43 protein-coding genes and 1 tRNA gene are annotated in these 48,001 nt (G+C 65.1%); 24 read left to right on the top strand and 20 right to left on the bottom strand.

Going from position 1 to position 48,001, the window contains the following annotated elements; genetic code table 11:
• Positions 1 to 284 precede the first annotated feature (284 nt).
• The 4 genes from JQ635_RS37860 to JQ635_RS37845 form a co-directional block, all read right to left on the bottom strand.
• Positions 285 to 1,946: a thiamine pyrophosphate-binding protein gene (locus tag JQ635_RS37860; RefSeq protein ID WP_211414850.1), complete on the bottom strand. Its 1,662-nt coding sequence runs from the start codon at positions 1,944 to 1,946 to the stop codon at positions 285 to 287.
• Between the two features lie 289 nt (positions 1,947 to 2,235).
• The gene (locus JQ635_RS37855) at positions 2,236 to 2,739 is read right to left on the bottom strand and encodes a GFA family protein (RefSeq protein ID WP_211414849.1); all 504 of its coding nucleotides are present in this window, start codon (positions 2,737 to 2,739) and stop codon (positions 2,236 to 2,238) included.
• A gap of 225 nt (positions 2,740 to 2,964) precedes the next feature.
• Positions 2,965 to 4,092 (bottom strand): alkene reductase, encoded by a 1,128-nt coding sequence (locus tag JQ635_RS37850; RefSeq protein WP_211414848.1) that lies wholly within the window; start codon positions 4,090 to 4,092, stop codon positions 2,965 to 2,967.
• 120 nt (positions 4,093 to 4,212) lie between these two features.
• A complete protein-coding gene (locus tag JQ635_RS37845; RefSeq protein WP_211414847.1) occupies positions 4,213 to 5,709 on the bottom strand; it encodes an aldehyde dehydrogenase family protein in 1,497 nt (498 codons plus the stop codon).
• Between the two features lie 186 nt (positions 5,710 to 5,895).
• Between JQ635_RS37845 and JQ635_RS37840 the strand changes: the two genes are divergently transcribed.
• Entirely contained in the window at positions 5,896 to 6,741 is an 846-nt protein-coding gene (locus JQ635_RS37840; RefSeq protein ID WP_211414846.1) for an SDR family NAD(P)-dependent oxidoreductase, read from the top strand.
• A gap of 170 nt (positions 6,742 to 6,911) precedes the next feature.
• Here the strand turns inward: JQ635_RS37840 and JQ635_RS37835 are convergent, their stop codons facing one another.
• The 3 genes from JQ635_RS37835 to JQ635_RS37825 form a co-directional block, all read right to left on the bottom strand.
• Positions 6,912 to 7,118, bottom strand: a complete 207-nt coding sequence (locus JQ635_RS37835; protein ID WP_025033895.1) for a hypothetical protein — start codon at positions 7,116 to 7,118, stop codon at positions 6,912 to 6,914.
• Between the two features lie 160 nt (positions 7,119 to 7,278).
• Positions 7,279 to 7,554 carry a YiaA/YiaB family inner membrane protein gene (locus JQ635_RS37830; protein WP_211414845.1) on the bottom strand — a complete coding sequence of 92 codons (276 nt, stop codon included), beginning with the start codon at positions 7,552 to 7,554 and terminating at the stop codon, positions 7,279 to 7,281.
• Between the two features lie 40 nt (positions 7,555 to 7,594).
• Positions 7,595 to 8,290, bottom strand: coding sequence for a PspA/IM30 family protein (locus JQ635_RS37825; protein ID WP_211414844.1), 696 nt, complete (start codon positions 8,288 to 8,290; stop codon positions 7,595 to 7,597).
• A 103-nt stretch (positions 8,291 to 8,393) separates the two neighbouring features.
• Here JQ635_RS37825 and JQ635_RS37820 point away from each other — a divergent pair, with 103 nt between their 5' ends.
• The 3 genes from JQ635_RS37820 (at position 8,394) to JQ635_RS37810 (ending at position 12,271) form a co-directional block, all read left to right on the top strand.
• Positions 8,394 to 9,002 carry a TetR/AcrR family transcriptional regulator gene (locus JQ635_RS37820; RefSeq protein WP_211414855.1) on the top strand — a complete coding sequence of 203 codons (609 nt, stop codon included), beginning with the start codon at positions 8,394 to 8,396 and terminating at the stop codon, positions 9,000 to 9,002.
• A 96-nt stretch (positions 9,003 to 9,098) separates the two neighbouring features.
• Positions 9,099 to 10,553: a dihydropyrimidinase gene (gene hydA / locus JQ635_RS37815; protein WP_211414843.1), complete on the top strand. Its 1,455-nt coding sequence runs from the start codon at positions 9,099 to 9,101 to the stop codon at positions 10,551 to 10,553.
• A 95-nt stretch (positions 10,554 to 10,648) separates the two neighbouring features.
• Positions 10,649 to 12,271 (top strand): ABC transporter substrate-binding protein, encoded by a 1,623-nt coding sequence (locus JQ635_RS37810; protein ID WP_211414842.1) that lies wholly within the window; start codon positions 10,649 to 10,651, stop codon positions 12,269 to 12,271.
• Here JQ635_RS37810 and JQ635_RS37805 read toward each other — a convergent pair.
• Positions 12,268 to 13,611 (bottom strand): glycoside hydrolase family 3 protein, encoded by a 1,344-nt coding sequence (locus JQ635_RS37805; protein WP_211414841.1) that lies wholly within the window; start codon positions 13,609 to 13,611, stop codon positions 12,268 to 12,270. The two genes, JQ635_RS37810 and JQ635_RS37805, sit on opposite strands and share 4 nt — an antisense overlap.
• Positions 13,612 to 13,798: 187 nt before the next feature.
• On the opposite strand from JQ635_RS37805, the gene JQ635_RS37800 reads away from it, so the two are divergent.
• The 3 genes from JQ635_RS37800 to JQ635_RS37790 are packed head-to-tail and all read left to right on the top strand — an operon-like array spanning position 13,799 to position 17,601.
• Positions 13,799 to 15,301 (top strand): DUF4153 domain-containing protein, encoded by a 1,503-nt coding sequence (locus JQ635_RS37800; RefSeq protein WP_211414840.1) that lies wholly within the window; start codon positions 13,799 to 13,801, stop codon positions 15,299 to 15,301.
• A gap of 12 nt (positions 15,302 to 15,313) precedes the next feature.
• Positions 15,314 to 16,018: a response regulator gene (locus tag JQ635_RS37795; RefSeq protein ID WP_211414839.1), complete on the top strand. Its 705-nt coding sequence runs from the start codon at positions 15,314 to 15,316 to the stop codon at positions 16,016 to 16,018.
• Complete coding sequence (locus tag JQ635_RS37790) at positions 16,015 to 17,601, top strand: ATP-binding protein (RefSeq protein ID WP_211414838.1); 1,587 nt, start codon at positions 16,015 to 16,017, stop codon at positions 17,599 to 17,601. The genes JQ635_RS37795 and JQ635_RS37790 overlap by 4 nt, the downstream gene beginning before the upstream one ends.
• Here JQ635_RS37790 and JQ635_RS37785 read toward each other — a convergent pair.
• Positions 17,598 to 17,738 (bottom strand): hypothetical protein, encoded by a 141-nt coding sequence (locus JQ635_RS37785; protein WP_211414837.1) that lies wholly within the window; start codon positions 17,736 to 17,738, stop codon positions 17,598 to 17,600. The genes JQ635_RS37790 and JQ635_RS37785 overlap by 4 nt on opposite strands.
• A 269-nt stretch (positions 17,739 to 18,007) precedes the next feature.
• Here JQ635_RS37785 and JQ635_RS37780 point away from each other — a divergent pair, with 269 nt between their 5' ends.
• The 4 genes from JQ635_RS37780 (at position 18,008) to JQ635_RS37765 (ending at position 21,872) form a co-directional block, all read left to right on the top strand.
• Positions 18,008 to 18,430 carry a DUF3606 domain-containing protein gene (locus JQ635_RS37780; RefSeq protein ID WP_211414836.1) on the top strand — a complete coding sequence of 141 codons (423 nt, stop codon included), beginning with the start codon at positions 18,008 to 18,010 and terminating at the stop codon, positions 18,428 to 18,430.
• 17 nt (positions 18,431 to 18,447) lie between these two features.
• Complete coding sequence (locus JQ635_RS37775; protein ID WP_211414835.1) at positions 18,448 to 18,942, top strand: hypothetical protein; 495 nt, start codon at positions 18,448 to 18,450, stop codon at positions 18,940 to 18,942.
• A gap of 125 nt (positions 18,943 to 19,067) precedes the next feature.
• Entirely contained in the window at positions 19,068 to 19,997 is a 930-nt protein-coding gene (locus tag JQ635_RS37770; protein ID WP_211414854.1) for an alpha/beta hydrolase, read from the top strand.
• A gap of 648 nt (positions 19,998 to 20,645) precedes the next feature.
• Positions 20,646 to 21,872 carry an ABC transporter substrate-binding protein gene (locus tag JQ635_RS37765; RefSeq protein ID WP_211414853.1) on the top strand — a complete coding sequence of 409 codons (1,227 nt, stop codon included), beginning with the start codon at positions 20,646 to 20,648 and terminating at the stop codon, positions 21,870 to 21,872.
• 262 nt (positions 21,873 to 22,134) lie between these two features.
• Here JQ635_RS37765 and JQ635_RS37760 read toward each other — a convergent pair whose 3' ends face one another.
• Complete coding sequence (locus JQ635_RS37760) at positions 22,135 to 23,697, bottom strand: adenylate/guanylate cyclase domain-containing protein (protein WP_211414834.1); 1,563 nt, start codon at positions 23,695 to 23,697, stop codon at positions 22,135 to 22,137.
• A 191-nt stretch (positions 23,698 to 23,888) separates the two neighbouring features.
• Between JQ635_RS37760 and JQ635_RS37755 the strand changes: the two genes are divergently transcribed.
• Complete coding sequence (locus JQ635_RS37755; RefSeq protein ID WP_211414833.1) at positions 23,889 to 24,980, top strand: enolase C-terminal domain-like protein; 1,092 nt, start codon at positions 23,889 to 23,891, stop codon at positions 24,978 to 24,980.
• A gap of 5 nt (positions 24,981 to 24,985) precedes the next feature.
• Here JQ635_RS37755 and ubiV read toward each other — a convergent pair whose 3' ends face one another.
• Genes ubiV through ubiT form a run of 3 tightly spaced genes read right to left on the bottom strand, consistent with a single transcriptional unit; the run spans position 24,986 to position 27,470 of the window.
• Positions 24,986 to 25,876 (bottom strand): ubiquinone anaerobic biosynthesis protein UbiV, encoded by an 891-nt coding sequence (ubiV, locus tag JQ635_RS37750; RefSeq protein ID WP_211414832.1) that lies wholly within the window; start codon positions 25,874 to 25,876, stop codon positions 24,986 to 24,988.
• A gap of 32 nt (positions 25,877 to 25,908) precedes the next feature.
• Positions 25,909 to 26,886: a ubiquinone anaerobic biosynthesis protein UbiU gene (gene ubiU, locus JQ635_RS37745; protein ID WP_211414831.1), complete on the bottom strand. Its 978-nt coding sequence runs from the start codon at positions 26,884 to 26,886 to the stop codon at positions 25,909 to 25,911.
• A complete protein-coding gene (ubiT, locus tag JQ635_RS37740; RefSeq protein ID WP_246584031.1) occupies positions 26,886 to 27,470 on the bottom strand; it encodes a ubiquinone anaerobic biosynthesis accessory factor UbiT in 585 nt (194 codons plus the stop codon). Before ubiT ends, ubiU begins: the two co-directional genes overlap by 1 nt.
• On the opposite strand from ubiT, the gene JQ635_RS37735 reads away from it, so the two are divergent.
• From JQ635_RS37735 to JQ635_RS37725, 3 genes are all read left to right on the top strand, one after another.
• Positions 27,470 to 29,056: a UbiD family decarboxylase gene (locus JQ635_RS37735; RefSeq protein WP_246584030.1), complete on the top strand. Its 1,587-nt coding sequence runs from the start codon at positions 27,470 to 27,472 to the stop codon at positions 29,054 to 29,056. The genes ubiT and JQ635_RS37735 overlap by 1 nt on opposite strands.
• A complete protein-coding gene (locus JQ635_RS37730; RefSeq protein ID WP_211414829.1) occupies positions 29,053 to 29,637 on the top strand; it encodes a UbiX family flavin prenyltransferase in 585 nt (194 codons plus the stop codon). The genes JQ635_RS37735 and JQ635_RS37730 overlap by 4 nt, the downstream gene beginning before the upstream one ends.
• Positions 29,638 to 29,750: 113 nt before the next feature.
• Positions 29,751 to 30,218 (top strand): NUDIX hydrolase, encoded by a 468-nt coding sequence (locus JQ635_RS37725; RefSeq protein ID WP_211414828.1) that lies wholly within the window; start codon positions 29,751 to 29,753, stop codon positions 30,216 to 30,218.
• A 133-nt stretch (positions 30,219 to 30,351) separates the two neighbouring features.
• Here the strand turns inward: JQ635_RS37725 and JQ635_RS37720 are convergent, their stop codons facing one another.
• Positions 30,352 to 30,609, bottom strand: a complete 258-nt coding sequence (locus tag JQ635_RS37720) for a hypothetical protein (protein ID WP_246584029.1) — start codon at positions 30,607 to 30,609, stop codon at positions 30,352 to 30,354.
• A complete protein-coding gene (locus JQ635_RS37715; RefSeq protein WP_211414827.1) occupies positions 30,606 to 31,079 on the bottom strand; it encodes an L-2-amino-thiazoline-4-carboxylic acid hydrolase in 474 nt (157 codons plus the stop codon). The genes JQ635_RS37720 and JQ635_RS37715 overlap by 4 nt, the downstream gene beginning before the upstream one ends.
• 338 nt (positions 31,080 to 31,417) lie before the next feature.
• Between JQ635_RS37715 and JQ635_RS37710 the strand changes: the two genes are divergently transcribed.
• Positions 31,418 to 32,713 (top strand): heme-binding protein, encoded by a 1,296-nt coding sequence (locus JQ635_RS37710; RefSeq protein WP_211414826.1) that lies wholly within the window; start codon positions 31,418 to 31,420, stop codon positions 32,711 to 32,713.
• Positions 32,714 to 32,952: 239 nt separating this feature from the next.
• On the opposite strand, the gene JQ635_RS37705 is transcribed toward JQ635_RS37710, so the two are convergent.
• A tRNA-Val gene (locus tag JQ635_RS37705) sits at positions 32,953 to 33,027 on the bottom strand.
• A gap of 75 nt (positions 33,028 to 33,102) precedes the next feature.
• The gene (cpdR, locus tag JQ635_RS37700; protein WP_007597092.1) at positions 33,103 to 33,462 is read right to left on the bottom strand and encodes a cell cycle two-component system response regulator CpdR; all 360 of its coding nucleotides are present in this window, start codon (positions 33,460 to 33,462) and stop codon (positions 33,103 to 33,105) included.
• Positions 33,463 to 33,813: 351 nt separating this feature from the next.
• Here cpdR and JQ635_RS37695 point away from each other — a divergent pair, with 351 nt between their 5' ends.
• From JQ635_RS37695 to JQ635_RS37685, 3 genes are all read left to right on the top strand, one after another.
• Positions 33,814 to 34,704 carry an N-formylglutamate amidohydrolase gene (locus JQ635_RS37695; protein ID WP_211414825.1) on the top strand — a complete coding sequence of 297 codons (891 nt, stop codon included), beginning with the start codon at positions 33,814 to 33,816 and terminating at the stop codon, positions 34,702 to 34,704.
• Positions 34,705 to 35,232: 528 nt separating this feature from the next.
• A complete protein-coding gene (gene hisN / locus JQ635_RS37690) occupies positions 35,233 to 36,015 on the top strand; it encodes a histidinol-phosphatase (protein WP_211414824.1) in 783 nt (260 codons plus the stop codon).
• A 22-nt stretch (positions 36,016 to 36,037) separates the two neighbouring features.
• Positions 36,038 to 37,003: a Bug family tripartite tricarboxylate transporter substrate binding protein gene (locus JQ635_RS37685; protein ID WP_211414823.1), complete on the top strand. Its 966-nt coding sequence runs from the start codon at positions 36,038 to 36,040 to the stop codon at positions 37,001 to 37,003.
• Positions 37,004 to 37,486: 483 nt separating this feature from the next.
• Here JQ635_RS37685 and JQ635_RS37680 read toward each other — a convergent pair whose 3' ends face one another.
• Positions 37,487 to 38,377, bottom strand: a complete 891-nt coding sequence (locus JQ635_RS37680) for a LysR substrate-binding domain-containing protein (RefSeq protein WP_211414822.1) — start codon at positions 38,375 to 38,377, stop codon at positions 37,487 to 37,489.
• A 173-nt stretch (positions 38,378 to 38,550) separates the two neighbouring features.
• Here JQ635_RS37680 and JQ635_RS37675 point away from each other — a divergent pair, with 173 nt between their 5' ends.
• Entirely contained in the window at positions 38,551 to 39,303 is a 753-nt protein-coding gene (locus JQ635_RS37675; protein ID WP_211414821.1) for a sulfite exporter TauE/SafE family protein, read from the top strand.
• A gap of 178 nt (positions 39,304 to 39,481) precedes the next feature.
• On the opposite strand, the gene JQ635_RS37670 is transcribed toward JQ635_RS37675, so the two are convergent.
• Positions 39,482 to 40,114 (bottom strand): LysE family translocator, encoded by a 633-nt coding sequence (locus tag JQ635_RS37670; RefSeq protein ID WP_211414820.1) that lies wholly within the window; start codon positions 40,112 to 40,114, stop codon positions 39,482 to 39,484.
• Positions 40,115 to 40,341: 227 nt separating this feature from the next.
• Here JQ635_RS37670 and JQ635_RS37665 point away from each other — a divergent pair, with 227 nt between their 5' ends.
• Positions 40,342 to 42,138: an adenylate/guanylate cyclase domain-containing protein gene (locus tag JQ635_RS37665; protein WP_211414819.1), complete on the top strand. Its 1,797-nt coding sequence runs from the start codon at positions 40,342 to 40,344 to the stop codon at positions 42,136 to 42,138.
• 183 nt (positions 42,139 to 42,321) lie between these two features.
• Entirely contained in the window at positions 42,322 to 45,129 is a 2,808-nt protein-coding gene (locus tag JQ635_RS37660) for a di-heme-cytochrome C peroxidase (RefSeq protein ID WP_211414818.1), read from the top strand.
• A gap of 48 nt (positions 45,130 to 45,177) precedes the next feature.
• Here JQ635_RS37660 and JQ635_RS37655 read toward each other — a convergent pair whose 3' ends face one another.
• Complete coding sequence (locus JQ635_RS37655; protein WP_211414817.1) at positions 45,178 to 46,125, bottom strand: alpha/beta fold hydrolase; 948 nt, start codon at positions 46,123 to 46,125, stop codon at positions 45,178 to 45,180.
• 218 nt (positions 46,126 to 46,343) lie between these two features.
• On the opposite strand from JQ635_RS37655, the gene JQ635_RS37650 reads away from it, so the two are divergent.
• Together JQ635_RS37650 and JQ635_RS37645 are read left to right on the top strand one after the other, a co-directional pair.
• A complete protein-coding gene (locus tag JQ635_RS37650; protein ID WP_165424846.1) occupies positions 46,344 to 46,808 on the top strand; it encodes an Hsp20 family protein in 465 nt (154 codons plus the stop codon).
• A 165-nt stretch (positions 46,809 to 46,973) separates the two neighbouring features.
• Positions 46,974 to 47,744, top strand: coding sequence for an alpha/beta fold hydrolase (locus JQ635_RS37645; RefSeq protein ID WP_211414816.1), 771 nt, complete (start codon positions 46,974 to 46,976; stop codon positions 47,742 to 47,744).
• Positions 47,745 to 48,001 lie beyond the last annotated feature (257 nt).

Raw genomic sequence — 48,001 nt, 5'->3', positions numbered from 1 at the left:
ATCCGCAAGCTGGCCATCAATGCCCTGCAAGCCACGCCTGGTCCGGCCCGCATCAGCCACAAAATGCTCCAGGCGAGATGGAATAACGACTTCCTCCTCACCGTCCTTGCCCATATGCGATAGCCCTACCTTGCGGGGGAGGGCTAGGGAGAGGGGTGCCACACGGGGACTCTCTCTGCAGCGCACGACCTGTTCTCGACGACGGCGGCACCGCCTCCTGGGCTACCCCTCTCCCCCGCCCTCCCCCGCAAGGGGGGAGGGAGCAGAGCGGAGTGCGCGGCGCCCTACACCTTCCCGTCCACCATCACCTCGATCAGCTTGGTGCCGGGCCGGCCGAACGCCGACGCCAGCGTCGCCTTCAATTCGCTGGGATCGCTGATCTTGATCGCCTCGCAGCCGAGTGCCTTGGCGACACCGGCAAAATCCACGGGCGGATCGACGAAATCCATGCCGACGTAATTGTCGTCGCCGTGGAAGGCGAGCAGGCGCTGCTTGATGATGCGGTAGCCGCCATTGTTGGCGATGACGACGTTGAGCGGCAGCTTGTGATGCGCCGCGGTCCACAGCGACTGGATCGAATACATCGCACTGCCGTCGCCGGAGAAGCACACGACGGGACGATCGGGATTGGCAATGCTGACGCCGACGGAGGCCGGCAGGCCCCAGCCGATGCCGCCGGAGGCAAGGCCGTGATAGCCGTAGCGATCGCGGTGCGGACGCAGGGCCGTCACTTGGCGGCTGGAGGTGAGTCCTTCATCGACGAGGATCGCATGGTCGGGCATGGCCTCGACCATTTGCAGCACCAGGAAATCGGGATCGATGGGGTTGCGGCCTCTACTCTTGCCGATCTGCTCGACCAGCGCGGCGCGCCGCGCGCTCCAGTTCTTCGGCGCGAGTTCGGCGAGACGCTGTTTCGCACGGCTCGCCAGTGTTGCACCGCCCATCTCCTTCAGCACCGGGATCAATGCGCGCAGCGTCTCCTTCAGATCCGCCTTCAGCGCGATCTCCACACCGTAGTTCTTGGCGATCTCCCAATCGACGAGGCCGACCTGCACGACGCCGAGTCCATCAGGCAGCGCATCGACCTCGCTATAGACAGACATCCGCAGGGGATCGCCGCCGAGCGCGATCAGGAGATCGTAAGGTGCGAGCGTATCGCGCGCCGCCTTCTGCACACGCGCCAGCGTGCCGACGAAGCTCGGGCTCTCCGAGAGGAAGTGCGAGCCATAGGGCGTCGAGGATTGATAGGCTGCCGCGCCGAGCAGCTCGGCGAGTTCAGCGGCCTCCTTCAGGGCGTCACTCTTGACCACCTCGTCCATGGTGACGACCACGGGACGTTCGGCCTTGAGCAGCCGTGCGGCAAACGCCTTCAGCGCTTCATCCGACGGCCTTGTGCGCGCATCGATACGGGTGGAGTGGCCGAGATCGATGCCGGCTTCGGTGTTGAGGATGTCGCCTGGCAGCGAGATGAACACCGGCCCGGTCGGCGGCGTCATCGCGACCTTGGCGGCACGGCGCACGATGCGCGGCAGATCCTCCAGCCGCGTCACCTCGACCGCCCATTTCACCAGCGGCTCGGCCATCCGCACCAGCGGGCCGTAGAGCACCGGCTCCATCAGGCCGTGGCCCTGCTCCTGCTGTCCGGCGGTGAGGATCATCGGCGTGCCCGTGAACTGGGCGTTGTAGAGCGAGCCCATGGCATTACCGAGACCGGGCGCGACGTGAACGTTGCAGGCGACGAGCTTTCCGGAGGCGCGGCTGTAGCCATCGGCGATCGCGACCACCAGGCTCTCCTGCATCGCCATCACGTAGGTGAGATCGGGATGGTCCTTCAGCGCATGCATGATCGGCAGCTCGGTGGTGCCGGGATTGCCAAACAGGTGCGTGATGCCCTCGTCCTTGAGCAGCGCGAGAAAGGCGGAGCGGCCGGTGATCTTGTTCTTCATGTTTCCTCCAGGAGCGGACGTTGCCGCAAGGACGGAGGCATGATGGCCGAAGTGGGAGGATGCGCGCAAGGAAGCGCGGTCATGGCTGCGTTGCGTATGACAGTCTCGTGTCCCGGACGCGGCGCAGCGTGCAACGTTGCGACGCAGAGCCGGGACCCAGATTCGCGCGGAGTCCGTTGCCGCATGGGCCCCGGCTCAGCAGCGCACCGCCGCACCGGACGATGCTTCGCATCGCCGGGGAGGCGCTGCGCGGCGTCCGGGGCACGGAGAGCGGAGTGTGCGGCCCGCGCTAGATCTCCTCGCGCCCGAGCTCGAACGGGTCCTCGCCGCCCGCGCGCTTCTTCTTTTTCGAGCGCTGCCAAACCACGCCGGGAAAGCCTTTCAGCGGCACCAGCGGCTCGCCGGTATAGGCCCATTCCTGCAGCTCCTCGATGGCGATGTGATAGAGCGGCTGGCGGCCGGTACGCTCCTTGAACAGCGCGCGGGGGATGTTGACCATGTGCGGCCCACGCGGACGCTCATAGGCGATCGGCGTGCCGCAGTTCGAGCAGAAGCTGCGCGCGGTCTTCGTCGCCTTGTCCTCGTAGCGGGTCAGCGCGGTCTTGCCGGATGTGATGCGAAAGCGCTTCTTCCAGCTGCCGATATAGGTCGCGTAAGCCGCGCCGTGGGCGCGGCGGCTGGCGGCAGAGTGATCATGCCACGCCCAGCGCGCGGGGACGTCGATCTCAAAGGTGACCTTGCCGCAGAGGCACTGGCCGGTGGCTGTTCCTGCGGCGGCTGCGGCTTTGGCCATGGTAAGTCTCTCCGTCGTCATTGCGAGCGCAGCGAAGCAATCCAGACAGCTTCAGCGGAGAGATGCTGGATTGCTTCGCTACGCTCGCAATGACGGAATTTGTGGTGACGTCCGAGTCACACAATAGCCCCGTAGCCCGGATGAGCGAAGCGACATCCGGGAAGATCGGAGCTCAGGCGAAGGGTCCCGGATATCGCTTCGCTCATCCGGGCTACGACACTCGGGCTACGCCGGCGTCAGTTCGTCATACACCGGATAATCCGTGTACCCCTTCTCCTCGCCGCCATAAAACGTCGCGCGGTTATACGGCGTGATCGGATAGTCACGCTCCAGGCGCCGCGGCAAATCCGGATTGGAGATGAAGATGCGGCCGAAGGCGATGATGTCGGCATGTCCGTCGGCGATCGCCGCGTTCGCGGTCTCACCAGTAAAGCCGCCGGCGGTCATCAGCACGCCGCTGTAGTGCGGACGGAACAGCACCATCGCGGACGGCACATTCTCCCAATGGACGTCGGCGCGGCCGGCGCCGCTGGAGCGCGGCTCGATGAAGTGCAGGTATGCCAACCCGAGCTTGTCGAGCGCCTTCACCACATGCGTATAGAGCGGCATCGGATCGGGCTCGCCGGAATCATTGGCAATACCGTGGGGCGACAGCCGCACGGCGACGCGGCTCGCACCCCAGACGTCGATCGCGGCCTGCGTGACCTCCAGCAGCAGCCGCGCGCGGTTCTCGATTCCGCCGCCATATTGATCGGTGCGCTGGTTGCTGCGCGACTGCAGGAACTGCTCGAGCAAATAGCCATTGGCACCGTGGATCTCGACGCCGTCGAAGCCGGCGGCGAGCGCGTTCTTCGCGCCCTGCCGGAAGGCCTCGACGATGTCCTTGACCTCCTCCGTCTCCAGCGCGCGCGGCGTCTCGTAATCGGCGATCTTGCCGTCGGCCGTCATCGCCTTCATGCCCTCGGCCTTGATCGCGATCGCCGAGGCCGAGACCGGCAGTTCGCCGCCGTGGAAGGAGGAATGCGAGACGCGGCCGACATGCCAGAGCTGGAGGAAGATGATGCCGCCCTTGGCGTGCACGGCATCCGTCACCTTGCGCCAGCCGGCAATCTGCGCGTCCGTATAGATGCCCGGCGTCGCCGGATTGCCGCGGCCGTGCGACAGCACCGGCGAGGCTTCGGCGATGATCAGGCCGCCCTTCGTGGCGCGCTGGGCGTAATATTCGGCGTTGAGCGGTCGCGGCGAAAAGCTCTCGCGCTCGGCCCGCATGCGCGTCAACGGCGCCATCGCGACGCGATGCGCAAGCTTGTACGGACCGACCTGCAACGGTCTAAACAACGCCGGAAATTTCATGCTGGCACCAGATGGTTATGGAAGGATGCGGATCATATAGCGAGGGGCGGCCCCGCGAAAAGGCACCGCCCCTGCAAAAAGTAGATATTCCCTCCCGCGGAACGCAGGAGGAAACAGATGTTACGCCGTCTTGATCCAGACGGCCTTCACGTTGAGATATTCCTCGACGTGCTGCTTGCCGGACTCGCGGCCGTAGCCGCTCATCTTGTAGCCGCCGAACGGCACGGCCGGGTCCATCGCCTGGTAGCAGTTCACCCACACCGAGCCGGCGCGCAGGCGCTTCGCCACCGCATGCGCCTTGGTGACATCGCGCGTCCACAGGCCGGAGCCGAGGCCGAAGGTGGTGTTGTTGGCGCGCTTGACCAGCTCGTCCATGTCCTTGAACGCGATCGCAGAGATGACGGGACCAAATATCTCCTCCTGCGCGATCCGCATGTTGTCCTGGACGCCTGCGAACACCGTTGGCGACACGAAGAAGCCTTTTGACAGCGCGCCTTCAGTGACGCGGCCGCCGCCGGCGAGCGCCCGCGCGCCTTCCTTCTGGCCGATGTCGAGATAGCCGGTGACGCGCTCGAGCTGCTGCTCGGACACCAGCGGGCCGATCTGCACGTTGGGATCGAGGCCGTTGCCGACCTGCAGCTTCTTGCCGAACTCGGCGACGCGGCCGACGAATTCCTCGTAGATCGCCTGCTCGACGAACAGCCGCGTGCCGGCGCTGCAGATCTGCCCGGAATTGGCGAACACCGCCATCGCCGCGCCGGGTACGGCCGCGTCGAGATCGGCATCGGCGAACACGATGTCCGGCGACTTGCCGCCGAGCTCGAGCGACACGCGCTTGAGGTTGCCGGCCGACGCCCGGATGATCGACTGGCCCGTGACATGCGAGCCGGTGAAGGCGACCTTGTCGACGTCGTGATGCGCGGCAAGCGCGGCGCCCGCGGTCTCGCCGTAGCCGGGCACGACGTTGACGACGCCGGGCGGAATGCCCGCCTCCATCGCGAGCTCAGCGATGCGCAGCGAGGTCAGCGGCGCCTCTTCCGCGGGCTTGAGCACCACGGTGCAGCCGGTCGCGATCGCAGGCCCAATCTTCCAGATCGTCGCGGAGAGCGGTCCGTTCCAGGGAATGATGGCACCGACGACGCCGATTGGTTCCTTCAGCGTGTAGGAGAAGATCTCGCCGGGCAGCGAGTTCTCGATGGTCTCGCCATGGATCGCCGTCGTCTGGCCGGCGTAATAGCGCAGCATGCCGATGGCGCGCAGGCGATAGGCGCGGGTGCGGCTGAGCGGCGCCCCCATGTCGAGCGTGTCGAGCTGCGACAATTCGTCGAAATTCTTCTCGACGAGGTCGGCGAGCCTGAGCAGCAGGTTCTGCCGCTCGAACGGTTTCACTTTGCTCCACGGCCCCTCGAAGGCACGGCGGGCGGCAGCGACCGCGCGGTCGATATCTTCCTTGTCACCCTCGGCGACGGTTGCGAGCAGCTCGCCGGTTGCGGGATTGCGGGTCTCGAAGCGCCTGCCGGAGGCGGCGTCGACCCATTTGCCGTCGATCAGCATCTGCTTGTACGACCCGTTGGCGAACGGGTGGCGCGTGATCGGAATAGCCTGCGACACAGCCATGACTGCACTCCCTGTCAGGTCATTGATTGAGTTCGATCTCGGTGGGACCGTTAGGTCGGGAAGAATACAGCGGTGCCGGAGGGGCGTAAAGGCAGCGTGGAACGAAGAGCTCCCATGCCGACTTGTGCAGGCTCGCGCCAGCGCCATGTTATAGCTCGAGCGAGCCCCTTCCCGCGGAGACGAACCATGTCACATCCCGCTATCGTCAAAGACAATGTTGCCGTGATCACGGGCGGCGCATCCGGCATCGGATTTGCCGCCGCCATGGCTTTCGCGCGAGCCGGCATGAAGGTGTGCATCGGCGACGTCGACGAGGCGCGGCTGGCGGAGGCCGCCACAAAACTGTCATCCGTCACGCCTGCCACACATGTGATGACGTTCGCCGTCGACGTCAGCCGTGCCGAAAGCGTGATGGAACTGGAACGCGCCGTGGGCGCGCATTACGGCGGCACCGACATCCTCATGAACAATGCCGGGATCCAGCCGGGCAGCTCGCTGTTCGGCGTATCAGACAATTGGCAGCGCATCATCGGCGTCAACATGTGGGGCATCATCAACGGCTCGCGCATCTTCGCGCCGAGCATGATCGCGCGCGGCAAGGTAGGCCTCATCATCAACACCGGTTCCAAGCAGGGCATCACCACGCCGCCCGGCGATCCCGCCTACAACGTCTCCAAGGCCGGCGTGAAGGCGTTCACCGAGGCGCTCCAGCACGAACTGCGGAACACAGAAGATTGTCACGTCACGGCGCATTTGCTCATCCCGGGATTCGTCTTCACCGGCCTGACCGCGAAGGGCCGCACCGAAAAACCGGTCGGCGCCTGGACACCGGAGCAGACCGTGGATTTCATGCTGGCGCGGCTAGAGGCCGGCGACTTCTACATCCTGTGCCCGGACAACGACGTGCCGCGCGCGCTCGACGAGAAGCGCATGCTGTGGGCGGCCGGCGACATCGTCGAGAACCGCCCGCCATTGTCGCGCTGGCATCCGGACTATGCGGATGCGTTCGCGAGGTTTGTGAAGGGGGAGTAGGCTTCTTCCCTTCTCCCCTTGTGGGAGAAGGTGGCGCGAAGCGCCGGATGAGGGGTATCTATCCCCGAATTGACTGCCGGAGTGACTCGCGGAGAGAGAGACCCCTCGGCTTCGCGTTCCGCGAAGCCACCCTCTCGCACAAGGGGAGAGGGTATGATAGCGCGAACGTCCTACAACGTCTCTTGCTTGTGCCCGCAGTTCTTGCAGGCGAACTTGACGCGGGTCTGGCCTTTTTCCGCCTGCACCCGGTTCGGCGCGCCGCACTTGCCGCAGACCGCCTCGATGCGGGTCGTGCCCTGCTTGACGACGATGGTCTTCTTTTCCATCGATTCGCGGATCAGGCGCTCGGCCTCTTCACGCAGGGATTGTTTCGACAAAGCTCGTCTCCGCCTCTGAAAGCGCGAGAGCCATATCGCACCTGCGTTGGAATCTCAATCGGCAATGCCGGCTTAAACCTCGACAATCACATAAGCGGCGGATGCTCGGGCATCCGCCGCCGCATGTTGCACATGCTTCACACTTCTCCACGTTCTCTCTTCAAGCCGCCTTGGAAACCTCCATCAGCAGACGCTCGGCCTTGGCATCCTCGATGCGGTTCATCAACCGGCTGCTCTCGTGATTGTCGCGCACGGTCTTGGTCAGTGTGATGCAGGTCTGGATCAGCATCACGATGCCCATCGCGAGATAGCCTTTCATCCAGAGATCGATCGGCAGGAAGAAGACGCCGATGGCGACGAGGAAGGCGGAGGCCGCGAAGGACACGTAGGTGAAGGTGACCCAGGCGCTGCTATGGGGCTGGCCGTTCTGGTTCATGATGATCTCCTGTTGGTTTAAATGATGATGCAATCTGGGTTCAGGCTGTCGGCGTGCGCTTGGACTTCAGCCGTGCCAGCACGTCGTCCGCGGTCGTCTTGAGCCGGGGGCCAAAGCCCTGCTCGGCGAGTCTCTCGGCAGTAGCGAGGGGACCCGTGGCCGCATCGAGCTCGACCAGCGCGTCGTCGGCAGCCTGGGCTTCCATCTGGCGCTCGCGCAGACGCCTCAAGGTGCTCTCGGCCTCCGGCAGCGTGGATTCGTAGGGACGCGCCGCCTCGATGCCGCTGCGGCGAAGCGAGCGCACCGCTTCCGACGCACGGGCGAGGCGGCGGCCGCGATCGAGCTCGGTAATGCGAACCTGCGCGGTCGCGACGTGGCGCTTCAGCCGCGCAATCTCGGTTGCGAACAGCGCGCGTGCCGTCATCGCCGCATCGCGGTCGGCTTCGAGACCCGCGATGGCCTCAGCCGCTTCCTTGGCGAGATCCTCACGGCCGCCATCGAGCGCCGCCACCGCGCGGGTCTCGAGATCGGTGATACGGGCGAGGGTCGCCTCGAGCTTGCGGCCCTCCTGCTGGTCCTGCGCAATCGCCAGCGCCAGCGTCCGCTTGCTGCGTTCGAGGGCGGCGGCGGCATCGCGCATCTGCTGGTCGAGGATCAAAAGGGCCGTACGGTCCTCCAGCTCCTCGCCTGCTGCGGCCACGCTGCCGCGGAAAAGTGTCACGACTGTCTTGAACATCTACAGCTCCCTGTTTATGAGCGTTGCTCATAGATGCTTTGTAGCAGGAAAATTGAACATCGTTCAATAAATATTTGAGCGACGCTCAAGAATCTGGTTAATGATGTCTAAAGCTCTGGAACGTCGAGAGAAATTGCGGATCGACCTGATCCAGGCGGCCGAGCGGATGATCGCTGAGCGGGGGTTGGTGGGCCTGAAAACCCGCGATCTGGCCCGGGAGATCGGCTGCGCCAATGGCGCGGTCTACAATCTCGTCACTGACGTGGACGAGCTGGTCCTGCGCGTCGGCTCGCGCACCCTGCATCGCCTCGACGAAGCACTCAGCGCGGCGGAAAGCGCGGGTGATCCTTCGCCACAGGAGACGCTGGTCCGCATCGCCATTGCCTATTGCGATTTCGCCGCCGAAAACCTCGAGCTCTGGCGCGCGCTGTTCGAGCACCGCATGGCGGCCGACAAGATCCTCCCCGACTGGTCCGTCAACGACCAGCTGCAGCTGTTTCGCCACATCCATCATCCGCTGGCGCTGCTCCTGCCCAAGCGCGGCCAGGAGCAGCTCGGCATCACCGCGCGCAGCCTGTTCTCGGCCGTGCACGGCATGGTGGCGCTGGGGTTGGAGCAAAGGCTGGTCGCCGTTCCCCTGCCGGCGCTGCGCAAGGAGATCGCGGGCCTCGTCCGCGCGATGATCGACGGACTGGTCGCGCGCGAGGAGTGAAAAGGATCGGCGGCGGCTGACTAAAATTTCGCCTGTCGCATCGCGAGTAGCGCGCTTAGCCTTTGGGCCGTCCCTCACCTCTCCCCGGAGTCTCTCATGCCCCTCCTCATCCGCGGCGGCACCGTCGTCAATCACGATCATTCGCGCCGCGCGGACGTGCTGATCGAGGGCGAGACCATCGTCGCGGTGGGCACGTCGATCGAGGCGCCCATAGGCACCGAGATCGTCGATGCCGGAGGCGCCTACGTCATTCCGGGCGGGATCGATCCGCACACCCATCTCGAAATGCCGTTCATGGGCACGGTGACCGCCGACGATTTCGAGTCGGGAACAAAGGCGGCGCTGACCGGCGGCACCACCATGGTGGTGGATTTTTGCCTGCCCGATCCTGGCCAGTCCATGCTCGCGGCCTATCAGGAGTGGCGGCACAAATCCGAGAAGGCGGCCAGCGACTACGGCTTCCACATGGCGGTGACGTCGTGGTCGAAGCAGATTTTTGACGAGATGGAGACCGTGGTCAAAACCTACGGCATCAACACCTTCAAGCATTTCATGGCCTACAAGGGCGCGCTGATGGTGAACGACGACGAGCTCTACAACTCGTTCGCGCGCTGCGCCCATCTCGGCGCCATGCCGGTGGTGCACGCAGAGAACGGCGACGTCGTCGCCCTGATGCAGGAAGCGCTGATCGCGCGCGGCGTCACCGGCCCCGAGGGACACGCCTATTCACGGCCACCGGAGGTCGAGGGCGAAGCCACCAACCGCGCCATCATGATCGCTGATATGACCGGCACGCCGGTCTATATCGTGCACACCAGCTGCCGCGAGGCGCATGAGGCGATCGCGCGGGCACGGGCGGCGGGCAAGCGCGTCTATGGCGAGCCGCTGATCCAGCATCTGCTGCTCGACGCCGGCGAGTACCAGAACAAGGACTGGGATCATTCCGCACAGCGCGTGATGTCGCCGCCGTTCCGCGACAAACAGCACCAGGATAGTCTCTGGGCCGGCCTGCAATCCGGCTCGCTCCAGGTGGTCGCGACAGACCACTGCGCTTTCACCACCGAGCAGAAACGGTTCGGGCTCGGCGATTTCAGAAAAATCCCGAACGGCACCGGCGGCCTCGAAGATCGCCTGGCGCTATTGTGGACCGCAGGCGTCGCCACGGGGCGCCTGACGAAAGAGGAATTCGTCGCCGTGACCTCGGCGAACATCGCCCGCATCCTCAACATCTATCCGCGCAAAGGCGCGATCGCCGTCGGCTCGGATGCCGACATCGTGGTGTGGGATCCCAAGGCGAGCAAGACCATCAGCGCCAAGCGGCAGATGAGCAAGATCGATTACAACGTGTTCGAAGGCTTTTCCTGCACCGGCGGGCCGGCCGCGACGCTGTCGCGCGGCCGCGTCGTCTGGAAGGCGGGCGATCTGCGCGCCGAAGCCGGCGACGGCCGTTACGTCGAACGTCCCGCCTTCTCGTCGGTGCATGTCGCGAATTCGACGTGGAAAGAGCTGACCGCCCCGCGCGCGGTTTCGCGCGGCGCGGTGACGCCGTAGCGGAAGGCGATTCGCAGGATGCGACGCAGTGAAGCGCGGCTGCTGGCATGCGCCTTGCCTCTTTACATCGCAGATTTCTCCCAAAAGAGGCACCAATGAGCGCATCACCTTTCGACATCAGCCGCCGCAATCTGGTGCTCGGCGGCCTGAGCGCGGGCGGAATGACAGCGTTCGCTCCACGGCTCGCCTGGGCGCAGGGCCGCGCCGAGACGCTGCTGGTGGTGCAGGAGCTCGGGCCGAACTCGTTGGACATGCAGGGCGTCGGCTCCAACCAGACGGTCAATGGCCTGTCCTGGAATTGCTACGACCGCCTGCTGACCTATGCCTCCAAGACGCTGCCCGACGGCACGATCTCGTACGACCGTGAGAAGCTCGCGCCTGAACTCGCTGAAAGCTGGGAGGTCGCGGCCGACGGCATGTCCTGCACCTTTAGGCTTCGCAAGGACGCGAAATTCCACGACGGCACACCGGTCACCGCGAGAGACGTCAAATGGTCGTTCGACCGCGCCGTGAAGGTCGGCGGCTTCCCGACCTTCCAGATGTCGGCGGGATCGCTGGACAAGCCCGAGCAGTTCGTGGTGGTCGACGATTACACCTTCCGCATCGACTATGTCCGCAAGGACAAGATGCTGCTGTTCAACGTCGCCGTCGTCGTGCCCTTCATCATCAATTCCGAACTGGCAAAGAAGAACGCGACGCCGGAAGACCCGTGGGCGCTGGCGTGGCTAAAGACCAACGAGGCCGGCGGCGGCGCCTACAAGATCGAGAGCTGGAAGCCCGGCAGCGAGACCGTGCTGACGCGCTTCGACGACTGGAAGAGCGGACCGCTGCCGAAGGTGAAGCGCGTGATCGCGCGCGACGTCCCCTCCGCCGGCACCCGCCGCGCCATGCTGGAACGGGGTGATGCCGATATCTCCAGCGGCTTTGCGCCGCGTGACTTCGAGCAGATCATCAAAGAGGGCAAGGTCAAGGTCTCGGGCGTGCCGATCCCGAATGCGCTCTGGTATGTGGCGCTGAACACGGCGAAGCCGCCGTTCGACAATGCCAAGCTGCGTCAGGCCATCGCCTGGGCGATGCCCTACGAGCAGATCCAAACAAGCGCCTTCTTCGGGCGCGCCGTTCCCATGTATGGCGGATCCGCCGATGTCTCAAAGCCGGTCTGGCCGCAGCCGTTTCCCTACGTCACCGATCTCGACAGGGCCAAAGCCCTGCTGAAGGAAGCAGGATTCGAATCCGGCCTGGAGACGACGCTGTCGCTGGACACGGGCACGGCCACCGTCGGCGAGCCGACCGCCATCCTGATCCAGGAGAGCCTCGCCAAGATCGGCATCAAGGCGGGAATCGAAAAGATCCCGGGCGCGAACTGGCGCACGACGCTGAACAAGAAGGAGCTGCCGCTCGCGCTCAACCGCTTCAGCGGCTGGCTGGATTATCCCGAATATTACTTCTACTGGAATTTCCACGGCAACAACTCGATCTTCAACATCTCCTCCTACCAGAACAAGGAGATGGACGCGCTGATCGACAAGGCGCGCTTCACCACGGATGCCGCGGAGTACGACAAGACGGTGAAGGATTTCATCGCGCTCTGCATGCGCGACGTCCCCGTCATTCCGCTCAACCAGCCGATCCACGACGTCGCCATGCAGAAGAGCGTCAGCGGCTACGAATTCTGGTTTCACCGCGAGCCGGACTACCGCCAGTTCGCGAAGGGCTAATTCCGGCGCGCGAGGCTGATTGCGCCTGACGAGGCCCGCGCCTGCGCGGTCGGAAAACCGCGCTCCAACCGCGCCGCGCTCGCATGCAACATCGCCGCATCGAGCCTGCCCTGCCGCGATCCCTCCAGGGCACAGGCAAACACCCGGTAGAACTGTGCACCGTCATAGGCGACCAGCAGCAAATCGACGCCGGCATTGATCGCCTCGACCACGGCCTTGCAGACGTCGTTCTGGTAGATCGCGCCCATCACGAGATCGTCGGTCATGACCATGCCCTGGTAGCCCCATTTGCCGCGGATGATCCCGTCGACAACGCGCTTGGAATGCGAGGCGGCGCGGTCGGGATCGACGGCGGTGAGCGTGACATGGCCGACCATGAGGGCGCTGCGCGAATGCGACAGCACTTCGCGGAACGGGAGCCAGTCGGTTGCCTCCAGCTCCTTCACCGGCGTGTTGAGACTGGCACTGAAGTGATGCGTGTCGGTGCGCACGCGGCCGATGCCGGGAAAATGCTTGAGCGTGGCGCCGACGCCTGACTCCTCCAGCCCCCGGACATAGGCGCTCGCGATCGTGCTGACGACGACGGGATCGGTCGCGATCGCGCGCTGGCCGATCAGGGTGTGGAAATCGAGGCGATTGCGCCGCTGCGGCGGCTTGAGGTCGAGCACCGGCGCGAGATTGAGATTGACGCCGAGGCCTGCGAGCTCGCGGCCGTGGATGCGGCCGAACTCTTCGGCCTTGGCCTGCTGGTCATCAGGAGCAAGCCCGGTGAGCGTTGCCAGCGCCGGCACCTTTGTCAGCGGCGGCGCGAGATGCCCGACGATCCCGCCCTCCTGGTCCGCTGCCACGACCAGCGGCGGCAGGCCGGCTGCACGCCGCCTGTCCTGGAGCGCCGCGATCTCGGCACGCAGCGCCTCGATGGTCCGGCCGCGGATGTTGTGCCGGGTGACATAGACACCGCCAATCAGGCCCTGCTCGGCAAGGCGCGCGACCTCGGGAAAGGAGGAATAGCCGACCATGAAGTGAGGCCCGAGCTGCCGCGCCTCGGCGGCGTTGGCTGCAAGGACATCGCGCTTGCGCAGCTCGAACTTCAGATGTGCGGCGGACATCAGCAGCGGCGGCAGGCACCAGAGCATGACGAGCAGCTTGCCCGCGAGACTGTGCCAACGTCCTCTCCGCAGCAGGACGATGACGATGAGGATGCTTGCAGCGACAAGCGCAATGTTTCCGGTGCCGCGCAGCACGAGCAGATAGGGATCGTTCTTGTTCGCCGCTGCGAATGCGGCAAGTGGCGCGGCAAGCCAGAGCAGGATGAGACCGAGGCGATCGAGGAATTGCATGATGCGTCACGCCCAAGGTGATGAACGCATCGCACCTATCAGGGCGATTTGCGCTGTACGAGAGGCAAAAGCGCACCTGCACGAAAACTGCAAAAGACTCCTGAAACCATGCAGACGAAGGCCCCGGCTTCTGCGCAAGCGCCGTGCAGACTGCACGATATCGATATTCACGAAAGGTCATTTGCATATGACGAGCCTGGCTACGACGCCGACGACGGACATCCAACCGATCAGGCCCTCGACAGTATCAGTCAAGCTGGCGATGGCGCTGGTGCTCGCCGCGCTCGCCGACTGGCTCTTCTATGGCCAGCGGGCCGGGCTATCGCTGGTCGTCTTTGCGGTCGCCATCATCTGCGCCTCGCTCCTCGCCAACCACGCATCCCTGGACATCCGCCGTGCGGCGATCGGTGCCGCCGTCATCGTCCTCGGTCTCGTGCCTGTTATCGAAGAGCTCAACACGCTTTCGTTCCTGATCCTCATTGCAGCGCTGGTCATCGCCCTGCTGCTGGCAACCAATCCTGAAACGACTGGCCTTGCCGACCGAGCCCGCGCGCTGCGAAACTTCGTCCTGTTCGGCCCCTTCAGATTCTTCCCCGACGCGCTTCAGGTCTTCAACATGTCGGCGTTCACCCGCAGCATCGCGCTGTGGCTGATGCCGGTGGTGCTGGGCATCGTGTTCGTCGCGCTGTTCGCTGCCGCCAATCCCGTGATCGAGCAATGGGTCTCGCTGCTCAATCCAAAGATCATCCTCGAATATGTCAGCGTCCCGCGCGTGCTGTTCTGGATCCTGATGCTGGCGCTGGTCTGGCCGTTCATCCACGTGCGCTGGCGGCGCAGGAAGATTGCCGCAACCGCCCAAACCGATGTCGTGGAGCCGCCGCCGCTCCCGTCCCTCGTCTCGCCCGAATTCCTAGGCCCCTCCGCCATCCTGCGCTCGCTGATCCTGTTCAATCTGCTGTTCGCGGCGCAGTCCATTCTCGACGGCATCTATCTCTGGGGCCATGTGGCGCTGTCCGACAACATGACCTATGCGGCCTACGCCCATCGCGGCGCCTATCCGCTGATCGTGACCGCCCTGCTCGCCGCCGCCTTCGTGCTGGTGGCTATGCGTCCGGGCGGACCGGCGGGGAAGTCGAACGTGATCCGGCCGCTGGTCTATCTCTGGGTCGGGCAGAACGTCCTGCTGGTCGCCTCCTCCATCCTTCGGCTCGATCTCTACGTCGGCATCTACATGTTGACCTACTGGCGCATCGCCGCCTTCATCTGGATGGGGCTGGTGGCGCTGGGACTGATCCTGATCGTCGCCCGCATCGCGCTCAACCGGTCCAATCGGTGGCTCGTCTGCGCCAATCTGATCGCGTTAACGATCGTGCTGTACAGTGTTTCGCTGGTGAACTTCGATGCGTTCATTGCCGACTACAATCTGAAGCACAGCAGTGAAATGGGAGGGAACGGCGTGAAGATCGATGCCAACTACCTCCTCACATTGGGCCCGCAGGCGCTGCCTGCGATCGACAAGGTCATCGCACTGCGCGGGGGTGATTACTGTCTTGCGGGACGTCGAGATCGGCTTGTAGAAAGTCAGCGGCAGGACTTGGCATGGCGAGCCTGGGGTTTTCGCAGCTGGCGGCTGCAACGCCGGCTGGACGCGCAGGCCAAAGGCCAGCCCGGCAACCAGCCGGCGGGGTGAGCGGAGAATCTCTTGGCGCATCGCATTCTCATCGTCGACGACGAAGGCCATATCCGCGAGGTCATCCGCGTCGCCCTGAAGAAGGCCGGCATGGACGTGATCGAGGCTCGCGACGGCAAGGAGGCGCTCAGCCGCTTTGCCGCCGACAGGCCCGACCTGATCGTGCTCGACATCGGCATGCCCGAGTTCGACGGCCTCGACGTCTGCCGCGAGATCCGCAAGACGTCCGACGTGCCGATCCTGTTCCTGTCGGCACGCGACGAGGAGATCGACCGCATCCTCGGCCTCGAGATCGGCGGCGACGACTACGTGACAAAACCGTTCAGCCCCCGCGAGCTGGTGGCGCGGGTCAACGTCATCCTGCGCCGGCTCAGCCCGCGCAATGGCGAGGCCAAGGCAGGACCGGCTGCGCTGACGCAAGGCGGCCTGCTGATCGATCCCGAGCAGCATGTGGCGTCGTTCGCCGGCACGCCGCTGAAGCTCACCGCGATCGAGTTCGGCATTTTGCGCGCGTTCCTGACCCGGCCGACCTCGGTGTTCAGCCGCGAGCAGCTGATGCGGGCGGCCTATCAGCTCAACATCCAGGTCTCCGACCGCACCATCGACAGCCACATCCGCAACATCCGCGCAAAACTCGCGGCGCAAAATTGCGAGAACGTCATCGAGACCATCCACGGCGTCGGCTTCAAGCTCGGCCGCTGCGAGAAAGAGGCATGAGCGCGGCGCCCGACAAATGGCGGCCATCGCTGGGGCTGGTGATCTTCGCGGTGCTGGCAACCGTCGCGGTGCTGCCGCTGGTCGGCCTGTTCTTCTTCCGCCTCTACGACAACCAGCTGATCCGCCAGACCCAGGCCGAGCTGATCGCGCAGAGCCGCGTGCTCGCGACGATCTATGCGCAGGAGGTGACGGCAAGGCTCGACAGCGGCCTCACGCTCGGCCCCGAGGTGCCGCCGAACGTGCTGCCCGATCCCGGCGACCAGGTTACGCCGATCCGCCCCGCGCTCGACCTCACCGCCAACGACCTGCTCCGGCGGCGGCCCGATGCGCTGCCCGCGCCCCAGCCGGCGCAAGCAGCCTATGTCGAGATCGGCGGAAAACTGACGCCGATCATCCGCGAGACTCAGAAGGTGACGCTGGCGGGCTTTCGCATCCTCGATCCGCAAGGCGTGGTGATCGCCGGGCGGCAGGAGGTCGGGCAATCGCTCGCCCATATCGAGGAGGTCGCGGACGCACTGCACGGGCAGTACCGCGCCACCTTGCGCAACCGCGTGCCGGACAAGCCGCCGCCGCCGATCTATTCCTTCAGCCGCGGCCTCGGCGTGCACGTGTTCTCGGCGATGCCCGTCATCGTCAACAACCGCGTCGCCGGGGTGATCTACACGACGCGGACGCCGAGCAACATCTTCGACCATCTCTACCAGGAGCGGGCTAAGTTCGTGCTGGCGGGGCTTGCCGTGATCCTCGGCACGATCCTGATCGGGCTCGTGTTCTCGCGCACCATCACGCTGCCGATGCGCGAGCTGATCGACCGCGCCGCCAGAATTGGCCGCGGCGACCGCGAGGCGTTCCGGCCGCTCCGGCACTACGGCACGCGCGAGTTCGCCCAGCTGTCGCACAGCTTCCTCGGCATGGCCGAACAGCTGGCGCGGCGCTCCGACTATATCGCGACGTTCTCGGCCCATCTCACCCACGAGCTGAAATCGCCGCTGACCTCGATCAAGGGCGCGGCCGAGCTGTTGCAGGATTCGGTTCAGGGCAAGGCCGGCAGCCTGACGCCGGCCGAGCAGAACACCTTCATCGCCAACATCCTGTCCGACACCCAGCGGCTGGAGGCGATGGCGCAGCGGCTGCGCGAGCTCGCCCGCGCCGAAACCCTGCCGCAGAACGAGCGTACCGAGCTTGCGCCGGTGATCGCCGATCTCAGAAGCCGGTTTCCGGCAAGCTCGATCGAAGCCAGCGGCAGCCTGGACAGGGCGATCGGCATGTCCTCGGAGAAGGCGCTGATCGTGCTGTCGCATCTCACCGATAACGCGGTGCGGCACAAGGCCGGGACAATCAGGCTGGAGGCGGTGGACGAGCGGACGACCTTGCTTGTGACGGTCAGCAATGACGGCGAGCCGATCTCGGCGCCGAACCGCGACAGGATCTTTGATGCGTTCTTCACCACTCGCCGCGACCAGGGCGGCACAGGGATGGGGCTGGCGATCGCGCGTGCGGTGATGGCGAGCCATGGCGGCTCGATCAGGCTCAAGCCCACTGACGCGGGCGTCGCCTTCGAGCTGCAGTTTCCGGTTGCCTAGATCGCAAAGACCCAGGCGGCGACGATGGTGCCGATGGTGACGAGACCTGCGATGGTCCAGCCGGCGGCATATTCCAGCTCAGGATGACCGGTCCCCCGCATGATCTCTGCCGGATCGGCGGTATGCTTGTGTGCCATGACTGCCTCGCACGTGTTTCCCCGTGTCACAGGTAAGTCGCATCAGCCGGCAAAAGGTTCCGTCACGGAAATGCGAGCAAACAAAAACTGCGAAAACAACCCCATGCACAGTAGAGCGCCTGCTCGGGCATGACGCCAGCTGACGCCGCCCAACAGCTTGACTCATCGGTGCAAAACGGCGGCTTCGCGCAATCGTCGGGCGGGTGGCGTCTTGCCTTCCAAATCCGGTTGCATGCTAGACTGGATGCCATCCACGGCAGGAGGGAAGCATGGCCGACAACAAGGCAAAGCGGGGCGGCGCCGATCGCGCCCTGATCGCGCTCACCGAGAAATACGAAGTCGGCTACTGGTCGAAGAAGTTCAAGGTGACCCCGGCCAAGCTGAAATACGCCGTCAAGAAGGTCGGCCACTCCGCCAAGAAGGTCGAGGACTACATCAAGCTCCAGAAGCACCGCGCCGCCGACAAGAGCCGCATCGCGCTCGGCGAGGCCTATGAGGTCCGCTACTGGTCGAAGAAGTTCAAGATCACCCCGGCCAAGCTGAAGGCCGCGGTGGCCGCCGCCGGACATTCCTCCAGGAAGGTCGAGGCCTACCTCGCGGCCCAGAAGGCCGCGAAGAAGGCCAGGAAGACCGTGAAGAAAGCCGTCAAGAAGACCGCGAAGAAGACCGTCAAGCGGAAGAAGGCCGCCTGAAGATCCGGGAGAGAGGGATGAGATCCGGTCCAGCGATCCTCGCTTGCGCGCTCGCCTTTGCCGGAGCATCCCACCTCCCCGGTGCGTCCGCCGCCACGCCCGCAAAGGTCTCGGGCGCGACCGCGCTGGCGCTTGCGGGGGTGATCGCGCCGCTGTCACCGGACCTGACCTCCGCCGAGAGAAAGGCGGTGGCGATGCTGTTCGCCGCCAATGCCGACATTCCCTACAAGAAGGCCATCGTGGTAACCGCCGACCGGATCGTCTGCCGCACCGGCAATGTCGACATCACCATTCGCAATTGCGAGGTGACCTTCGGCAAGAAGGTGAAGACCGTGAACGGCTCCACCGCCAACGAGATCTTCGCCACCGAAGCGCTGGCGGGCGTGCCGCCCGACGGCGCGGCGGGCTCGAACTTCGAGAGCCTCTCCAAGCTGAGTTGCACGATCGATCCCAACGCGATCAGGCGGAAGGACGGCAGCGGGGCGGACTGCACGTTCCAGCCGGGGAATTGATGCTAGGCCGGCGCACGAGCCGCAGGTGCCGTGAAATCGCCTCAAGGCGAGCCAACTAATAAGGCGAATTGAAAAGACAGGCCCAGGGAGCGAGCCAATATCGGGCGCGCAAGGCCGGCACCATGATGAAGAATTACCTCGCATTTTTCCTGCTTTTGACCGTGACTGCCGCATCCGCGCATGGCCCGCTGCCGGCTCGGTTGACGGCGCCGTCCGATCTTGTCCCGGCAGGCCTCACCGATTCCGACACGACGGCGGGCGGCACCGCGCGGCTCTGCGAGCAAGTCACCTTCTCGCGCGGCCTGCGTTACGGCGAGAGCGAGGCCCAGGTGCTCGATGTCGCCACCAGCGCGACCAAGGCCGACACGCCGCGGCCGGTGCTGTTGTTCGTGACCGGCGATACCTTCACCGGCGACCGCGGCGCGCCGGAGCTGGCGCGCCAGATCCAGGACCAGGCGATGTGCTTTGCCGCGCGCAACGACATGATCGGGGTCCGCGTCAACTATCGCCTGGCGCCGTCGGCGACCTGGCCGATGGGGGCGACCGACGTGGCGGCGGCGCTGTCCTGGATCCACGGCAATATCGACCTGTTCAACGGCGATGCCCGCGAGATCGTCGCGGTCGGCTACGGCGCCGGCGCCTTCCACGTCGCCACGCTGCTGGCGCATCCGGAGCTCCAGACCGACCGCGCCGATGTCGCCGGGGTCGTGCTGGTGTCCGGCATCTACCGCGTCGGCAAGGACGCCAGCGACAGCGAGAAAGCCTATCTCGGCACGGATGCCACCCAATACGACAAGCGATCGGTGTTTCCCGGCATCCTCAATGTCGACGTCCCCATCGTGCTGGCCTGGGCCGCGGACGATTCCGCCGGCCTCGTGGCCCAGGGCGAGACGCTGAAGAAAACGCTCTGCGGCGCCGGCCACTGTCCGCGCAGCGCACTGTTGCGCAGCCGCGACGGCATCGCCGCCGCGTTCGGCCTCGACGGCTCCGGCAACAGCCTCGCCGAACCGACGCTGCTGCTGGTGCACCAGCTCGAGGCGCGCGGGCTGCCGTAGCGCTGCGCTCGAGCCACACCTTTTGCTAGGCTACCCCTCTCCCCCGCCCTCCCCCGCAAGGGCGGGGCAATCGCATATGGATTTCACGAGGATTGTCCGCGGGCTTGCTCCGCCTCTCCCGCTTGCGGGAGAGGCCGCCGCGCTCGCAGAGCGCGGCGGGTGAGGGCTCTCGCCACGCAGGGATATCCTCCGCAATCCTCGACAATCCCGACGCGGAGACACCCCCACCCCAGCCCTCCCCCGCAAGCGGGAGAGGGAGCCCAGTGCCGATGCCGCAGCATCGCGCACGCCATATGCGATAGCCCTGCCCGCAAGGGGGGAGGGAGCGCAGTGTGCCCCACGACGACAGCTCGTTTCAAAACTCCGAACACTCAATGCGGCTTGTGGCCCCCGCTCCAACCACACACACAGGTGCGTTCCCTCCCTCCTTGCGGGGGAGGGCTAGGGAGAGGGGTGCCACACGGGGACTCTCTCGATCAGAAAATCGACGCGTCGCCGTCGCGGCGCGTCAGCACGCCTGCCGCTTTCGGCTGCGTCGCATTGAAGCAAGCGATCCAGCCATACGATCGCCAAACGGTTGACCTAGATCAAGCGGCCTTGGTGCGGATTGAGCCGACCTCGTTGGGGGCCAACGACAAGGGTTCGAACATGCGCGTCATCGGCAGGATGCTGTTCGTGTCCGTGATTGCCGTCGCATCGCTCGGCGCGATGTCGCAGCAACAACACTCCGAGCAACAGCCGAGCGACAAGGAAATCCGGATCGGCAATGTCATGCCGTATTCGGGACCGCTGTCTGAGTTCGGCGCGATCGGCCAGGCGGAGGCCGCCTATTTCGACATGGTCAACGCGCGTGGCGGCATCAACGGCCGCAGGATCCGCTTCATCACCCGCGACGACAATTCAGATCCGGCAAGCGCGCTGGAGCTGACGCGCAATCTGGTCGAGAAGGACGACGTACATGTGATGTTCGGCTCGTTCGGCACGCCCGGCAATCTCGCCACGCGCTGGTACCTGAACGAGAAGAAGGTCCCGCAGCTGTTCGTCGCCTCCGGCGACGAGGAGCTGAGTCAGGCCAGGGCGTTTCCCTGGACCATGGGCTGGCAGCCGTCGTTCCGGTCGGAGGGGCGCATCTACGCCAACTACATCCAGGCCTATTATCCCAGGAAGAAGATCGTCGTGCTCTGGCAGAACGACCAGTTCGGGCGCCAGCTCTACAAGGGCATCCAGGAAGGCCTCGGCGACCTGAACCGTCATGTCCTCGTCGACATCGCCTTCGACATCAACGACGAGCATCTCGAAGGTCACGTCTCGATCCTCAAGCGCGCCGGCGCCGACATCTTCGTCTTTCTCGGCGTTCCGTCGACCGCGTCCAAGGTCATCAAGCTGGCGGCGTCGCTCAAATGGCGCCCGGTCGTCATCGTGAACGATGCCTCGGCCACGATCGCCAATGCGATGGCGCCGGCGGGCCTGGAGAATTCGGCCGGCGTGATCTCGGCTGCCTTCCTGAAGGATCCGAGCGATCCCGCCTGGAAAGACGATCCTGCCATGAAGGAGTGGTTCACGTTCATGGACAGGTACCATCAGGTCGAAAGCACCAACAGCAGCGCGGCGGTCTACGGCTATGCCGCGGCCGAGGCGCTGACGCAGGTGCTGAAGCAATGCGGCGACGACGTCTCGCGCGAAAACATCATGCGCCAGGCGGCCTCGCTCAGGGATTATCAGCCGTCGGTCGCCTTGCCCAATATCAGGATGAACACCTCGCCGGAGCGCTATCTGCCGATCAGGCAGATGCGGCTGGTCCAGTTCGACGGCCGTTCGTGGCAGCCGTTCGGTGAGGTGATCGAGACGGCGTTTACGGAGGGTGCGGCGCGGTGAGCGGACTCACGCAGCGCAGTTGCCTGTGCCGATTACCGACACCTTTTCCTGGGCCACCCCTCTCCCCCGCCCTCCCCCGCAAGGGGGGAGGGAGCGCAGCGGAGCGCGTGGCCACGCTGTGCCCTCATTGAGGCTGCGCTAGTGAATGGAGTCATTCGCCGCGAAGAAAGTATGTTCCCTCCCCCTTGCGGGGGAGGGTTAGGGAGAGGGGTACCACACGGGGACTCTCTCGATCGGAACGCGACGACGTAAGGCCGAACCCTCACGCCGGCTTCAGCGAGGCCAGCGCATTCTCCAGCAGCGAGCGCACCCGGGCGGCGTCGCCGGATTTCACCACGGCCGGGTCGAGATAGAGTTCCAGCCCCGGGGCACGCTCGGTGATGATCCCGCTCTTTTCTGCCGCGGCATCGTTCAGCGCGTCGACCGAATAGGGAATGACCTCGCGGCTGATGCCCTTCATGGTGATCGCGGGCAGCGCGTGGGCACGGACGATGTCGCTGACGAGGGCGAAGGTCTCGTAGCTCAGCACGATGCCGCCGGGCTCGGCGATGGATTGCAGGCGCGCGGCGAGGTTCGCTTCGGCACCGATGATGGTGTAGTCCATGCGGTCGGTGCTGCCGAAATTGCCGACATTGCAATAGCCGGAATTGATGCCCATGCGCGAGCGGAACGGCTGCTCGATGCCGGACGCCCGCCATTTCGCATTGAGTTCGGCAAGGCGCTGCTGCATGCGCCAGGCCATCTGCAGACAGGCCTCTGCGTCCGCGCGGTCGCCCCTGGTCTCGGGGTCGCCGAAGAAGATCAGCATGGCATCGCCGATGAACTTGTCGATGGTGCCGCCATGTTCGAGGGCGATCGCCGACATCTCGGTGAAATATTCGTTGAGCAGCTGCGTCAGCTGCTCCGGCTGGAGCCGCTCCGCGGTCGCGGTGAAATTCTGGATGTCGGAGAAGAAGATGGTGAGCTTCTTGCGCTCGGTGTGGATGGTGACGTCCTTCTGGCCGGAGAAGATGCTCTTGTAGACCTGCGGCGGGATGTAGCGCGAGATCTTCATCGACAGCGAGGCCAGGAAGTCGTTCGCGGATTCGAGCTCCTTGTTCATGGTCTTGATGCGGCGCGCCTGGCGGCGCTGCAGCGACAGGAACGACAGGCCGCTGCCGGCCGCGATCAGGAAATAGGCCAGCAGGAACTTGAACGAGAAGATGTTGGCAGCGATCGGCTGGGCGATGATCACCTCCTGGATGCCCCTGATATCCCCGACCTTCCAGTCCTTCTTCGGGCTCTCGGGGTGGCTGTTGTGGCAGCTGACGCAGGCCGGCCCCATGGTGACGGGCGCGACCAGCCGGACCTTGTCGTTGAACAGCGAGGTCTCGGTCTCCACGATCTTCTGCTCGGGGTCCCTGCGCAGCGCGTCGAGCGCATCTTTCTCGAACTTGTCGAGCTGGTGCGGGGCGCGGTTCTGGAACGGGAAATCCGAGACGAAGCGATAGGTGATGTTTTCCTGCTGCGCGCCGATCACCCGGCCGAGCTCGAGCGACAGCGTCGCCGGGATCGGGATCGCACCGGGGACGGATTCGTAATTGTGAACGACCCTGGTCGTGCCATTGGGGTTGGCGAGCACCCGCCCGACCACATTGGTCGCGTAGTAGCTGCGCACGCTCGTGATCACCGAATTGAGATCGGCGGCCTGCCGGCGCAGCGCGGTCTTGGAGAGCTCGGTCAGGTCCAACCACACCGCAAGCGGCAAAGCGAGCAGGAGGAAAGCGATCGCGGCACCGGTCAGGACTCCGCTCTTGCGCTGTTCTTCGGAGATCTGTTGTTTCACCCTGTGGCTCCGTTGTGTCCGGGCTTGTCGCAGATCACGCGGATTTGCGGCACAGCCTGCGGCGGCACAGAGCCAATAAAAGCAGGCCCGCGCAACCCCATTTTATGGTGGTCGCGCCAGGCGCCTTTCCGTTTCATGACGAATGTTTAAGATCGGCACGAACCTGCATTCACTCCGCCGGGAGCCTGGACATGACCGAGACCATCCGCATCAAGCGCTTTGTCGCGCGCCCCGTGATCGTGCCGATGAATCTGCCGCTCAAGACCTCGACCGGGGTGGTCGCCAAGGCGCCGCTGGTGCTGATCGACTGCGAGACCGACCAGGGGGCGGTGGGGCATGCCTATCTGTTCGCGATCACGCCATCGGCCTTGAAGCCGCTGACGGCGATGGTCAGCGAAATGTCGGAGCTCGTCGCCGGCGACGAGCTGCTGCCGTTCGAGATCGAGCGCAAGCTGACCCAGCGCTTCACCCTGCTGGGCCTCGCCGGCCTGCAGCGGCTGGCGCAATCCGGCATCGACATGGCGGCGTGGGATGCATTGGCGCGCAGCAAGGGGCTGCCGCTGGCGCGCCTGCTCGGCGGCGCGCCGAAGCCGGTGAGGGCCTACAATTCGAAGGGGCTCGGCATCATGCCTGTTGGCGCCGCGGTGGAAGAAGCGCACAAGCTGCTGGCCGAGGGTTTCCACGCCGCCAAGATCCGCGTCGGCCGTCCCGATGCGCGGGAGGACCTCGCCGTGGTGCGCGCGGTGCGCAAGGCCGTCGGCGACGAGGTGACGCTGATGTGCGACTACAACCAGGCGCTCACGGTCACCGAAGCGATCCGCCGCGGCGAGATGCTCGACGACGAGGGCCTCTGCTGGATCGAGGAGCCGATCCGCCACGACGATTACGCCGGCTGTGCCCGCATCGCGGATGCGCTGCGGACGCCGGTCCAGATCGGCGAGAATTTTGACAGCGCGTTCGCGATGCAGTCCGCGCTGTCGGCAGAAGCCTGTGACTACGTGATGCCCGACGTGCAGCGCATCGGCGGCGTCACCGGCTGGCTGCGTGCCGCGTCGCTGGCGCATGCCGCCGGCATCGAGATGTCGACGCACCTGTTCTCGGAAGTCAGCGCGCATCTGCTCTGCGTGACGCCGACCGCGCACTGGCTGGAATATGTCGACTGGGCCGATGCGGTGCTGGCGAGCCGGCTGACGATCAAGGACGGCTTTGCGCTGCCGAGCGAGGAGCCGGGCAACGGGATCGCGTGGGACGAGACGGCGGTGAAGAGATATCTGGTGAGCTGAGCCGGCTACGCCCGCGCCAGGGAAAAGCCCGGCTGGCCGCGAAGGAAGCCATTGGCGAAAGCGACGCCCGGATAAAGCTCGGACAGGCGGCCGCCTGCATCTTCTGCGTCCCGGCGCCCGTCGAGCATGTCGCGGAAGGCTTTCGCCACCTCGACCATGTCGCAATCCTGCGGCGACAGGCGCAGCGAGCCGATCCCGGCCTCGCGCAGGTTTTCGATGTCGCCAATGAGATTGGTGCAGGCATGCGACAGGGTCTGGACGCCATTGATGGTCAGGAAGTCCTGCCGGTCCAGCGTCTTCAGCGCGAGCCCGTCCGGGTCTTTTTCGCAGACGAAGCGGCAATTGTCCTTGGAGAGCTTGTGCAGCCGCGCGTGGTAGCATCGGGCGGAGATCGCCAGCGGCACGCGGCCGAACGCGAACATCTCGATCACGGCTTCCGGAAGCGCCGCGGCGATCACCGCCGCCGACGAGACCGGCAGTTCGGGCGGCAGGCAGATGCGCGCCGCGCCCTGCCGGACGTGAAAGGCCGCGCTGGCCTCGTTGTAGATGTTGACGAAGGGCCCGATGGCATGCGGCCGCCCTTCGATCGATTTGAGGCAGGTCAGGTCATTGACCTCGACCATCGCGCCGTCAATTGCGCAGAGCTCCTCCGTCTGGCGCCGCTCGCGCCGCAGCGACACCAGGATCAGCGAACCCAGCAGGACCTGCTTGCCGGAGCGCTGGAGGCGCTCGATCACCTCGGGCAGATGCTCCGCGAAGAACGGTGACCGCTTCGAGCACACGATCTCGCCGACGGACACGACGTCGACCGGCGCCTCGTCGGCGACCCGGAAATAGAAATCGCGCCAGCGTTCCGGCGCCCAATTGTACAGGACCGGACCGAGACTAAGCTGCATCGGGATTTCCTTCATTCATGGTAAGCCGCCGTTCATCGCCACGTCTTGCGATAGGCGCCGAGCGTGGAGGACTGGCCTTCGGTGAACGGTTTCAGGCTCGCGATGTCGGCTTCGCTGCCATCCTCGAGCGTATCGAGCGCGCGTCGGAAATGACGGACCACGCTTTCGATATAGGCGCGTCCGCGCTGGCGCCCCTCGATCTTCAGCGCGGCGACGCCGGCAGCCTGCAATCCCTTCAGCAACGTCGTGGCATCGAGACTGACGGGATCCTCGAAGATGTAGCCGTCGCCAAGCGCGGTCGAGAAGCGGCCCTTGCAAAGGGTCGGATAGCCCGCGGCCTCTCGCGGGGCGAAGCGGTTGATGGTGAAGCCGCCGAGCCGGGACGTCGTTCCTTTCGCAGTCTCCTCATAGGCCACGTGGCTCGCCGGCGAGCAGACGCCCTGCATGTTCGGTGATTTTCCGGTGGCATAGGACGACAGCGAGCAGCGGCCTTCGGCCATCACGCAGAGGCCGCCGAACACGAACACTTCGGTCTCGCATGTGGTCTCGCGGGTGATCTCGGCGATCTCCGAAACTCTAAGCACGCGCGGCAGCACGACCCGGCGCGCCCCGAACGTCTCGACATAGAAGGCGATCGCATCGGGGTTCGCCGCCGCAGCCTGCACCGACACATGCAGGCGCTGGTCCGGATGCTGCCTCGCGACATAGTCCATCAGCCCGATGTCGGCGACGATCAGCGCATCCGCACCGGCAGCGACGGCATCGTCCACGGCGCGCCGCCAGAGCGCAACGGACGCGGCGCGTGGAAAGGTATTGATGGCGACCAGGATGCGCTTGCCGCGGCCGTGGGCGAGGGCGATCCCCTTGCGCAGCTCGTCGCGGCTGAAGTTCAACCCCGGAAAATTGCGCGCGTTGGTCTCGTCGTTGAAGCCGCAATAGACAGCGTCCGCGCCTGCCTCGATGGCGCTCCTCAACGCGGCCGGCGTGCCGGCGGGACAGATCAGCTCCATCACCGCTGCTCCCGGGACGCACCGATCAGCCTGTCCCGCGCGAGCTCGAAGGAGCGCCTCGCCGGCTCGCCCAACGGACCGAACACGGAAGCCAGCTCCGCGGCGAGATCGAGCCGCGCATCGTCGATCGCATTGCGCAAGGCCAGCACCGCCTCCATATCGCCTTCGATTCCAAGCTGCCGCGAGAACATCAGCGCGTCGCCATCCACCCTGCCCTCGACCAGGGCCAGCAGGTTCGCGAGCGAGGCGGAGACGCAGGCGTCGAGGCCAGGCGGCAATTCGCGCACCACCTGAAGTCGCGGTGGCGCGGCCTCGACGATGAACGCGAACGGCAGGTCGGCCGGCTTGATCCCGAATCGCGCGCGGCGATGCTCCCCCAGCCGGTCGAGCAGGCCAGGATTGTGCCTCAGGATCCGTTCCAGGAATCCACCGAGGACGAGTTGCAGCGGCAGCAGGGGCAAGGGACGCAGCGCGAGCGCGAGAAGCGGCGGAATTGTCGGCAACGGGCCGGACGAGGTGGCGGAGGAATGACTCATGGGACACATCTGAGCCGATTGCGCGCGAATGTATTTGAGCAGGAACAATGAGGATCGAAATCGCTCCGGCTAGCTTCCGCCTCTTTCGGGAGACTGCCTGCTTGCAACGTGACGTGCCCCGCTTTCGCGATCTATCCGACTTCCTGCGCTTCCTCGACGGCAAGGGACAATTGCGACGTATTCGCGAGCCGGTCTCCGTGGTGCACGAGATCACGGAGATCCACAGGCGCGTCATCGGCGAGAACGGCCCTGCATTATTGTTCGATCATCCGGTGAGGGCCGACGGCCTTCGATCCGGCATGCCGCTGCTGACCAATCTGTTCGGCACGGTGGAGCGCACCGCGTGGGGCATGGGCATCACGCCTGACGGGCTCGAGGAACTCGGCACGATGATGGCCGAATTGCGCGCGCCGCGGCCTCCGCACGGCGTTCGCGATGCCTGGCGCAAGCTGCCGCTGGCGCGTGCAGCACTTGCAACGCGGCCGCGCTCACGCGCAGCCGCCCCGGTGCAGGATCGCGCCGCCATGGGCGAGGATATCGACCTGACCAAGCTGCCGGCGCAGATCTGCTGGCCGGGCGAGCCCGCCCCATTGATCACCTGGCCGCTGGTGATCACCACGCCGCCGGAATCCCGGACCGCGGACCAGGAGGAGAATGTCGGCGTCTACCGCATGCAGGTTCTCGGCCGCGACCGCGCCATCATCCGCTGGCTCGCCCATCGCGGTGGCGCCCGGCATCACCACCAATGGAAAGCGCAGGGGCGCGACATGCCGGTCGCGATCGTCATCGGCGCCGACCCCGCGACCATCCTCGCCGCGGTGCTGCCGCTGCCCGAGACGATCTCCGAGTTGCGCTTCGCCGGCATCCTGCGCGGCGAGCGGCCCGAGTTGACGCCCTGCCTCACCGTGCCGCTCGAGGTGCCGGCCAGCGCCGAGATCGTCATCGAGGGCTTTGTCTCGGCGACCGAGACGGCCGCCGAAGGCCCCTATGGCGATCACACCGGCTACTACAATTCGGTCGAGGAATTTCCGGTGTTGCGCGTCACCGCGATCACATCGCGGCAACAGCCGGTCTATCTCTCGACCTTCACCGGTCGCGCGCCGGACGAGCCGTCGCGGATCGGCGAGGCCTTGAATCAATTGTTCGTGCCGCTGATCAGGCAGCAATTCCCCGAGGTGACCGACTGCTGGCTGCCGCCCGAGACCTGCTCCTACCGCGTCGCCGTCGCGGCGATCCGGAAGCGCTATCCGGGCCAGGCGCGACGGCTGATGCTGGGCCTGTGGTCGATGCTGCCGCAGCTCAGCTACACCAAGCTGTTGATCGTGGTCGACGACGACATCGACATTCGCGACTGGCGCTCGGTGATGTGGGCGGTCGCGACGCGGAGCGACAGCGCGCGCGACCTCGTCACGCTCTCGGACACGCCGATCGACTATCTCGACTTCGCCTCGCCGAAATCCGGCCTCGGCGGCAAGCTCGGGATCGACGCCACCACGAAGATCCCGCCCGAGACGGAGCGGGCGTGGGGCGAGCCCCTGACGATGGATCCCGCCGTGATCGCCAGGGTCGATGCAATGTGGCCTGCGCTTGGCCTCGGCGGGATCGGCGGGCTGCAGCTGCGCGAGCCCGCATGAGCACGCGGCATGGCGTGATCGTCGGCATCAGCGGCGCTTCGGGCGCAGCCATCGGGCTGCGCATCGTCGAACGGCTGGCGGAAAATCCGCGCTGTGCGGTGCATCTGGTGATCTCGCCCGCGGCCGAGCGGACGTTGACCGAGGAGGTCGGCACCGAGGCGCTGCCCCGGCTGCGCGCCCTCGCCTTCCGCGACCATGCGCCGTCGAACATCGGCGCCAGCATCGCCAGCGGCTCGTTCCCGGTCAACGGCATGATCGTGGCACCCTGCTCGATCCGCACGCTGTCGGCCATCGCCTTCGGACAACTCGACAATCTTCTGGTGCGCGCCGCCGACGTCCAGCTCAAGGAACGCCGGCGCCTGGTGCTGCTGGTGCGCGAGAGCCCGCTGCATCTCGGGCATCTCCGCGCGATGGCGCAGGCAACCGAGATCGGCGCGATCATCGCGCCACCGCTGCCCGCCTTCTATCTGAAGCCACGATCGCTCGACGAGATCGTCGACCAGATCGCCTGCCGTGCAATCAACCTGCTGAACCTGCCGGACATTGTGGCGCCGGCGCAGACATGGTCCGGCGACGGATAGGCGTCGGCGCGCGGCTGCGCTGAAGTCCGATCGTCCCGAATGGGCTGTTCCGGCGCCAGCCGACAAAGGCGTCCACCGTTGCGTGCACGCGCGACAGGCATTATCGATGCCCCATGACCACCTGGCGCCCTCATCCCCACATCCGCGTTGTCGCGATCGGCCTGCATTGGCGGGACGGGCGGCTGCTGGCAGCCGAGGTCCGCGACGATGCGGGGCGGCTCAGGGGCGTGCGTCCGCTCGGCGGCGAGATCGAATTCGGCGAGAGCTGGCGGGCCGCTCTGGTGCGGGAATTCAACGAAGAGCTCGGCATTGACGTCGCGATCAAGGGCGAGCCGTTGATGATGGAGAACATCTTCTCGCACGAGGGATCGACCGGCCACGAGGTGATGTTCATTGCCGAGGTCGCGTTTCCGGACGGCGCCTTCAACGGCAAGGACCGCATCGATTTTCGTGAGGACAACGGCGAAGAGATCGTCGCCCGCTGGTTCGACCTCGCCCATCTCGACGTGGACGGCGGTCCGCGCCTCTATCCGACCGGGCTGAAGGACTTGCTGCTCGGGAGCAGGGACACGACGACTTGAACACGTCGCGGCCTCCCCATCGTCATTGCGAGCGCAGCGAAGCAATCCAGAATCTTTCCGCGGGTAGCAGTCTGGATTGCTTCGCTACGCTCGCAATGACGGAGTGTGAGGCAACAGCGCCGCCCGGCCAACGCTACCACACCTCCGCGCCGGGGATTTTCTTCCGCACCGCCATGCGCTGGATCCAGATGCAGCGGCGGACGGATCTGTTGGAGCGGCCGACGGCGGATATGCCCTCGCCGGCCTGAAGCAGCGGCGCCACGTTTTCGCGCAAGCTGCGGCAGCGCTGGAGTTCGGCCTGCCAGTCGATGATCGCGGCGTCGGCGCGTGACGCCATCAGCGCCAGCATCGCCGTGGCAAGACAGCTCGCCCGCATCTGCATTCCCTTCATCGTGATCCGCCCGCGTCGCGCCGGTAGCGGAAATCGCAATGAGACGCGCCCTGCATGATGGTCTGCGTGCGCGTGAGCTTGACGTCGGGACCAAAACCCTCCGCGGTCGCAAAGTCCGCGGTGCAGACCAGCACGAAGCCGAGCTCGGGCTCGCCGAGTGCCTTATAGAACTCGGCATAGGCGCAGCGCGTCACGTCGAATGCGAATGCATCGTGGGTCTGTTCGATCACGTCATAGGCGAGCGCATCGTCGCGGGCATAGGTCCTGAACGCCGACGAGACGGCCTTGCCGAGATCGCTCTCGTTCTTGGCTTTCCAGAATTCCTCGCCGAAGCGGCGATAGAGATCGCCGAGCGACTTGCGCACCAGCGCGTTGGCACGGGCCTCGCCGAGTTCGGCCTGGAGCGCCTTGACCAGCGGCACCAGCACCTGCGCCTGGATCTTTGCTTGCTCGATGACGGATACGCTCATGGGCGGCGCCTGCAATTCGATCGATGGTCTCATTCTCGGACACGGCGTGGGGGGAGGCAATGGTCCGTCCATGCGCCCATGCCGCGAGGAGCGATAGCATATCGCCCGAACCGCAAGTTGAAAATCACGCTCGATTCACGCCGGCCCGTTCAACCTGCCGCCAAGTCAACGACGTGAGGCCGCTCGATACGGGGAGCACGCGCGCAGGAGCGCGCGTGAATGACAGATCATGCCCTGCAACATGCGGAACGCCGAACGCGATGACGACTCGATCGCCTGCCCGGAAGGCTGGCCCGGGGCAACGCCGGCATCGACAGTTGCAGCATGACGAGGACCCCATGGACAATCCCAAGCCGCTCACCAGCGCATTCTCCAAGACTGCGAACTTTTCCATCCACCAGGTCGACAACGTGTTCAGGGCTGCCGAGCAGCCGCCCGCGGCGGATGCCGCCGCAGCCGCGGCTCAGCCGATCACCCTGCCGCCCATCCTCGGTCCGCTGTCGGCCTTCACGGGCACGTTCACCGGGCAAGGGTTCAACACGATCTTCCGGCCCGACAGCAAGGTCACGCCGACGCCGATGCCGGGACCGATCAACACCACCGACCCGGACGACAACGTGCTGGAATTGAACCTCACCGACGAGACGATGTCGTTCTCGAACACTCTCGGCTCGATCCCCAATCGCGGCTCGCTACAGCAGGCGGATGCGTTCCTGAACGGTGTGCCCTATCTCCAGACCATCAACGACATCACCACGGGAACACCCGTGGGCATTCACTTCGAACCCGGCATCTGGCTGGCGGTGCCGGCCACCACACATCCGCAGGAACCGTTCACCGTTGCGCGCATGGCGTCGATCCCGCACGGCACCACGATCGTTGCGCAAGGCACGGCACTGCCTCCGGTCGCCGGCAAGCCGACCATCGCGGCGATCGACATCACCCCGTTCCTCGGGGGCACGAACACCAAGATCCCGTTCCAGAATCAGACTGCGACCAACAAGACGACACGCAGGCTGCCTCAGGATCTGACCGCGCTGATGGCCTCCGGCAAGCTCACCCAGGCCATGATCACCGATCCGAACACGGTGCTGCGCAACCAGATCGCACATCAGACCATCACGCAGACCATCATCATCGAGACGTCGACCAAGCCCGGCTCGCCGCTCTCCGGCGGACCCTTGCCGGCCGTCCCCTCGCCGGGAACTCATCCGCAGGCGCCGAACTTCGCCGGCGGCGCCTCGAACATCGCGTTCCTTCAGGGCTTGCCCGTTCCGCCGCCCGGCGGCAACGGCGCGAACGCCAATGCCTTCCAGATGGACGCGGTGTTCTGGATCGAGACGGTCGTTTACGACATCGACGTGCCGGCCCTGCCGCCCGGAACGCCGCCTGTGATCCTGCAGCCGCGCCAGAAGAGCAACGTGCCGCTGGTTCCAAGCTTCGTCGCTGCGATCCCGTTCGTCCCCAACAAGGGCTTCAAGGGCGGCCATGTGAAGGTGGCGACGGCGCAGATCCAATACTCGCAGAAAGTCATGCTCGATTTCGCCGGCCTGACCTGGCCGCACGTTTCCGTCGCATCGCTCGTGCCGGCCGCGCCAGTGCCGATCCCGGACCATCTGTTGCCGCTGACGTGAGCAGGCGAAGACCGCGCGACATCTCGTCTGCAGCCGATGCCGCAAACAATTCACCCGCATCTCGTCAGGAGGTGCGGGCTGCGCTCGGAGGTCGCGGAGATGAAGCGGGCGCGAGATGGCGGACACGCTTCGCATTGAGATGGGTTGATGGCTTGCCGAGCCGAAGCTTGCGGCGGCAGGCCCGCCTGCGCCCTTTGGGCTTCGGCGTGGCATCCTTCTCTCGCTTCGCGAGCGAAGGATGGTGGGCGCGACAGGGATCGAACCTGTGACCCCTACCATGTCAAGGTAGTGCTCTCCCGCTGAGCTACGCGCCCTAATAGTCCACTTGCGTCGGGTGGGGTCCCTATAACGGCTCAGGGGACCCTGTGCAAGGACGGAACGGGGCCGATTTAGGCCGCCAGCATCTTGTTCACTTCGCTGACCAATTCGCGCAGATGCACGGGCTTGGACAGCACCTTGGCGTTCTTGGGGGCGTCCGAATCCGAGTTCAGGGCCACCGCGGCGAAGCCGGTGATGAACATGATCTTGATGTCGGGGTCGAGTTCCGAGGCCCGGCGGGCGAGCTCGATGCCGTCCATTTCCGGCATCACGATGTCGGTCAGCAGCATCTCGAACGGCTCTTCCCGCAGCCGCTGATAGGCGGCCATGCCGTTGTCGTGGGACGAGACCTGAAAACCGGCGTTTTCCAGCGCCTTGACCAGGAAACGGCGCATGTCGTTGTCGTCTTCGGCGAGGAGGATCTTTGGCATGGCAGGAAACGTCGAATCCCCAGAGGATATCAGCAGAGGTCAGTTAGACCGACAGAGGGTAAATTTGGGGTGAAAATCTTTACCCTGACAGCTCGCGCTGTCGGCTCCTTGTGAACCCGAACGGGCTCCGAATCAATCGAGCCGGACCAGCCGGTCCCCACCCCGATGCCCGCAGGGTTAAGACATGTTCCAGCGTCCATCACATCTTTTCGCTTGGCAGAATGGTTGCGATTCCGGACAATGACGACACATAAGAACCGCTCGACCGGCCGAATCATTCGATCCGGGGCCATGCAGGATCGTGCGGCGCCAAAGGGGGCGAAGCCTGAGTAAGGGACGAAGCCTGAGAAGATGACCCGGTTTGACGGCGAGATGTCGCCAGCGTTCGAGATCTTCGAGCCCGCCGAATGGCGCGCGCCTGTCATCTTCAACTCGCCCCATTCCGGCTCGACCTATCCGGACGAATTCCTCGCCGCCTCCAGGATCGACCTGCCGACGCTGCGGCGGTCCGAAGATTCCTTCATGGACGAGCTGATCGGCCATTTGAGCGCGCGCGGCTTTCCGACCGTGCGGGTCAACTTTCCGCGCTCCTATGTCGACGTCAATCGCGAGCCCTATGAGCTCGACCCCCGCATGTTCAGCGGCCGCCTGCCGAGCTTTGCCAATACCCGCTCGATGCGGGTCGCCGGCGGCCTCGGCACCATTCCGCGCGTGGTCGGCGACGGCCAGGAGATCTATCGCGACCGCATCCTGGTCGACGACGCGCTGGGGCGGATCGAGACGCTCTACAAGCCTTATCATCGCGCGCTGCGCCGGCTGATCAACAAGGTGCACCAGATGTTCGGCACCGTGGTGCTGGTCGACTGCCATTCGATGCCCTCGGTCGGCGTCAGCAGGGACGAGCCGCGCCGGCCCGACGTCGTGATCGGCGACCGCTACGGCACCAGCTGCACGCCGCTGCTGCCCGACCGGGTCGAGGAGACTATGACCGGGCTCGGCTATTCGATCGGCCGCAACAAGCCCTATGCCGGTGGCTTCATCACCGAGCATTACGGCAACCCGGCGAGCGGCCTGCACGCGGTCCAGCTCGAGCTCAATCGCGCGATCTACATGGACGAGCGGCGGCGCGAGCGCAGCCCGCGCTTTACGCAGGTCGCCTCCGACTTCGCCGTGCTCGCCGACATGCTGGCCACCACGATCCCGTTCGGCGATCTCGGCCCGTTCCAGGCCGCAGCGGAATAGTCGACAGCTTTTTTCCTCGCGCGCTCGGCGCGCGTATCGGGCGCGAACGCATTTGCGCTTCGGATCGCTGCGCGCTTTGAAACGAAAGCAGAGGCCCAAAGAAAAAAGGGCCGCTTCTAATGAAGAAGCGGCCCAAGTCTAGGGAGGAAACGCCCAAGGAGGGCAGCGGTAACGCAGAGCGCTACCGCACCGCAACAATATGCGGCCGCGCCGCACAAAGTGCAAGGGCTTTTGCGCCGATTCCCATGCAATACGCACATGGCTCAATTGCTATAAGAGAAACCTGGATTCAGTTTCTTTGATAAGGAATTTCAATGGGTTGATAGTCATTTGCATACGAACAAGGCATATTCGGAACTAAGTTTTCAACTCTGTGATCGATATTTGGCCAGCATATGACTGACCTGGGGCAGCCACGTCCGGCATCCAAAATACCAGGGTGCAAATCAAGACAGCGCTGCACGCGGGAGGCGAATTGAGCTAGGCAGGAGCGAGCTTCACACTGACTTTCGTTTTGAGGAACTCACCGTGACGGTGATCGACTTCTCCGCCTTCATCGGACGGCTCGCCACCGCCTCCGGCGAAACCATCCTGCCGTTCTTCCGCACCTCGCTGTCGATCGACGACAAGAGCAAGACCAAGGATTTCGACCCCGTGACGGAGGCCGACCGCGCCGCCGAGGCGGTGATGCGGCGGCTGATCAAGGCGAGCTTCCCCCAGCACGGCATCGTCGGCGAGGAATTCGGCAACGAGCGCGAGGACGCCGACTATGTCTGGGTGCTCGACCCCATCGACGGCACCAAATCCTTCATCGGCGGCTTCCCGATCTGGGGCACGCTGATCGCGCTGCTGCACAAGGGCTCGCCGGTGTACGGCATGATGCACCAGCCCTTCATCGGCGAGCGCTTTTCCGGCGACAACGGCTCGGCCAATTACAAGGGTCCGTCCGGCGAGCGCCGGCTCCAGGTCCGCCGCTGCGCCTCGCTCGCGGAAGCCACGACCTACACCACGAGCCCGCTGCTGATGAACGAGCGCGACCGCGCCATCTTCGGCCGTATCGAGCAGGGCGCACGGCTGTCGCGCTATGGCGGCGACTGCTACTCCTATTGCATGCTGGCGGCGGGCCATGTCGACCTCGTGGTCGAGACCGAGTTGAAGCCTTACGATATCGCGGCGCTGATCCCGATCGTGACCGGCGCCGGCGGCGTCGTCACCACCTGGGAAGGCAAGCCGGCCCAGGGCGGCGGCCGCATCGTTGCTGCCGGGGACGCGAGAGTTCACGAAGAAGCACTGAAGCTGCTCAACCAATAACAAACGCGAGCGGGAGGCTTGCATGACCATCTCACGCAGGCTGCTCGTTGGTTTATTCCTGTTGCTGCCGTCATGGGCGTCGGCGCAGAATTTTCCCGCAAAGCCGATCAAGCTGATCGTGCCGTTCCCGGCCGGAGGGCCCAACGACATCATCGCACGCGTGATCGGCCAGCGCATGTCGGAACTGTCGGGCCAGCCGGTGCTGATCGACAATCGCGGCGGCCAGGGCGGCGTGCTCGGCACCGATGCGGTCTCGAAGGCCCCGCCCGACGGCTACACCATCGCGATCTCCTCGGCCGGCGCACTCGCGATCAGCCCGAGCATGGAGCGGGTCGCCTACGACACCCAAACCGACCTCACGCCGGTGACGCTGGTTGCGACCGTGCCGGAAATGCTTGTGGTCGCCACCAATGTGCCGGCGAAGGACATCGGCGAGCTGATTGCGCTGGCGAAAGCGCAGCCGGGAAAGCTCAACTTCGCCTCCTCCGGCCCCGGCAGCCTGCCGCATCTCGCCGGCGAGCTGTTCAAGCTGACGGCCAAGATCGACATCGTGCACGTGCCCTATCGCGGCGCTGCGCCTGCGGTGAACGATTTGCTCGGCCAGCAGGTGCAGATGACCTTCCTCGATCTCCCCGTGCTGCTGCCGCAGGTCAAGGCCGGCGCGCTGCGGCCGATCGCGGTCGGCTCCGCCGAACGTGCCCCGACGGCGCCCGATGTGCCGACCCTTTCGGAAACGGGTTTTCCCGATCTGCGCGTCGAGAACTGGTACGGCATGGTCGCCCCGAAGGGCACTCCGAAGGAGATCGTCACGGCGCTGCATGCCCTCGTGACCAAGGCGATGGCGGATCCTGGGGTGAAGGAGAAGCTCGCCGCGCAAGGCGCGACGCTGGTCGGCGACGAGCCGGAGCATTTTCGCTCATTCATCGCGGACGAGACCAAGAAGTGGGCGAAGGTGATCAAGGACGCCGGCGTCGAGACGGCGAAGTAAGCGCGCGACGAGCGAACGACCTCACGACGCGACAGGTGCGTTCCCTCCCCCCTTGCGGGCAGCGCAATCGCATATGGTGTGCACGATGCGGCGGCATCGGCACTGGGCTCCCTCTCCCGCTTGCGGGGGAGGGCTGGGGTGGGGGGTGTCTCCACGTCGGGATTGTCGAGGATTGCGGATGATATCCCTGCGTGGCGAGAGCCCTCACCCGCCGCGCTCTGCGAGCGCGTCGGCCTCTCCCGCAAGCGGGAGAGGCCGAGCAAGGCCGCGGACAATCTTCGTGAAATCCATATGCGATAGCCCTGCCCTTGCGGGGGAGGGCTAGGGAGAGGGGTCCACACGGGGACTCCATCGACCTCTCTTCTTCGCAACAGATAGACCTTTTCCTGGGCTACCCCTCTCCCCCGCCCTCCCCCGCAAGGGGGGAGGGAGCGCAGTTGTGCGCGCAGCCACAGCGCAGGCTCACATCAATGCGTCCGCTCCTCACACCGCCTCCGCCCTTAAATGCTCCACCAGCATCTTGGCCGGCCTCGGCAGCGTCTTGAAGCTTCGCGCGCAGATCACGAGCTTGCGGTTGGCCCAGGCATCGCGCAGGCGGACCATGGCGAGCGGCATCAGCCTGGCGCAGCGGCGCGCGGCGGATATCGGCACCAGCGCGATACCGACGTCGGCGGCGACCATCTGGCAGATCGCGTCGAAGTCGCGCAGGCGCGCGCGGTAATGCGGGCGCATGCCGAGCCGGGCGGCGTGCTTCGAAATGTGCATCTGGAGCGCCGTGGCGCTGGTGAGCCCGACGAAGTCGCAAGCACCCGTCTCCTGAAAATCGATCTGGCGACGGCCGGCGAACGGGCCGCGCCGCGACGTCACCAATGTCAGGTGATCCTCGCTGAACACGAAGCGCTCGATATGGTCGGGCAGCGCGTGCTCGGCGGCGAAACCGAGATCGGCGGCCCCCGCAGTGATCGCGGCCGCGATGTCGGTGCTCTCGCGCTCCTCGATGTCGACAGCGATATCGCGGTGCTCGTGCAGGAATCCGGCCAGCGCCTTCGGCAGGTGCTCCGACAGGCCAGAGGTGTTGACGAGGAAATGCACGCTGGCACGCACGCCGCTGGCAAAGCCGGCGAGATCGCCGCGCATGGCGTCGATCTGGTGGAGCACGAGCCTGGCATGATCGAGCAGACTCTCGCCGGCCGCGGTCAACTCGACGCCGCGGCGCCCGCGCTTGAGCAGCGCGACGCCGAGCGCATCCTCCAGGCCCTTGATGCGCGCGCTGGCCGAGGCCAGCGCCAGATGTGACCGCTCCGCGCCGCGCGTGATGCTGCGCTGGTCGGCGACCGCGATGAAGAGTTGGAGATCGACGAGGTCGAAACGCATGGCAGGTCTCTCCAACCTTGTTGATTGAGCACGATCTTTCGGAAAACCGCTCCACACTTTGCGCTGACGCGGCGCTGCGGGTCCGGATCGTGCTCTAGACTTCGTAACTGACGAAGGCTGGCTCCGTAACCTCCAGATTGTGCCTGATCGCGGCATCGGTCAATGTGCCTTACATGATCGACCCGCTTCTCATCATCATTGCCGCCGTCTTCCTGATGGCCGGATTCGTCAAGGGCGTGATCGGGCTCGGGCTGCCGACCGTGTCCATGGGCCTGCTCGCGGTGAACATGGCGCCGAGCCGCGCCATCGCCATCGTGATCGTGCCGGCCATCGTCACCAACATCTGGCAGACCTTCGTCGGCCCGCATTTGCGCGACATCCTGCGGCGGCTGTGGCCGCTGATGATCGGCACCGTGATCGGCTGCTGGCTCAATGCCGGCGCGCTGACCGGCCCTCACGCGCGCTACGGCACCATCGTGCTCGGCGTGCTGCTCGTCATCTACGCCGTGATCGGCCTGAACAAATTCCAGTTCCGCGTCGCGCCTGAGAATGAGAAGTGGGTCGGCGGCGTGGTCGGTGTGGTCACCGGCGTGATCTCGGCCTCGACCGGCGTGCAGGTGATCCCGTCGATGCCGTTCATGCAGGCGATCGGCATGGAGAAGGACGAGCTGGTGCAGGCGCTCGGCGTGTTCTTCACGACCGCGACGCTGGCGCTCGCCTTCAACCTCACCGCCGGCGGATTGCTGACGCCGGCCAATGCCGTGCCGGGCGCCGTGGGCCTTGCCATGGCCTTTGCCGGCATGTTCATCGGTCAGTCGGTGCGGGCGCGGATGCCGGCGGAAGCGTTCCGCCGCTGGTTCCTGATCGCGATGATCCTGCTCGGCCTTTATCTGGCCGGCAGCGCGCTGGCGACGGAGTTCGCGTAAACGAAGATCGTAGGGTGGGTTAGCATCGCGGATTGCGCGCAGCGCAAACCGTGGGGCGTAACCCACCACTGTTCGTATCCGCAGAGACAGAAGAGGTGGGTTACGCCTCGCGACTGCGCTTCGCGCAGCCACGAGGCTAACCCACCCTACGCAACCTCATGTCATTCGTTCGAACGAGTTACCGGCTCTCCAGCATGGCGACGCGGATACCGAGATAGATGAAGAGGCCGCCGAGCGCGCGGTTGACCCAGGCGATAGCCCCCTCGGATTTGCGCAGCCGGTGTGCGGCTTTCGCCGCGAACGCCGCCAGCACCAGGCACCACAGCGTTCCCGTAAAGATGAAGATCAGGCCGAGCGTCAGGAAGGCGAGCGGCTTGTGGGGCGCGTCAGCTGCGACGAATTGCGGCAGGAAGGCCAGGAAGAACAGCGCGACCTTGGGATTGAGCGCGTTGGTGAAGACGCCCTGGAGGAACACCCGCCGCAGCGAGCTCCGCTCGCCCTGGTCCCGGACCGCAGCCAGCACGGGGCGCGACCACAGCATCTGGAGGCCGGTGACCACCAGATAGGCCGCGCCGACCAGCTTCAGGATCGAGAAAGCCGTCGAGGAGGCCATCAGCAGGGCCGAAAGCCCGATCGCCGCGCCCGCGACGTGGAAAAAACAGCCGCAACTGATGCCGAATGCCGCGGCCGCGCCGCCCCGCCAGCCCATCTGCATGCTGCGGCCGATCACATAGACGCTATCAGGCCCAGGCGTGATGTTAAGCAGTATGCCCGACAGGATGAAGAGCCAGATTTCGTGAATGCCCAGCATGTGAAATGCCCCCGCCCGGCCCGCCTTGCGGCCCTGAAAGCCGGGCTTAATCGGTTCGCTCCGCTCCGTCCACCGCCGGGATTGCGTAGGATTTACTTCGAATTTGCAATGCGGTTGATACTTTCACTCGGCCTCATCTGCTTTATAAAGGCAGGGTTCTTGAAATGCGGGATTCGAGGCGACTGCCACGCCGTGGCCGGTCTCCGATCCCTTGGAGCTCCCGGGATATGGAAAGACGTCTGGCTGCCATCGTCTGCGCCGATGTCGCCGGCTATTCGCGAATGATGGGCAGCGACGAAGCCGGCACCCATGCCGCCTTCAAGGCCCATCGCGCCGCGATTCACCCCATCATCCTCAATCACGGCGGCCGCGTCGTGAAGAACACCGGCGACGGCTTCCTGCTGGAGTTCGCCTCCATCGTCGGCGCCACCGAGGCGGCGGTCGCGATGCAGACGCTGATGGCGGAGCGCAACCACCATCTGCCGGCCGATCGCGCCATGCAATTCCGGCTCGGCATCCATATGGGCGACGTCATCGCCGATGAGGACGAGGTCTTCGGTGACGATGTCAATATTGCCGTCCGCCTCGAATCCGTGGCGAGCCCCGGCGGCTTCGCCATCTCGGCCAAGGCCTATCGGGAGGCGAGCAAGCATCTCACCGTGCCGCTGACCGATGCCGGCAACCACCGCTTCAAGAACATCAAGGATGCGGTCGGGGTCTTTACCTGGACGCCCGAGGGCGCACCGGCGCTCGCGCCCGAGCTGCGGGAGGCATCCGCCCTCTCGCAGCAGTACCGCACGGCGATCGTCGGCGTGCTGCCCTTCGCCAATCTCAGCGACGCCCAGGACGAATATTTCTCCGACGGCCTCACCGAGGATCTGATCCACGCGCTGGCGCTGCAATCCTTCTATCGCGTGCTGAGTCGCAACTCGACCTTCGCCTTCAAGGGCAAGAATATGAGCACGCGCCTGATCGCGCGCGAGATCGACGCCACCTATCTGATCCAGGGCTCGGTGCGGCGCGCCGGCGCCAAGATCCGCGTCACTGCCGAGCTGATCGCGCCGGAGACCGGCGAGCAGCTCTGGACCGGGCGCTACGACCGCGACATCGGCGATTTGTTCGCGATGCAGGACGAGATCACCACCAATCTGTCCGCCGCCATCGCCACCGAGATCGTCCGGGCGGAAGCCTCGGCGCCGGCGAGACTCTCGACCGACGTGACCGCCTGGGACCGCTTCCTCAAGGGACTGTCCCATTACTACCGGCAGACCAAGGAAGATCTGGCCACCGCGGTCGACCTGTTCCGGGAGGCGATCCAGCTCGATCCCAAGCTGTCGATCGCGCATGCTTATCTCGCCACGATCCAGATCCAGAGCATCCAGTTCGGCTGGGTCAAGGGCACGCGGGAGATGTGGGCCGAGGCGATGCATCTCGCCGAGACCAGCGTCCGGCTCGACCCGCGCTCCTCCTTCGCCTTCTCGATCCTGTCCTGGGCTCACGGCATGGAAGGCCACTACGAGGCCGCGATGGACGCCGCCAAACGTGCGGTCGCCCTCAACCCCTATGACAACGGCGCGCGCGGGGTACTCGGCATCTGCCATTTCATCATCGGCGAGCATCGCGAGGCGATCGAGCTGTTCTCGATGGCCTCGCAGCGCGACAACAGCGACCCGCGCTACCAATGGGCCGCGCTGAACGCGTTCAGCCATTATCTCCTAAGACAATATGACGCGACCCTGTCCTGGGCCCGCGAGCAGCTCTACATCAACCCGAACCACATGCAGGCGCTGGCGATCCGCGCCGCGGCACTGGCGCAACTCGGCCGGACCGACGAGGCCGACGAGGCCACCAAGGTGCTCATGGCCAACTACCCGACCCTGAATGTCGACCGTCACCTGCGCAATTTCCACTGGAAGCGGCCCGAGAATCTCGCCCATTACCGCGAGGGACTGCTGAAGGCCGGCGTGCCGCTGGGCAAGCTGACCCTGATCCAGAGCGACGTCAAACGCGCCGCCGAGTCGTGACCGGCGGTCCGCGGTCCCTTTCACCCCTTGGCGATCTCGCGCCTGCCCTTATTGACAGGACAGTGAATTCGGCCACACTTCGTCACACGCTCAGGTAGTATAGTCTGCTGTCGGTTTGTTAGGACTTTCCGCGCTTGATCGGCGCGTCCTTATTGCGATTCGCTGTTTTCAGGATTTTGGGCCATGCATGACCCCGCTTCGAAGCCGCCCTTCGACCCCTCGATCCAGGTCTCGCCGAACAATCCCTGTCCATTCCTGCGCGGCCTCGTCGGTGAAGGCTTCGTCGATGGCGGCACCGTGCCGCTCCGGACGCTGTCGCAGACCATTGCGAATGCAAGCGGCGAGGCCGGGCTGAAGAAGACCTCGGCCCGCATCCAGGTCCGCGGCGTCGCGCTGATCGCCAACGGCGCCTGTCACATCCTGCAGAGCATCTTCTGGGGCGCGCAGCTCAATGGCTTACGAGGCGGCCCGCTCGACAAGCTCGGCGCCGGCTCGCGCATCCTCGGCGTCGACGGGCACGTCAACGAGGACGAGATCGCGCGGCTCGCCAGCTTCGGCGGCACCTATGACGACCCCGATGGCGGCAAAGAGACCGGGCTCAACGCCTCGCAAATCCAGACCTTCATGAAGGACAACCTCAAGCGCGCCGGCAAGCAAGCGCGCTGGTACTACCCGATCCTGATGAAGTTCGAATGGCCGATCCTGCTCAAGATCATGGGCAAGGGTCAGGGTGATGACCGCTATCTCAGCGTGGCCGAGGTGAGGACATTGTTCAACGAGCGCAAATTCCCTGACAGGATCACCCAGCGGATCGTCGCCCAGCCGGTCACCCCGCCCTCACTGATCTTGCGCGCTGCCGGCGGGCTGGTCGCCGCGCTTCTCGTCTTTGGCGTCGTGGCGCTGCGCTTTCCGGATCAATTCCAGCCGATGCTGCCCGGCATCCTCGGGGACCTCGTGGCGCCGCCGTTGCCGAAGCTTGTCGAACCCCGGGCAGCGTACTGGCTCGAGCAGAACTGGGCGCTGGAGGACCGGCACTGGTTTCATCACACCAGCCAGGGCACCGCGACCTTCCCGGTGCCCTATCGCTGGTTCATGGCGCTCGAGCAGCCGCGGCTTCATTTCTTCGCAAAGCCCGGGATGCTGCATGACAGCGACCATCTGCAGCGCTTCGGCTTCATCCCGAGCCCGCAGACGATCAACACCGACGACGCCACCCTGCGCCAGTTCGGCTATGCCAACGTCTACGACAAGACGAAGCCGGTGCCGGCGCGGCTCTGGGATCCGCCGGTGAACTGGGGTGCCCAGGCCGAGAACGTTGGCGGCCTGCCCGTCGGCTTTGCACGCATGACCGGCGTAGCCGATCCTGCGACCGGCCAGGTCGGCGAGGATCGGATCGGCCTGACCTGCGCCGCCTGCCACACCGGCCAGATCCACTACAAAGGCATCGACATCCGCTTCGACGGCGGCCCGGCGATGACCGACCTCAGGAAGCTCGAGATCACGACCGGACTGTCGATCGCCTACACGCTCTACGTCCCGGGCCGTTTCACGCGCTTCGCCGATCGCGTGCTCGGCCCCTCCGCCAGCGACGCGGACCGCGATGCGCTGAAGCAGAAGCTGAGCGCGATCGGCACCTTCCTGGTCGACTGGGAGAAGACCTACGCCAAGACCATCGAGGGTAAGACGAGGTACAACGAGAAGACGAAGCGGGACGAGCCGCAGCAGGACACCGAGGAAGGTTATGGCCGCCTCGACGCGCTCAACCGCATCGGCAACCAGGTCTTCTCCCAGGACATGGCGCTCAGCGGCCTCAGCGGCTTCGAGAAGAATCTGCATGCCAAGGACGCGCCCGTCAGCTTCCCGCCGATCTGGACCGTGCCCTGGCTCAAATACGCGCAATATGACGCGTCGATCGAGCAACCGCTGATCCGCAACGCCGGCGAGGCGCTGGGCGTGACCGCGCTGCTCAATTTGTCCGACAACACGCCCAAGGACACGCTGTTCCGCTCCTCGATGGACATCAAGAATCTGAACTGGATCGAGGATCTGCTGAAGGGGCAGGCGCCCTATCCGAAGAAGCAGCTCTCCGGGCTGACATCGCCGAAATGGCCGTCGGACATCTTCGGTGATGCTGCGTGGAAGATCGATGACGAGCGCGTCAAACGTGGCCGCAAGCTCTATGCGGAGATCTGCGTCGAATGCCATCTCGGTCCCGTCAACGATTCCAAGTTCGACGCCGAATTTCCGCAGCAAAGCATCTGGTCCTCGTCACGGTGGGAGACCATCGGCGACGACAAATTCCTGAACGAGGTCCAGAAAAGCGCCAAGGGCATGGGGACCGATCCCGCTCAGGCAAGCGTGCTGGCGACGCGGACGGTTCAGGTGCCGGGCTTCCTCAAGCTCGATCCCACGCAGAATCTCAATGCCTGGTGGGACTGCAAACTGCCGGATGTTTCTTCGACCGACATGCCGTACTCGCTCGGCCTGATGGTGCTCGTCGACATCGTCAGCCGCAAGGCGATGGACGACGCCAAGATCGAGCCGAAAGTGCAGCAAGCCTGGTGGGGCAAGCGCAAGAACTGCCCCAATCCCGGTCCGCAGCCGGCCGAGAAGAATGAGCCGGGGCCCTGGTATCGCGCGCGCCCGCTCAACGGCGTCTGGGCCACCGCGCCTTACCTGCACAACGGATCGGTGCCTTCGCTCTACTGGATGCTGAGCCCCGCGGCCGAGCGTCCCAAATCGTTCTGCATGGGTGGTGGTCGCGACTACGATCCGAAGCAGGTCGGCTTTGCGGTCTCCGACGGCGAGAGCTGCAAGACCGGGCAGTCGCGCTTCTCGACGCGCGCGTCCGATGGCACCGACATGTACGGCAACAGCAATGCCGGCCACTCGTTCGACGGCACGCCGGGCCCCGGCAAGGACGGCACCATCGGCCGCGTGCTTAAGGAGCAAGAGCGCTACGACCTGATCGAGTATCTGAAGACGCTGTGAGTTATCTTCACCTCTCCCCGCAAGCGGGGAGAGGCAGCTGCCCCTCTCTCACTTGAACAACGGCGTGCCCGGCACGAAGGCATCAAAAGCGGCCCAGAACTGGGAGCGGTAGCGATCCTGCTCCTGCAGGATCTCGTGCTTGGCCCCGGCGATCACGAGATGCGAGCCCGCGCGCAAATGATAGGCAAACTCCTCGATTGCCGCGGTCGAGACCACGGTGTCGTTGGAGGCCGCCAGCATCAGGATCGGCTGGCGGATCTCGGAGGGGTAGTTCATGCCCTTGAAGGTGTGCATCGCGCGGAAGGCGGTATCGGCCCAGGCAACCGTCGGTGACGCCAGCCCGAGCGTCGGGTCCTCCTCCAGGATCGCGGCGTTGCGCGCATAGCGCACGGGATCGCTGGTCAGGGGATTGTTGATGAAGGGGTTGAGCCCGGTGATCTGATCGCTGCCGCCGGGAACGTAACGGCCGCCCATTCCCATCAGGCGCATCGTCCTCAGGAGCGTCCGCGCCGGCAACGAGGTGGCGCGGCCCGGCAAATCGATCATCGGCGCCGACAGCACCATGCGGTCGAACCAGCGCTTGCCGGCATGCGCCACGCGCAGCAACACCGTGCCGCCCATGGAGTGGGCGAGCGCGAAGAAGGGTGGCGGACAATCCGGCAGCACCACCTGCTGCACGAAGGTCTCGACGTCGATCTCGAAATCGGAGAAGTCGCGCACATAGCCCTTGCGCGGATCGCGCAGGCGCCGCGAGGAATGGCCCTGCCCGCGCCAGTCGATCATCGCCACCGCAAAGCCGCGGTCGCGCAGGTCGCGCACGGTCTCGAAATATTTCTCGATCTGCTCGCTGCGCCCGGTGAAGACGCAGACCGTGCCCTTGCGGCCCGCCGGCGGCGCCCAGCGCGCGAAGCGCAGCTCGGCGCCATCGGGGGTCTTGATGGTACCGCTGACGACGTCTTCGGGAACGGGGTTGGACGGGATCGAGAGCAGCGTCATGGTTGGGAGGGCTTGGCGCGAAGTGCTGCAAATCAAGGGGCGGGAGCGCCGAAAAGGCGCTGTTGCCGCCCTCTTGAACGCCGTCTCACCCCACCCATATCACCTTCGTGCAGGCCGCTACCAGTGTTTCGGAACCGGAACATCAGGCTGCACACAGACTAAAGCCCGGCCCGATGGCGGGCGGGTTACCCAATAGTCGCTCAATGGAGGACTTGACCATGCGTACCTACGATCTCACCCCCTTCTATCGTTCCACCGTCGGCTTCGATCGTCTCTTCAACCTGCTCGACCAGGCCAGCTCTGACGGCAGCCCCGGCTATCCCCCCTACAACATCGAGCGCACCGGCGAGAACGCCTACCGCATCACCGTCGCGGTCTCGGGCTTCGCCAAGGACGAGCTCTCCATCGTCGCGAAGGAAAACACGCTGACGATCAAGGGCGAGAAAGTCGCCAATGAGAACTCGAAATCCGAAGTGCTCTATCGCGGCATCGCCGCGCGTGCCTTCGAGCGCGCCTTCCAGCTTGCCGATTTCGTGCAGGTGAAGGACGCCTCGCTCGAGAACGGCCTGCTTCACGTCGACCTCGTCCGCGAGATTCCCGAAGCCAAGAAGCCGCGCCAGATCGCAATCAACGCCGGCGCGAAGCCGCAGGTGATCGAGAACTCGGCCGCGCAAGCCGCCTAAGCAGCACACGACTTCCAGGTTGCGAAAACGCCCCGGTGCCCCGGGGCGTTTTTTGCCGTTTGTTTGGACGCTTTTCGCACCGCATCACAGACTGGTGAAGCCAGTAACACCGCTGCCGCATGCTCCGTCCTTTGGGCATCGAACCCAAGAACACGGAGAACGATCGTGACTTTCTGGCGCAGCCTTTTCGTCGCCGCGAGCCTGCTGGCGGCCCCTCTCAGCCTCGCGCACGCGCAGACCCCGCAGACCGTGAAGGCAAAGAATGTCGTGCTGGTGCACGGCGCCTGGGCCGACGGCTCGAGCTGGTCGGAGGTGATCCCGATCCTTCAGGCCGCAGGCCTTCACGTGACCGCCGTGCAGAATCCGCTGTCGTCGCTTGCCGACTCCGTTGAGGCGACCAAGCGCGCGCTGGCCGAGCAGGATGGCCCGACCGTGCTGGTCGCGCATTCCTGGGGCGGCACTGTGATCAGCCAGGTCGGCACCGACCCGAAGGTCACCGGTCTCGTCTATGTCGCCGCACGCGCGCCCGATGCGAACGAGGATTTCGTGGCGCTGTCAAAACAGTTTCCGACCGGCCCCGCACGCGCCGGCATCGTCGAGCGCGACGGCTACACAAAACTGTCGGAAGATGCCTTCCTGAAATATTTCGCCAACGGCGTGAAGCCGGAGCAGGCCAGGGAGCTCTATGCCGTGCAATGGCCGACGGCGGCCTCAATCTTCGCCGGCCGCACAACCGAAGCAGCCTGGCATTCGAAGCCGAGCTGGTACGCGGTGTCGAAGAACGACTACACCATCAACCCCGATCTCGAACGCTTCCTCGCCAAGCGCATGAACGCCACCACGATCGAGCTCGATGCCGGCCACCTCTCGCTGGTGTCGCATCCGAAGGAGGTGGCGAATTTGATCCTGGACGCGGCGGGGTATCCGCGGAGCTGAGGTGATTGCGTGAATGCAAAAGGCGCCTGAAATCTCAGGCGCCTTTTGTTTTGCTCGGATGTCGTCCCTGCGAACGCAGGGACCCATACCGCGTGATCTATCGATGGGGATGAGGTGCGAGTACCGCACTCCGAATCTCCGTCAAACTTCTCCCTGGGGTTATGGGTCCCTGCGTTCGCCCTAGGGCATGCACGTATCTAGTGCGGCGGATTGACTCGGGTTGGCCACAGGGGATTCCAGAATCGGAAGTCTGTGTG

The sequence above is a fragment of the Bradyrhizobium iriomotense genome, from assembly GCF_018130765.1.
Taxonomy (GTDB): domain Bacteria; phylum Pseudomonadota; class Alphaproteobacteria; order Rhizobiales; family Xanthobacteraceae; genus Bradyrhizobium; species Bradyrhizobium iriomotense_A.
Note: the sequence above shows the minus strand (reverse complement) of the source record. Positions and strands in the feature narration are given on the sequence as shown.

Coding starts and splice junctions, on each gene's coding strand:
- ubiU (WP_211414831.1), bottom strand. CDS start 26,886: ATGGAGCTGATCTGTCCCGCCGGCACGCCGGCCGCGTTGAGGAGCGCC.
- ubiV (WP_211414832.1), bottom strand. CDS start 25,876: ATGCAGCTTAGTCTCGGTCCGGTCCTGTACAATTGGGCGCCGGAACGC.
- JQ635_RS37665 (WP_211414819.1), top strand. CDS start 40,342: ATGGAAAGACGTCTGGCTGCCATCGTCTGCGCCGATGTCGCCGGCTAT.
- JQ635_RS37780 (WP_211414836.1), top strand. CDS start 18,008: ATGGCCGACAACAAGGCAAAGCGGGGCGGCGCCGATCGCGCCCTGATC.
- JQ635_RS37850 (WP_211414848.1), bottom strand. CDS start 4,092: ATGAAATTTCCGGCGTTGTTTAGACCGTTGCAGGTCGGTCCGTACAAG.
- JQ635_RS37660 (WP_211414818.1), top strand. CDS start 42,322: ATGCATGACCCCGCTTCGAAGCCGCCCTTCGACCCCTCGATCCAGGTC.
- JQ635_RS37755 (WP_211414833.1), top strand. CDS start 23,889: ATGACCGAGACCATCCGCATCAAGCGCTTTGTCGCGCGCCCCGTGATC.
- JQ635_RS37650 (WP_165424846.1), top strand. CDS start 46,344: ATGCGTACCTACGATCTCACCCCCTTCTATCGTTCCACCGTCGGCTTC.
- JQ635_RS37805 (WP_211414841.1), bottom strand. CDS start 13,611: ATGCAATTCCTCGATCGCCTCGGTCTCATCCTGCTCTGGCTTGCCGCG.
- JQ635_RS37685 (WP_211414823.1), top strand. CDS start 36,038: ATGACCATCTCACGCAGGCTGCTCGTTGGTTTATTCCTGTTGCTGCCG.
- JQ635_RS37775 (WP_211414835.1), top strand. CDS start 18,448: ATGAGATCCGGTCCAGCGATCCTCGCTTGCGCGCTCGCCTTTGCCGGA.
- JQ635_RS37720 (WP_246584029.1), bottom strand. CDS start 30,609: ATGAAGGGAATGCAGATGCGGGCGAGCTGTCTTGCCACGGCGATGCTG.
- JQ635_RS37680 (WP_211414822.1), bottom strand. CDS start 38,377: ATGCGTTTCGACCTCGTCGATCTCCAACTCTTCATCGCGGTCGCCGAC.
- JQ635_RS37770 (WP_211414854.1), top strand. CDS start 19,068: ATGAAGAATTACCTCGCATTTTTCCTGCTTTTGACCGTGACTGCCGCA.
- JQ635_RS37765 (WP_211414853.1), top strand. CDS start 20,646: ATGCGCGTCATCGGCAGGATGCTGTTCGTGTCCGTGATTGCCGTCGCA.
- JQ635_RS37860 (WP_211414850.1), bottom strand. CDS start 1,946: ATGAAGAACAAGATCACCGGCCGCTCCGCCTTTCTCGCGCTGCTCAAG.
- JQ635_RS37785 (WP_211414837.1), bottom strand. CDS start 17,738: ATGGCACACAAGCATACCGCCGATCCGGCAGAGATCATGCGGGGGACC.
- JQ635_RS37800 (WP_211414840.1), top strand. CDS start 13,799: ATGACGAGCCTGGCTACGACGCCGACGACGGACATCCAACCGATCAGG.
- JQ635_RS37810 (WP_211414842.1), top strand. CDS start 10,649: ATGAGCGCATCACCTTTCGACATCAGCCGCCGCAATCTGGTGCTCGGC.
- JQ635_RS37840 (WP_211414846.1), top strand. CDS start 5,896: ATGTCACATCCCGCTATCGTCAAAGACAATGTTGCCGTGATCACGGGC.
- cpdR (WP_007597092.1), bottom strand. CDS start 33,462: ATGCCAAAGATCCTCCTCGCCGAAGACGACAACGACATGCGCCGTTTC.
- JQ635_RS37715 (WP_211414827.1), bottom strand. CDS start 31,079: ATGAGCGTATCCGTCATCGAGCAAGCAAAGATCCAGGCGCAGGTGCTG.
- JQ635_RS37670 (WP_211414820.1), bottom strand. CDS start 40,114: ATGCTGGGCATTCACGAAATCTGGCTCTTCATCCTGTCGGGCATACTG.
- JQ635_RS37675 (WP_211414821.1), top strand. CDS start 38,551: ATGATCGACCCGCTTCTCATCATCATTGCCGCCGTCTTCCTGATGGCC.
- JQ635_RS37825 (WP_211414844.1), bottom strand. CDS start 8,290: ATGTTCAAGACAGTCGTGACACTTTTCCGCGGCAGCGTGGCCGCAGCA.
- JQ635_RS37845 (WP_211414847.1), bottom strand. CDS start 5,709: ATGGCTGTGTCGCAGGCTATTCCGATCACGCGCCACCCGTTCGCCAAC.
- hydA (WP_211414843.1), top strand. CDS start 9,099: ATGCCCCTCCTCATCCGCGGCGGCACCGTCGTCAATCACGATCATTCG.
- JQ635_RS37820 (WP_211414855.1), top strand. CDS start 8,394: ATGTCTAAAGCTCTGGAACGTCGAGAGAAATTGCGGATCGACCTGATC.
- JQ635_RS37655 (WP_211414817.1), bottom strand. CDS start 46,125: ATGACGCTGCTCTCGATCCCGTCCAACCCCGTTCCCGAAGACGTCGTC.
- JQ635_RS37735 (WP_246584030.1), top strand. CDS start 27,470: ATGAGGATCGAAATCGCTCCGGCTAGCTTCCGCCTCTTTCGGGAGACT.
- JQ635_RS37730 (WP_211414829.1), top strand. CDS start 29,053: ATGAGCACGCGGCATGGCGTGATCGTCGGCATCAGCGGCGCTTCGGGC.
- JQ635_RS37710 (WP_211414826.1), top strand. CDS start 31,418: ATGGACAATCCCAAGCCGCTCACCAGCGCATTCTCCAAGACTGCGAAC.
- JQ635_RS37790 (WP_211414838.1), top strand. CDS start 16,015: ATGAGCGCGGCGCCCGACAAATGGCGGCCATCGCTGGGGCTGGTGATC.
- JQ635_RS37855 (WP_211414849.1), bottom strand. CDS start 2,739: ATGGCCAAAGCCGCAGCCGCCGCAGGAACAGCCACCGGCCAGTGCCTC.
- JQ635_RS37695 (WP_211414825.1), top strand. CDS start 33,814: ATGACCCGGTTTGACGGCGAGATGTCGCCAGCGTTCGAGATCTTCGAG.
- JQ635_RS37830 (WP_211414845.1), bottom strand. CDS start 7,554: ATGAACCAGAACGGCCAGCCCCATAGCAGCGCCTGGGTCACCTTCACC.
- JQ635_RS37725 (WP_211414828.1), top strand. CDS start 29,751: ATGACCACCTGGCGCCCTCATCCCCACATCCGCGTTGTCGCGATCGGC.